The sequence below is a fragment of the Streptomyces blastmyceticus genome (assembly GCF_039521185.1).
GTDB lineage: Bacteria > Actinomycetota > Actinomycetes > Streptomycetales > Streptomycetaceae > Streptomyces > Streptomyces blastmyceticus.
Map to the genome: position 1 here is coordinate 57,672 of NZ_BAAABW010000016.1, position 57,671 is coordinate 115,342.

A 57,671-nucleotide genomic window follows, 5' to 3' on the forward strand; every position below is an offset into this window, starting at 1 on the left:
GCGCGGACCCAGTGGGGCGAGTCGACGCTGCGCGGCCGCCGGGTCGGCATCGCCGGGGTCGGCAAGGTGGGCCACCACCTGGTGGAGCACCTGGTCGAGGACGGCGCCGAAGTCGTGATCACCGACGTGCGGGCCGAGGCGGTCGAGCGGATCATCGCGCGGCACCCTCAGGTCACCTCCGTGGCCACCGCGGACATCCTGGTCCGCAGCCCCCTCGACGTCTACGCCCCCTGCGCCCTCGGCGGCGCGCTGAACGACGAGACGGTGGCGGCCCTGACCGCCACCGTGGTCTGCGGCGCGGCCAACAACCAGCTCGCCCACCCCGGCGTCGAGAAGGACCTCGCCGACCGCGGCATCCTCTACGCCCCGGACTACGTGGTGAACGCCGGTGGCGTGATCCAGGTGGCCGACGAGCTGCACGGCTTCGACTTCGACCGGGCGAAGGCCAAGGCGAACGAGATCTTCGCCACCACCCTGGCCATATTCGACCGCGCCAAGTCGGACGGCATCCCGCCGGCCGCCGCGGCCGACCGGATCGCCGAACAGCGCATGGCCGAGGCCCGCGCCGCCGCCGTCCCCGTCGGCGCCCTGTAATACCGGCCGGTAGCCACGGGACGGTACGGCCCGTGGCCCGGCCGTACGCTCGGTGCCCGCACAGCGGTCGGAGGGCCGTCGCAGGGAATACGACAGCCGGCCGGTCGGAGGTGGTGAGGGAGAGATCCCTCACCACCCATCGGCGGGTCGGCGCACAAGACACGTTAAAATCGCAGCTGACCAGCGGGGACGGGGCTCCCCACGGGTTGTGCGACGTGGCACGTCATGCGGGCGACGTACCGTATGGCCGCGGAAGCAGGTACCGTTGAAGCCCTACAGGCCGGACACCTCGACGAGGGTCCGCTCTGACTCATGAACGTGAACGCGTGTCAAGACTCTGGGGCCGTCGAGCCCCGTCACTGAGGGGGTCGAGCCATGGGGCGCGGCCGGGCCAAGGCCAAGCAGACAAAGGTCGCCCGCCAGCTGAAGTACAACAGCGGCGGGACCGATCTCTCACGTCTGGCCAATGAGCTGGGCGCATCGCCGACGACGAAGCAGCCGCCGAACAGCGAGCCGCTCGACAAGGACGATGAGCTGGACGACGATCCGTACGCTCAGTATGCGGAGCGTTACAACCACGAGGACGAGGACGAGCAATCGCCCGACCACTCCTCGACATACCGTCGCCGCGCTTGACGCCGTAACTCTCACCGACCCGGTCCGGGGCCTGCCCTCGGACCGGGTTCTGTGCTGCCCGGCGCGGGTTCACAAGGCCCCGCCCGGCCACGGGAGCACCGGCCCCGGAGCGCCCTTGGGCCCCGGGACCAGCGGATCCGCGGTTATCAGCTTCCGTACTCACCGGTCAGGGCCACGGCCTCGGCGTGGTCGCCACGCTCGGTGATCTCGCCCGCCACCCAGGACTCCACGCCCCGGTCGGCGAAGGTGGCCAGCGCCACGTCCACGGACTCCTGCGGCACGACCGCGATCATGCCGACGCCCATGTTGAGCGTCTTCTCCAGCTCCGGCCGCTCGACCCCGCCCAGCCGGCCGACCAGGTCGAAGACGGCGCCCGGCGCCCAGGTCGAGCGGTCGACGGTGGCGTGCAGCCCGGCCGGGATCACCCGGGCCAGGTTGTTGGCGAGCCCGCCGCCGGTGATGTGCGAGAAGGCGTGCACCTCGGCCGTGCGGGTGAGCGCGAGGCAGTCGAGCGAATAGATCTTGGTGGGCTCCAGCAGCTCCTCGCCGAGGGTGCGGCCGAACTCCGGAACCTCCCGGTCCAGCTCCCAGCCCGCCCGGTCGAAGAGCACATGGCGGACCAGCGAGTACCCGTTCGAGTGAAGTCCGGACGAGGCCATCGCGATGACCGCGTCACCCGTACGGATGCGATCCGCGCCCAGCACCCGGTCGGCCTCGACCACGCCCGTGCCCGCGCCGGCCACGTCGAAGTCGTCCGCGGCGAGCAGCCCGGGGTGCTCGGCGGTCTCGCCGCCGACCAGCGCGCAGCCCGCGAGGACACAGCCCTCGGCGATGCCCTTGACGATCGCCGCGACCCGCTCCGGATAGACCTTGCCGACGCAGATGTAGTCCGTCATGAACAGCGGCTCGGCGCCGCAGACGACCAGGTCGTCCACGACCATGCCGACCAGGTCGTGGCCGATGGTGTCGTAGACCCCCATCCGGCGGGCGATGTCGACCTTCGTGCCGACGCCGTCGGTCGCGGAGGCGAGCAGCGGACGCTCGTACCGCTTGAGGGCGCTCGCGTCGAAGAGCCCGGCGAAGCCGCCGAGGCCGCCGACGACCTCCGGGCGGGTGGCCTTCTTCACCCACTTCTTCATGAGCTCGACGGCGAGGTCGCCGGCTTCGATGTCGACGCCCGCGCTTGCGTAGCTGGCACCAGTGGTCTCAGGCATAGCTGGGAACTTTCGTGTCGTTCGGTACTACGGAGAGCGTTACGGGCGACGGAGCGCGTCGGCGGCGTCCGTGCCACCGGCCAGCTCGGTCTCCAGCAGCTGCTTGCCGAGGAGCTCGGGGTCCGGCAGCGGCATCGGGTACTCGCCGTCGAAGCAGGCGCGGCAGAGGTCCGGCTTGGCGATGGTGGTCGCCTCGATCATGCCGTCGAGGGAGATGTACGCGAGGGAGTCCGCGCCCAGCGACTTGCCGATCTCCTCGACCGTCATGCCATTGGCTATCAGCTCGGCGCGGGTCGCGAAGTCGATGCCGAAGAAGCACGGCCACTTCACCGGCGGCGAGGAGATGCGCACGTGCACCTCGGCCGCGCCCGCCTCGCGGAGCATCCGCACCAGGGCGCGCTGGGTGTTGCCGCGGACGATCGAGTCGTCGACGACCACCAGGCGCTTGCCCCGGATGACCTCCTTGAGGGGGTTGAGCTTGAGCCGGATGCCGAGCTGGCGGATGGTCTGGCTCGGCTGGATGAAGGTCCGGCCGACGTAGGAGTTCTTCACCAGGCCGGTGCCGTAGGGGATGCCGCTGGCCTCGGCGTAACCGACGGCGGCCGGCGTGCCGGACTCCGGGGTCGGTATCACCAGGTCGGCCTCGACGGGGGCCTCGGCGGCGAGCCTGCGGCCCATCTCCACCCGGGAGAGGTAGACGTTGCGGCCCGCGATGTCGGTGTCGGGGCGCGCGAGGTAGACGTACTCGAAGACACAGCCCTTGGGCTTCGCTTCCGCGAAGCGGGAGGTCCGCAGGCCGTTCTCGTCGATGGCGACCAGCTCGCCGGGCTCCACCTCGCGGACGAAGGTCGCACCGCAGATGTCCAGGGCGGCGGTCTCGGAGGCCACCACCCAGCCGCGCTCCAGCCGGCCGAGGACCAGCGGGCGGATGCCCTGCGGGTCGCGGGCGGCGTAGAGGGTGTGCTCGTCCATGAAGACGAGGCAGAAGGCGCCCTGGACCTCGGGGAGGACCTTGGTGGCCGCTTCCTCGATCGTCAGCGGCTTGCCGTCGGCGTCGGTCTGGCCCGCGAGCAGGGCCGTGACCAGGTCGGTGTCGTTGGTCGCGGCGACCTGGGTGGCCCGGCCGTTCTCCTTGGGGAGGGCGGCGACCATCTCGGCGAGCTGGGCGGTGTTGACCAGATTGCCGTTGTGGCCGAGCGCGATCGAGCCGTTGGCGGTCGCCCGGAACGTCGGCTGCGCGTTCTCCCACACCGACGCTCCGGTGGTGGAGTAGCGGGCGTGACCGACCGCGATATGGCCCTGGAGGGAGCCGAGGGAGGTCTCGTCGAAGACCTGGGAGACAAGTCCCATGTCCTTGAAGACGAGGATCTGGGAGCCGTTGCTCACTGCGATGCCCGCGGACTCCTGTCCACGGTGCTGCAGGGCATACAGCCCGAAATAGGTGAGCTTGGCGACCTCTTCACCCGGAGCCCAGACACCGAAGACGCCGCAAGCGTCCTGGGGGCCCTTCTCGCCGGGGAGCAGGTCGTGGTTGAGTCGTCCATCACCACGAGGCACACCTCGAGTCTATGGCAGGTGCGAGGTTCATCCGAACCGGGGATGACCAGGGATGCCTCACACCACGGACAGCCACTCGGCGCGCACAGCGAATCACCTTTTCCGCTCAGGTGAGTTACCGCCTGGCGTTGCTCGGATGAGCACTCATGTGAGCAACGGCAGTTGCTCGGAGATGTCGGCGCGTTCACCGCTCGCGGAGACCGCGGCCGCGTCGAGGGCGGTGGCCCAGTCCGTACGGCCGGTGGCCAGACGCACCCACGTGAGGGGGGCGGTCTCGACGACGTTGGGCGGGGTGCCCCGGGTGTGCTTGGGGCCCGCCACGCACTGCACGACCGCGAACGGCGGCACGCGGACCTCCACTGATCCCCCGGGCGCCTTGACGGCCAGCGAGTCCGCCAGCAGGCGGGTGACGGCGGCCAGGGCCTGCCGGTCGAACGGGATGTCCACGCCGAGCGCGGCGGCCAGATCGTCGCTGTGCACGACGAGTTCGACGCATCTGGTGACGAGAAGGTCGTCCAGGCGCATCACGCCGGGGCGGGCGGTCAGCAGGCGCTCGGCGGGCACGCCGGAGGTCAGTTCGGCGAAGCGTTCGGCCACCTGGGCGAGGAGCGCGACGGGATCCTCCGCGGCGGCCGCTTCCCGTACGGACGTGGCCACCTGCGTCGCGTAGTCGGCCGTGGCGAACGGCCACTCGGCGAGCGTGATCTCGCGTGCCGGGGGCGCGGGTTGTCCGAGCCCGTGGGTGACGGAGCGGACGCCCAGGGCGATATGCGTGACCAGCTCCCGGACGGTCCAGTCGCCGAGTCGTGTGGGCAGCGCGAACCGGCCCTCGTCGAGGGCTTCGACGACGGTGCGTACGTTGCCGAGCTGCGCGATGACGGCCGCGCGGGTCCTGTCGAGGTCGTACGTTCGCGCACGCTTGCGCTGGGCGGGAGGCATGAGGGGATTTTCCCCCACTCGCCCCTGCCCGCAACCGCGCTCCGGCTTTCGATCGCCGTACGGGCCGGAAAGGCCCGGCCCGTACGGCGATCGTCCGCTAGGCCAGCAGGGCCGGAATCGTCGCTTCGTGCGCCGCGCGCAGTTCCGCGAGCGGGAGCTCGAAGTGGCCCTGGATGTCGATCACTTCGCCGTCCACCACACCGATGCGCGCCGCCGGCAGGCCGCGGGCGCCGCACATGTCGCTGAAGCGGAGTTCCTCGCTGCGCGGGACGGCGACGACCGCACGGCCCGCCGACTCCGAGAACAGGAACACGAAGGGGTCCAGTCCGTCGGGGACGACGATCCGCGCGCCCTTGCCGCCGCGCAGGCACGACTCGGCGAGGGCCTGGATCAGGCCGCCGTCGGAGAGGTCGTGCGCCGCGTCGACCATGCCGTCGCGGGAGGCGGCGATCAGGATCTCGGCGAGCAGCTTCTCGCGCTCCAGGTCCACGGCCGGCGGCAGCCCGCCGAGGTGGTCGTGGACGACCTGCGACCAGGCCGAACCGCCCAGCTCCTCCTTGGTATCGCCCAGGAGGTAGAGCAGGTGGCCCTCCTCCGAGAAGGCCATCGGCGTACGGCGGTTGACGTCGTCGATCACGCCGAGCACCGCGACCACGGGGGTCGGGTGGATGGCGGTCTCGCCGGTCTGGTTGTAGAGCGAGACATTGCCGCCGGTGACGGGCGTGCCCAGCTCCAGGCAGCCGTCCGCCAGACCGCGGGTGGCCTCGGCGAACTGCCACATGACGGCCGGGTCCTCGGGCGAGCCGAAGTTCAGGCAGTTGGAGATGGCGAGCGGCCGGGCGCCGGTGGCGGCCACGTTGCGGTACGACTCGGCGAGCGCGAGCTGCGCGCCGGCGTACGGGTCGAGCTTGGTGTAGCGGCCGTTGCCGTCGGTCGCGACCGCGACACCCAGGTTGGTGTTCTCGTCGATGCGGACCATGCCCGAGTCCTCGGGCTGCGCCAGCACGGTGTTGCCCTGCACGAACCGGTCGTACTGATCGGTGATCCAGGACTTCGAGGCCTGGTTCGGGGAGGAGACGACCTTGAGGACCTGCTCGCGCAGCTCGCCGGCGGTCGCCGGGCGGGGCAGCCGCGCGGCGTCGTCGGCCTGGAGGGCGTCCTGCCACTGCGGCCGGGCATACGGCCGCTCGTAGACCGGACCCTCATGGGCGACCGTGCGCGGCGGCACGTCGACGATCTGCTCGCCGTGCCAGAAGATCTCCAGCCGCTCGCCGTCGGTCACTTCACCGATGACGGTGGCGATGACGTCCCACTTCTCGCAGATCTCCAGGAAGCGGGCGACCTTGCCGGGCTCGACGACGGCGCACATGCGCTCCTGCGACTCGCTCATGAGGATCTCCTCGGGCGAGAGGGAGGAGTCGCGCAGCGGCACGGTGTCCAGCTCGACGCGCATACCGCCCGAACCGGCGCTGGCCAGCTCGCTGGTGGCGCAGGACAGACCGGCGCCGCCGAGGTCCTGGATGCCGTCGACCAGGTCCTCGCGGAAGATCTCCAGGGTGCACTCGATGAGGAGCTTCTCCTGGAAGGGGTCGCCGACCTGGACGGCGGGGCGCTTGGCCGGGCCGGTGGAGTCGAAGGTCTCGGAGGCGAGCACGGAGACGCCGCCGATGCCGTCGCCGCCCGTGCGGGCGCCGTAGAGGATGACCTTGTTGCCCGCGCCGGAGGCCTTGGCCAGGTGGATGTCCTCGTGCTTCATCACGCCCACGCAGAGGGCGTTGACCAGCGGGTTGCCCTGGTAGCAGGCGTCGAAGACGACCTCGCCGCCGATGTTGGGCAGGCCCAGGCAGTTGCCGTAGCCGCCGATGCCCGCGACGACGCCCGGCAGGACGCGCTTGGTGTCGGGGTGGTCGGCCGCGCCGAAGCGCAGCGGGTCCATGACGGCGACCGGGCGGGCGCCCATGGCGAGGATGTCGCGGACGATGCCGCCGATGCCGGTGGCCGCGCCCTGGTAGGGCTCGATGTACGAGGGGTGGTTGTGCGACTCGACCTTGAAGGTGACCGCGTAGCCCTGGCCGACGTCGACGACACCGGCGTTCTCGCCGATGCCGACGAGGAGGGCATCGCTCTCGGGCGCCTTGTCGCCGAACTGCCTCAGGTGGACCTTGCTGCTCTTGTAGGAGCAGTGCTCGGACCACATCACGCTGTACATGGCCAGCTCGGCGCCGGTGGGACGGCGGCCGAGGATCTCGCGGATGCGGGCGTACTCGTCCGGCTTCAGACCCAGCTCGGCCCACGGCTGCGCGGTGTCGGGGGTCTCGCCCGCGTGCTTGACGGTGTCCAGGCTCATGCGTTGACCAGCTTCTTCAGGATCGAGGTGAAGAACCCGAGCCCGTCGGTACGGCCCGTACCGACCAGCGGCTCGACGGCGTGCTCCGGGTGCGGCATGAGGCCGACGACGTTGCCCGCGGCGTTGGTGATGCCGGCGATGTCGCGGAGCGAGCCGTTGGGGTTTCCGTATCCATCAGCGGCTTCGCCGCGGGCCAGATAGCGGAACGCGACGCGGCCCTCCGCCTCCAGCTCGTCGAGGGTCCGCTCGTCGGCCACATAGCGGCCGTCGATGTTCTTCAGCGGGACGGAGATCTCCTGGCCCGCCTCGTAGTCGGACGTCCAGGCGGTGTCCGCGTTCTCCACCCGCAGCTTCTGGTCGCGGCAGATGAAGTGCAGGTGGTTGTTGCGCAGCATCGCGCCGGGCAGCAGGTGGGACTCGGTGAGCACCTGGAAGCCGTTGCAGATGCCGAGGACCGGCAGGCCCTCCCGGGCGCCCTCGACGACCTTCTCCATGACGGGCGAGAAGCGGGAAATGGCACCCGCGCGCAGATAGTCGCCGTAGGAGAAGCCGCCGGGCAGGATCACGGCATCGACCTGTTTGAGGTCTTTGTCGCGGTGCCACAGCGATACGGGCTCGAGTCCGGCGATACGGACGGCGCGCTGGGTGTCGCGGTCGTCCAGAGTGCCGGGGAAGGTGATGACTCCTACACGAGCGGTCATCGTGCTTCTCCGTCGACCTTCACGGTGAAGTCCTCGATCACGGTGTTGGCGAGAAACGTTTCCGCCATCTCGTGGATGCGGGCGAGGGCGGCGTCGTCGACCGGACCCTCCACCTCGAGTTCAAAGCGCTTGCCCTGACGGACGTCGGCGATCCCCGCAAAACCCAGGCGTGGCAGCGCGCGCTGCACCGCCTGCCCCTGCGGGTCGAGGATCTCCGGCTTGAGCATGACGTCGACTACGACGCGTGCCACTGGCACTCCCGGTGGTGTGGTGCGTGAGCTGAAGCGGTGAGGCCAGAGTACAGTCCCAAAAAATCTACGCGCATAGATATCGTGGCCGCCCTGTCACGTTTACGCATCGACACAGGAAGAATCCGGGGAAAATCGCGGAAAAAATGTACGGTCCTGATTGCCGGGGGCCACGCCGACCGAATTAAGTGGGCTTCCATTTGCAATGGCCTTCGTTGTACAAATGAATAATCATTGATCCGGAACACCCGGAACCCTCGCGTCACCGCAGATCGACCGCGGTGCCGCCCGCTGAAAGGACCGATATTCGTGGCACAGCGCGTAGTGGTCACGCTCTCCGATGACATCGACGGCGGGGCAGCCGCGGAGACGGTCTCCTTCGGACTCGACGGCAAGTCGTACGAGATCGACCTCAACACTGCCAATGCGAAGAAACTGCGCGTCGCGCTCGCACCCTTCGTGGAGGCCGGCCGCAAGCAGTCCCGCTCCGGGAAGGTCTACCGCCACACCCCCGTGGCGCCCGACCCCTCCGCGGTGCGCGCCTGGGCCCGCTCGCACGGCATGGACGTACCGCCGCGCGGCCGCATCCCCAAGCGCGTCTACGAGGCCTTCAACGCCGCCGACTGACGGAGTTGCCAAGCACCCCTGTTGATCAGCTAGAGTTTGGATCACGCCGAGGGGAACGGACGGGAAACCGCCGGGACTTCGGGGTCACGCGGGTGTAGCTCAGTAGTAGAGCGCCCCCTTTCCAAGGGGGAGGCGCAGTGTGCGATTCCTGTCACCCGCTCTGATCGTTCCGACGGTCGTTCCACATCTGTGGACCGGCTGTCCGGTGCGACGCTTGCGGGTGTAGCTCAGTAGTAGAGCGCCCTCTTTCCAAGAGGGAGGCGCAGTGTGCGATTCCTGTCACCCGCTCTGATCGTTCCGACGGTCGTCCCACTTCGGTGGACCGGCTGTCCGGTGCGACGCTTGCGGGTGTAGCTCAGTAGTAGAGCGCCCCCTTTCCAAGGGGGAGGCGCAGTGTGCGATTCCTGTCACCCGCTCTCATCACGTACCGACCACTCCTGTGGTTCCGGTACAGTGGTGTTCGCACCGCCCGGTGAGAGCCGGTCGGCAGCATGCGGACGTAGCTCAGTTGGTAGAGCACCACCTTGCCAAGGTGGATGTCGCGAGTTCGAGTCTCGTCGTCCGCTCAGTGAACGAAGGCCCCGATCAACATGATCGGGGCCTTCGTCGTATCTCCGGAAGCCGTATCCCTGGACGTCGTATCTCCAGGCGCCGTGGCCCCGGGTGCCGTATCCCCGGGTGTGCATCGCGGCGGGTGGTGCCCCTCGCCGTGCCACATGACATCCGTCATCCGAGGTCATGACAGCTCGCACTGCCTCAGGGCCGGATCGGCGGGGAGTCTTGAGACATGGATATCGGGGACAGTGTGATCGAGGTCTCGGAGCTGCGGCGGCGCTACGGCCCGGAGGGTGACAAGGGGTTCGAGGCGGTGCGGGGCGTCTCCTTCACCGTGGCGCGCGGCGAGCTGTTCGCTCTGCTGGGCACCAACGGCGCGGGCAAGACCTCCACGGTCGAGCTGCTGGAGGGCCTGGCCCGGCCGAGCGGCGGGCGGGTGCGGGTGCTGGGCCACGATCCGTTCGAGGAGCGGAGCGCGGTCCGGCCGCGGGTCGGGGTGATGCTCCAGGAAGGCGGCTTCCCCTCCGACCTGACCGTCACGGAGACCGTGCGGATGTGGGCGGGCTGTACCACCGGTGCGCGGCCCGTCGGGGAGGCGCTCGGCCTGGTCGGGCTGGTGGGGCGCGGTGACGTGCGGATCAAGCAGCTGTCCGGCGGTGAGCGGCGGCGGCTCGACCTCGCGCTGGCCCTGCTCGGCCGCCCCGAGGTGCTCTTCCTCGACGAGCCGACGACGGGCCTGGACCCCGAGGCCCGGCACACCACCTGGGAGTTGGTGCGCCGGCTGCGCGAGGAGGGCACGACCGTGCTGCTGACCACCCACTATCTGGAGGAGGCCGAGGCGCTCGCGGACCGGGTCGCGATCATGCGCGAGGGCCGGATCGTGACGTCCGGGGCGCCGGGTGAGGTCATCGGCGCCTATCCGGCCCGGATCCGCTTCGCCATGCCGGTGGGCTGGTTCGTCGGCGATCTGCCGCCCCTGGCCGAGCTGGGCGTGGTGCGCCACGAGGAGACCGGGGGGCGGATAGAGCTCCAGACACGGGAGTTGCAGCGGACCCTGACCGGGCTGCTGGTCTGGGCGCGGGAGCAGGGCATAGAGCTGGAAGGGCTGGACGCGCGGACGGCCTCCTTGGAGGAGGCGTTCCTGGCCATAGCGGGCGCGGGCCCGGATGCGGGCGCGGGTATGAGTGCGGGTGCGGCCACGGCGGCCGCGGGCGCCGGTGCGAGGAGGGGCGAGTGATGGCGACGACCACGATGATGTCCACGGCGGGATCGCGGGTGCTGGCGCTGGGGCGGGCGGAGCTGACCCTGCTCGGGCGGAGCAAGACCGCGCTGTACATGGGGCTGCTGATGCCCGCCGTGATGATCTACGCGATGCACAGCGTGGTCGCCGGGGCCGATCTCGACAAGGCCGGGATGTCGGTCGCCGCCGTGTCGGTCACCGGGGGCTTCGGCTTCGTGCTGGTCCTGGCCGTCTATCAGAACCTGGTCACCGCATATGTCACGCGCCGGGAGGAGCTGGTCCTCAAGCGGCTCCGCACGGGCGAGGCGAGTGACGCGGAGATATTGGCCGGCACGGCGATACCGGCGGTGCTCGTCGCGCTCACCCAGTGCGCCCTGCTGGTGGTGGCGGGTGTCGTCTGGCTGAAGCTGGGGGCGGTGCACCGGCCCGAACTGCTCCTGGCGGGGCTGGTGTTGGGGATCGCCCTGTGCATCACGCTGGCCGCGGCCACCGCGGCCTGGGCCAAGTCGGTCGAGGGGGCGGGGTTCGTGACCACTCCCCTGTTCCTGGTCTCGATGGCGGGCTCGGGTCTGATCGTGCCCCTGGAGGTGATGCCGGACAGCGTCGCGCAGATATGCCGGCTGCTGCCGCTGACTCCCGCGATGCAGCTGATGCGTGGTGGCTGGCTCGGCGGGGTGGACGGCGTCGATGCCCTGCGGGATGTGGTGACCGCGTTGGTCTGGGTGGCGCTGGGCGTGTTTGCTGTACGGCGGTGGTTCCGCTGGGAGCCGCGGAAGTGAGCCTGCCGGGCGGCGGGTGATCGATGAGCGATGGGGGGCGCGCGTGAGCAAGCGGGTGCGGGAATGGCGGAGCTGGAGCAGGGTCGCGCAGGTCGATTTCTATACGCGGCTGACGGTCTGCGCGGTGCCCTTTCTCTTTCCGCTGACCAATGGCGCGCAGTTGCTGAACGGCTCCCGGCCGCTGGGATGGCTGCTGTTGGGGATCAGCGTCGTCCACTGCGCGCACCACGTCACGCTGGCCCGGCGGTGTCTGGACCACTATCTGTGGAAGCGGCCCGCCCCGTGGTGGGGGCTGGTTGTCTCCGCGGTGCTGTTCCTCGCGTTCATGTGCGTCTTCGTCGCCAAGGTCTGGGCCGAGGGGCTTTCGTACATCACCACGTCGGCCATGATGCTGCAGGCGGGCGGGCTGATCGTGTTCGGCTCGTTCAGCACTCTGGTCCGCATCCCCCGGTATCTCGCCGTCTGCGCGGCGGCGGCCGTGCTGGTGAGCGGCTCGGTCATCCTGATGGGCGGGCAGCTGCTGGGAGCGCTCGTGGTGGGCGCGTTCATGGTGTTCACCGGGGTGTGGAGCCTGACGGTGATGCGTACGTCGGCGTGGATACTCTCCGTGCTGTGGGAGCTGGAGACGGCCCGTACGGCGCAGGCGCGGCTGGCGGTCGCGGAGGAGCGGCTGCGGTTCTCGCGCGACATGCACGACGTCATGGGGCGCAATCTCGCGGTGATCGCCCTCAAGAGCGAGCTCGCCGTGCAGCTGGCGCAGCGGGGTTCGCCGGCGGCGCTGGAGCAGATGGCGGAGGTGCAGCGGCTGGCCCAGGATTCGCAGCGGGAGGTCCGCGAAGTGGTCCGCGGCTACCGCGAAGCGGATCTGCGCACCGAACTGGTGGGCGCCCGGGGCGTGCTGTCCGCGGCGGGCATCGAGTGCCGCATCGACGACGCGGCGGGCCGTGAGCTGCCGGCGCCGGTGCAGTCGGCGCTGGCCTGGGTGGTCCGCGAGGCGACGACGAATGTGCTGCGGCACGCGGACGCGGGGCGGTGCGCGGTGCGGATGCGGATCGTCGACGACGCGGCGGTGCTCGTCATGGAGAACGACGGGGTGGCGGACCGGAGCCCGGGGGCGGGCACCGGCAGCGGTTCGGGGCTGGCGGGGCTGCGGGAGCGGCTGGACGCGCTGGGCGGCACGATCACCGCGGAGCGCCGCGGGGCGAAGATGTTCCGCGTGACGGCGGAGGTCCCGCTGGCCGGCGGGGAGGCGCTCCGGCGTGACACGGCGGGCGACGGCTCCGTCCCGGAAGGGGGTGGCTCGTCGCCGGGCGGGGCAGGTGAGGGCGTGGGCGACGGAGGCGGTGTGCCACCGAGAGTGGCCACGGGTGTGGGGCACGGAGGGGCAGCGTGATGGACGACATGGCTGACGGCATGGGTGCGGGCGCGACGGCGAGTGCGGGCGGTCCCATACCGGGCGCGGGCGTCAACGACGGGCCCCCGCCCGTACGGGTGATGCTGGCGGACGACGAGCATCTGATCCGGGGAGCGCTGGCCGCGCTGCTCGGGCTGGAGGACGATCTCCAGGTGGTCGCGGAGGCCGCCTCGGGGCCGGAGGCGCTGGCCATGGCCCGGGCCCACCGGCCGGACGTGGCGGTACTGGATCTCCAAATGCCAGGGGCGGACGGTGTGATGGTGGCCACACGCCTGCGGGCCGAACTGCCCGGCTGCCGCACCATGATCGTGACCGGTCACGGGCGTCCCGGGCATCTGAAGCGGGCGCTGGAGGCGGGGGTGCGCGGGTTCGTGCCCAAGACCGTTTCGGCGCGGCGGCTCGCCGAGATCATCAGGACCGTGCACGGCGGAAGCCGCTATGTGGACCCGGAGTTGGCGGCGGACGCGATCAGCGCGGGCGACTCCCCGCTGACCGCGCGGGAGGCGGAACTGCTGGAGCTGGCCGAGGACGGGGCGCCCGTCGCGGAGATCGCGGAGCGCGCCTCGCTGACGCCGGGGACGGTCCGGAACTACCTCTCGTCGGCCGTCGCGAAGCTCGGCGTCGAGAACCGTCACGCGGCCGCGCGCATCGCGCGTGCTCAGGGTTGGCTATAGTGGTGCACGCACCGCACGACAGCGCGGCGCAATGCGGACGTAGCTCAGTTGGTAGAGCACCACCTTGCCAAGGTGGATGTCGCGAGTTCGAGTCTCGTCGTCCGCTCCGTGAGCGAAGGCCCCGATCATGATGATCGGGGCCTTCGTCGTGTTGTGCCCGGTGATGTCAGCCCGGTGATGTCAGCCCGGTGATCCGGTGGGGAAGCTGAGGCGGAAGCGGGCGCCGCCCGTCTCCGCCTGCTCCGCCGTCAGCTCGGCGCCGTGCGCGCGGGCGATCTGGCGGGCCATGGCGAGCCCGAGGCCGGAGCCGGGGAGGGCGCGGGCCTGCCGGGAGCGGTAGAAGCGGTCGAAGACATAGGGCAGATCCTCGGTGGAGATGCCGGGGCCGTGGTCGCGGACCGTGAGGTCGAGACCGTGGTCCGTGCGCGCCAGCCGCACCTCGACCATCGCGCCGGGCGGGCTGAACTTGGCCGCGTTGTCGAGCAGGTTGGACAGCAGCCGCGCGAGGCGGGCCGGGACGCCGGGGACGGTCACGGCGCCCACGGTGTCCAGGTCGGCGGTGAAGGGGGTGTTCGGCCAGTGCCCGCGCGCGGCGGCCACACAGCGTTCGGCCAGCAGATCCAGCCGGACCTGCTCGACGAGCTGCTGCGGCTCCTCGTCCCTGGCGAGCTCGATGAGGTCGTTGACCAGGCCGGTGACCTCGCGGAGCTGGCGGCCGAGGGCGGCGGAGGCCCGGTCCCGCTGGGCGGGCGAGAGCCGGTCGGCGCGGGCGAGGAGCTCGGCGTTGGTGCGGAGCGCGGTCAGCGGGGTGCGCAGTTCGTGGGAGGCATCGGCGATGAGGCGGCGCTGGGCGGCGACGGCCTCCTCCAGCTCGCCCAGCATGGTGTTGAAGCTGGTCGCGAGGCGGGTGATCTCGTCCTGGCGGCGTGCTTCGTAGGGCGGCAGCTCGATGCGGTGGGCGGGGTCGCGGGTGGCGGCGATGCGCTCGGCGGTGGCCGTGAGCCGGGTCACGGGCCGCAGGGACGTACGGGACGCGAAGTAGCCGAGGGCCGCCGCGAGCAGCACCCCGGCGCCGCCGACCCCGGCGAGGAGCAGTCCCGCCTGCCGTACGCCCTGGTCGACGGTGTCGGAGCGGGCCGCGACCTGGAGGGCACGGTCGTCCCTGAGGTGCATGGTGTACATCCGCATGTCGCGGCCGCCGAGGGTGATGTTGCTGTAGAACTCGCCGAGCGTCCCGGCCGCGACGCGGCGCGTGGCTCCCGTGACCGGCAGCACGAGGCCGCCCTGGCCGGGCGCGGCGGGGTCGGAGCGGACGATCTGGGCGCAGGCGGGGGCGGCGAGCCAGTTGCACTCGCCGTAGAGCACCCCGGTCGTTCCGCCGTGGCTCTGCTGGGCCATGATCCCGGCCTGTTGCTTCAGCTGGAGGTCGAGCTGGCGCACGAGTTCGTAGCGGATCACGACGTACGCGGCGGCGAGCACGCCGAGGGCGACGAGCGCGACGGCCGCGGAGGTGACGAGCGCCAGCCGGGCGCGCAGGGGCCTGCGGCCCAGGAGGCGGGCGCGCAGCACTCTCACCGCTCCGCCAGCCGGTAGCCGATGCCGTGCACGGTGTGGACGAGGCGGGGCGCGCCGCCCGCTTCCAGTTTGCGCCGCAGATAACCGACGTAGACAGCAAGGGAATTGGAGTCCGGGCCGAAATCGGTGCCCCAGACCCTTTCCTGGATGACCTCGCGCGGCAGGACCTGGCCCGGGTGCCGCATCAGCACGTCGAGGAGGGCGAATTCGGTGCGGGTGAATTCCAGCGGGTTGTCGCCGCGCCTGCCGGTGCGGGTCTCCGGGTCCACGGTGAGGTCGGCGAAGGCCAATTCGCCGCTCTCCTCGGCGGGTTCGACGGGCGCCGCGCGGCGGAGCAGCGCGCGGAGGCGGGCGAGGAGCTCGTCCAGGGCGAAGGGTTTGACGAGGTAGTCGTCGGCCCCCGCGTCCAGGCCCGCGACCCGGTCGGAGACGGCGTCGCGCGCGGTGAGGACGAGCACGGGCGTACGGTCGCCGACCCCGCGCAGCCTGCGGCACACGGCAAGGCCGTCGAGCACGGGCATGGCGAGGTCGAGGACGATGGCGGCGGGCGGGTCGGCGGCGACGCAGGAGAGGGCCTCCAGGCCGTCCGCGGCGGAGCGCACCGCGTAGCCCTCGACGGTGAGCCCGTCCACTACCGCGGCTCGTACTTCGGGGTCGTCGTCGACGACGAGGACGCTCGTCTCGGCCATTTCGCCTCCGGCGGGGTGCGCGTATCGGTCACCTACCTTGTCAGAGGGTGTCTGAGAGGGCTCTTAGGACAAGCGCGACCCGGGTGGGCCGGGTGCCGGATTTAAAAGGCTCTTAGAGCGCGTCCGCACGCTGCCCCACATGGCAAACGCACGCGACACACTTTCCGTGGTCATCGGCGCGGGCGGGACCGGTGGGCACATTTATCCGGGGCTCGCCGTCGCCGACGCGATTCGAGACGCCGTGCCGGACGCGGTCGTCAGTTTTGTCGGGACCGAGCGCGGGCTGGAGACCCGGCTGATCCCCCGGGCCGGATACCGGCTGCACACGGTCGACATGATCCCCTTCGACCGCTCGCTCGGCTCGCGCCGCTTCCTGCTGCCCGCCGATCTGCTGCGCTCCGGCATGCAGGCGCGGCGGGTGATCGAGGAGCAGGGCGCGCACGTCGTCGTCGGCATGGGCGGCTATCCCAGCGCCCCCGCCGTGCTGGGCGCGCGGATGGCGGGGCGGCCCGCGCTCGTCCACGAGTCCAACGCGGTGCCGGGCCGTGCGAACCGGTTCGCCACCGCCCTCACCCCGCATGTGGCCCTCGCCTTCGACCGGACCCGCGGCCACCTCGCGGCCCGTGCGGGCGCCCGCGCCGAGACGGTGGGCATGCCCCTGGTCGGCGCGGTCGCCGGGCTGGACCGGGTGGCGCTGCGCGAGCCCGCCCGGCGGGCCTTCGGGGTGCCCGACGGGGCGCGGATGGTGCTGTTCAACGGCGGCAGCCTGGGCGCCGCGCGGCTGACCGAGGCCGCCGTGCGGCTGGCCGGGCGGTGGCGCGGGCGGTCCGACGTCCACCTGGTGATCAAGACCGGTCCGCAGGCCCTGGCGGCGACCCGGGCCCGGCTGGCCGCCGAGGGCGGCGACCGCGTCGCCACCGCCGTCGACTACCTGGACCGCATGGACCTCGCCTACGCCGCCGCCGACCTCGTGATCTGCCGCGCGGGCTCGGCGACGGTCGCGGAGCTCGCGACCGTACGGGTGCCCGCGGTGCTGGTCCCGTACCCCCACGCGCCCCACGACCACCAGACCCACAACGCGCGCGTGCTCTCCGACGCCGGGGCCGGGCTGCTGCTCCCCGACGCCGAGACGGACGGCGACCGGCTCGCCGAGCTGATCGGGCCGCTGCTCGCCGACCCGGCGCGGCTGGCCGCCATGAGCGCGGCGGCCGACCCGGGCACGCACGCGATCGCCGCCGACCTGATGGCCGCCTGGGTGCTGCGCCTCGCCGGACACGCGGCGGCGGCGCCGCCGGCCGCCGGCCTGCGCGCCGCGTGACGACTTCCCGCCTCCGAAAGGAACTTCTCATGTCCACGACCACCGACACACAGAGCTGGCACGGCCGTACCGTCCTCGTCACCGGGGCCGAAGGGTTCATCGGGTCCACGCTCGTCGACCTGCTGGTGGAGCGCGGCGCACACGTCCGGGTGCTCGTGCACTACAAGCCGTACGCCGAGCGCGGCCACCTCGCCCGCTACCTCGGGCCCGGCTCGCCCGTGGAGACGCTCGCCGGTGACGTCCGCGACGCGGGGCGCGTCATGGACGCCGTCGCCGGGTGCGACACCGTCTTCCATCTGGCGGCGCTGATCGGCATTCCGTACAGCTACGCATCGCCCGAGGCGTACGTCCAGACCAATGTGGCCGGTACGGAGAACGTCGCCGCCGCCTGCCGCCGCCATGGCGTGCGGCGCATGGTGCACACGTCCACCAGTGAGGTGTACGGGACGGCGCTCACCGTGCCGATCCGTGAGGACCATCCGCTGCAGCCGCAGTCGCCGTACTCCGCGTCGAAGATCGGCGCGGACATGCTGGCGCTGTCCTACGCGCACTCCTTCGAGCTGCCGGTGACCGTCGTCCGGCCCTTCAACACGTACGGGCCCCGGCAGTCCGCGCGGGCCGTGATCCCCACGATCCTCGCGCAGCTGCACTCCGGTGCGGAGGAGATCCGGCTCGGATCGACCACGCCGACGCGGGACTTCACGTATGTGACCGACACGGCGGAGGGGTTCCTCGCACTGGCCGAGTGCGACCGGGCGATCGGGCACGCGGTCAATCTCGGCACGGGCCGCGAGATCGCTATCGGCGATCTCGCGGAGTCGCTGATCCGGGCTTCCGGGCGGTCGGCCCGGGTCGTCGTCGACGAGACGCGGTTGCGGCCTGCGGGGAGTGAGGTGGAGCGGCTGCTCTCGGACAACTCTCGGGCGCGGTCCTGGGCGGGGTGGCAGCCGGTGGTCGAGCTGGAGGAAGGGCTGGCCCGGACGTCGGATTGGGTGCGGTCGAATCTGCGGCTCTTCGCGGCGGATCGATACCAGGTGTGAGGCTGGGGCGGGGTTTTTCTTCCCCAGCCCCGCCCCTTCCCGCAGCATCTGATGCTCGGCTCCGCCGAGGCCGGGGCTCCGCCCCGGACCCGTGCCCGGGTGCGGGCCGGTGGTGCTTTGTTCCCCAGCCCCGCCCCTTCCCGAAACTGGGGCTCCGCCCCAGACCCCGGAGCACGCTCCGCGCGCTGTCCTCAAACTCCCCCAGCTACCGCTGGGAGGTGCCCCCACGGGCTGAATTGCGCACCCCGGGGGTCTGGGGGCCTGCCCCCCCAGTTTCGGGAAGGGGCGGGGCTGGGGAACAAGCCCGCCGCAGGCGCAACGGACCTACGACCAGCTCAGGCCCGTCAAGCGCTCGTACGCCTCGACGTACTTCGCTCGCGTCCGCTCCACAACTTCCGGAGGAAGCGGAGGCGGCGGCAGCTCGCCGTGGCGGTCCCAGGCGGAGTCCGGGGATGTGAGCCAGTCGCGGACGAACTGCTTGTCGAAGGACGGCTGCGCATGGCCCGGTTCCCACTCCTCCGCGGGCCAGAAGCGGGAGGAGTCCGGGGTGAGCACCTCGTCCGCGAGCACGAGCTCGCCGTCCGCGAAGCCGAATTCGAACTTCGTGTCGGCGAGGACGATGCCGCGGTCCCGGGCGATGTCGCGGGCCCGGCCGTAGACGGCGAGCGTCGCCTGGCGCAGCTGCGCGGCGGTCTCCGCGCCGACCTGCCGGGCCACCTCCTCGTAGGAGACGTTCTCGTCGTGCTCGCCGACGGCGGCCTTCGTGGCGGGCGTGAAGATCGGGGACGGCAGCTCGGAGCCGTCGGTGAGGCCCTCGGGGAGGGCGAGCCCGCAGACGGTGCGGGTCTGCCGGTACTCCGCGAGGCCCGAGCCCGTCAGATAGCCGCGGGCCACGCACTCGACGGGGACCATGTCCAGGGACCGGCAGATCAGCGTGCGGCCCGCCCAGTCGGCGGGGGCGCCGGCGGGCAGCTCGGTGGACAGGACGTGGTTCGGGAGCAGGTCGGTCAGCCGGTCGAACCACCACAGGGAGAGCTGGGTGAGCACCCGGCCCTTGTCCGGGATCTCGGTGGGCAGCACCCAGTCGTAGGCCGACATCCGGTCGGAGGCGACCATCACCAGCCGGCCCGCCTCGTCGCGGTAGAGGTCGCGGACCTTGCCGGTGTGCAGGTGCACAAGGCCGGGCACCTCGACAGGTTCGGGCTTCTCTACGAATCCGGACACGCGTCCTCCTGGTGGTTTGTCCAAGCACCACGATTCTGCCGTACGGCCGTGCGCGCGGTCCGACGAGGGTCAGCAGCGCTTGCAGATGCGATCGAGGAGGTTGGCCGTGGCCCGCTGGACGCGGGCGTCGACATGGCCGGGCCGGTCCAGTGCGGGGGACCAGGCGAAGGTGCCCGAGGCGAAGACCAGGGCGCCGCTGGGGGCGCGGTAGAGCGAGGTCTCCTGGTGGCGCCCGACGCCCTCTGCGTCCTCGTACGGCGAGTGGGCCAGCAGGATGCGACGGGTGTGCTGCGGCAGGGCCGTACGGGGGAAGTAGCGGTCGGCCTCGCCCGCGACCAGGCCCGGCAGCTCGTCGCCCTCGCCCGCGCCGGTGGCGTCCCACAGCCAGTGGCCGGCGTTGCGGACGACCATGGGGGACGGCTCGGGCACCCGGCCCGCGTACTGGATGCCCAGCAGTTGCTGCTCGGCGGGCGAGGCGTCGCGCCAGAGCGCGGAGCGGCCTGGCCCGCGGCGTTTTCGGCAGGTCAGCAGGCGGTCGGGGCCGGCCGGCGAGGGGGCGAGGTCGCACTGCCAGTACATGGTGTTTGCGGACAGGAACACCAGCGACGTGCCGGAGTCGCGGGCCAGCTCGGCGGAGCGGCGCATGGCGGGCGACCAGTACTCGTCGTGGCCGGGGAAGACCAGGCCGCGGTAGCGGGACGGGTCGACGCGGCCCGCGTGCAGATCGCGGGTGTCGGCGTAGGCGAGGTCGTAGCCGTAGCGCTCGGCCCAGCGGATGAAGTCGTAGGCGTGGCCCACGTGGAGCGGCAGGCCCGCGCCCGCGAAGGGGCGGTCGAAGGAGACCGTGGTGGCCGCCTCGTCCTCGCCCAGCAGCCGTCCGTCCTCGTCCCAGGCGTGGTAGAGGCTCGCGCCCGTGCGGCCGTCCTCGGGGTAGAGGTTGTACGCCTGCCAGGTGATGTCGGGCAGGACGAGCAGCAGGTCGGCGGGGCGGCTGTCGCGGACGAGGAAGGGGATGTGGCTGCGGTGGCCGTCGGCGGTGGTCAGGACGGCCACATAGGCGCCGAGGCTCCAGTAGCCGGGGATCTGGAGCCGCCAGGACAGCCACCAGTGGTGGCAGGAGACGGTGCGGTCGACGGTGAGCGGCGCGGGCTGGACGATGCCGGACAGCCGGGGGCTGGTGGTGATCTTCGCGGCGCCGTCGCCCGCGTAGTGGCCGACGCGGTAGACGTCCACGCTGAAGCGCTGCGGCGGGTCCACCGTGATGCGGAAGTCCATGGCCTCGCCGGGGGCGACGGCGCTGTTGGACGCGAAGCCCTTGATCTGCCGACGCACGTCGTCGGCGGTGCGCGGCACGGGGACGCGGGACGCGCGCCGCCGGTCGGGGACGTGGCTCTCGGCGTACCAGGCGAGCATCCGGCCCGACTCGTCGACATAGGACTCGCTGTCGCGCAGCCAGGGCAGCGGGCCCTGCCCGAAGGGGTCCGAGACGGCGTGTGCGAGCGCCCCCGACTCCCAGCGGCGGATCCGGTCCGTCCCCATCGCGCTCCCTCCCCTGTGCCCCCGACGCGTACGCATTTCCGTCATCCGGTCCGGTGTACCGCGAGGCGGCCGCACCCGGCGACCCCCAGCACATCACATGGCGCACCCGCACCGTCACGGCCTGTCGCACTTTTTCCGGCGGGCGGCCGGACGGCCGGGGGCCCGGTCACGGTGGGCGGGCGCGGGACGGCACGGGCCCTCACACCAGGCGGACCGGTTTTTCGGGTCGCACGCCGACCTCGCAGAGCCATGCGCGCAGCGGCTCGGCGTCGCCGTCCTCGATCAGGCTCAGGACCGTGCGGGCCAGGTCGGCGCGGCGGGCGCCGCCGACCAGCAGGGCCGGGCCGTCCAGCCAGTCCAGGCCGGGGCGGGCCCCGGCGGTGTCGACGGCGGCGCAGCACACCATGGCCGTCACATGGTCGGTGAGCAGCTCCCGGCCGCTGCGGGGCGGCTGGAGCGGGAAGAGCGGGGTGAGGCCGTCGAGCCAGGGCTCGGCGGCCGAGCCGAACGCGGCGCGGTCCACGGCGGTCTCCTCCCGGGCGGCCTCCCGGGCCACCTCGACGCTCAGCCGCGCCTCCAGCTCCTCCGCGACCCCGCCGCCCGCCGGGCCGGTGAGGCGCTCCAGGACCCGGGCCACGGTGGGGGCGGCGGTGCCCGTGCAGGCGGCGGGGGCGCTTCCCGGGAGCCCGTCCGGGACCGGCTCGGGCACGGGGCCGGGATACAGGCAGGGGATGTCGTCCAGGACGCGGTGCAGGCGGGCCGCCTCCAGCCGCCACTTACGGTCCACGACCTCCTCCGGATACTGGCTCCAGGCGACCGGCGACCAGTCGGGTCCCGCCATGGCGGGGCCGCCGTGGAAGAGGCGGGCGGCCAGCAGGGAGGCCGCCTCGTCCATCGCGCCGGGCTCCTCCAGCAGATCGCAGGCGGGGCGCTCGCCCAGCCGGGAGGCGAAGCCCTCGGCGAGCCGGTCGCGGCGGGACAGCTCGGTGAGGGCGGAGACGACGCCGGCGTCCAGCCGGGAGGGCCAGCGGCCCATCCGCCAGGCGGGCAGCGCCACGCGGTTCAGCAGCCGGTCCCAGCCGGCGTAGGCGAGGCCCACCTGCTCCTGCGCGACGATCCGCAGGCCGTAGTCGACGGCCTGGGCGCGCTCCGAGGCGGCGGCCGCCACCCCGCGCTCCATCTCCGCGGCGTGGTCCCGGCAGGAGTGCAGCAGCAGCCGGGCGACGCCCCCGATGAAAGCGAGGGCCGGGCGCCCCGCGGCGACGGCCACGGCGGCATCCAGGCCCCGGACGAAACGGCGGGCCGCGGCTATGTCGGGGTGCGCGGACGGACCCGTGCCCGCGACGACCGGGGCCAGCAGGGCGCGCAGCTCGGCGACGCGCATCCACCACAGGAAGGGCGAGCCGATCACCAGCACCGGGGCGGCGCCGGTGCGCCGCGACGCGCGCGGCAGGCCGAGCGGGGGCCCGTGCGCGGGGTGCGTGCGGTCCTCCAGCCAGCTGTCGCAGTCCGGGGTGAGGGCCATGGCGGAGGGCGCCGGGACGTCCAGCCGCTCGGCGAGGTCGCGGACCAGCCGGTAGAGATCGGGGGCCGTCTCCTCGGGGATCGGGACGGTGGGGCTCAGCGCGGGCCTGGCCCGGACGACCACCGTGCCGACGGCGGCCGCCAGCACCAGGGCCAGGGCGGCAGCGCCGACGAGCGCCCAGCGCGCCGTGCTCCAGCCGCCGCCGTCCGGGATGCGGCCCATGGCGATGCCCGCGAGCAGCACGACGGCCGCGGCGGCCGGCAGGAGGGCGACGGCCAGCGCGGTGCTGCGGATGCGCAGCACCGCCAGGGCTTGGGCGCGTGCGACCAGCACGCCTGCTTCCTGACCTGCCACGAGACCGATCACCCCCTGTTGCCTTGTCCGGGCTCCGCCGAGGAGTGCGACAGCGGACGCAACGCGGAGTGCGTTGCCTATCCCCCCACTGTGGCACCGGCCACTGACACCGCAATGCCGGTGGGCCAGTTGCCGGATGCACTTGGCTTGCGCCGCACCCTAGTTGGGGGTGCGGCGCGCGTCAGCCCATTGGGCAATCGGTCACCCGATGGAATGGCTTTGGTCAAAGGCGTTGCCCTTGCGTTGTGGCGTCTGGCAGGGCGTGGGTGCGGCCCGGTGGCACCGGCGCCGCGACTACTGTTCGGCCGCCGCCTTCGCCGCGATGTCCGTGCGGTGGTGGGAGCCCGCCAGGCGGATGAGGTCCACGCCCTCGTACGCGTGGGTGCGCGCCGTCGTCAGGTCCGGGCCCGTCGCCGTCACGGACAGGACGCGGCCGCCCGCGCTGACCACCGCGCCGTCCGCGTCATGGGTCGTGCCGGCGTGGAGGACGTACGCCGTGTCCAGCACCGCCACCTCCGGCAGGCCCTCGATCACATCGCCGGTGCGCGGGGTACCGGGGTAGTTGTGCGAAGCGATAACGACCGTCACGGCCGCGCCCTCGCTCCAGCGCAGCGGCGGGAGGGTCGCGAGGGTGCCCGTCGCGGCGGCGTGCAGCAGCACGGCGAGCGGCGTCTTGAGGCGGGCCAGGACGACCTGCGTCTCGGGGTCGCCGAACCGCGCGTTGAACTCGATCACGCGGACGCCGCGCGAGGTGATCGCCAGCCCCGCGTAGAGCAGGCCCGAGAAGGCCGTGCCGCGGCGGCGCAGCTCGTCGACGGTGGGCTGGAGCACGGACTCCATGACCTCGTCGACCAGCTTGGGGTCGGCCCACGGGAGCGGGGAGTACGCGCCCATGCCGCCCGTGTTCGGGCCCTCGTCGCCGTCGAGGGCGCGCTTGAAGTCCTGGGCGGGCTGGAGCGGGACGACGGTCTCACCGTCGGTGACGGCGAAGAGGGAGACCTCCGGGCCGTCGAGGAACTCCTCGATGACCACGCGGCCGCAGGCGAGCGCGTGCTCACGGGCGGCGGCGAGGTCGGAGGTGACGACGACGCCCTTGCCCGCGGCCAGCCCGTCGTCCTTGACGACATAGGGCGCGCCGAAGGCGTCGAGGGCCGCGTCGATCTCGGCGGGGGTGGTGCAGACGTAGGCGCGGGCGGTCGGGACGTTCGCGGCGGCCATGACGTCCTTGGCGAACGCCTTGGACCCCTCCAGCTGCGCCGCTTCGGCCGACGGCCCGAAAACAGGGATGCCGCGCTCGCGGACGGCGTCGGCGACGCCCGCGACGAGCGGGGCCTCCGGGCCGACGACCACGAGCTCCGCGTCCAGGGACGCGGCGAGGTCGGCGACGGCCGTGCCGTCGAGGGCGTCGACGGGGTGCACCTCGGCGACCTCGGCGATCCCGGCGTTGCCGGGGGCGCAGTGCAGCGCGGTGACGTCGGGATCGAGGGAGAGTGAGCGGCACAGGGCGTGTTCGCGGGCGCCGCCGCCGATGACGAGGACCTTCACACCGGTCACCCTATTGCCTCGTCGACTGATCGACTCCCGGGGCCGGTGCGCGGGCGTACAGAAACGTCACTTCTCCGGCACGGGACGGCGGAGGGACGGCTGAGGGACGACGGCCCGGTCCCGTCCGCCCACTCTTTCGGGTGAGTGTGTTTGGCGCCTATACCGGATTCCTCAGCAATTACGGACGGAAAAGCATGGATCTTGTGTCCAAGACCGTCCGTTCGGCGGTAGGAAGGTGGCTCGCGATCCGTAGCGGCAGAGGGAGTGCACGGGTGAGTCAGCCGGAGATGCAGCCCGAGGGGCTCCCCCGCGAGCAGGGTGGGAGGCAGCGGGGCGACCTGCGTGGCCGCGCCTTCCCACTCGGTGACTGGGGGGAGCCCGCGGAGCGTCTCGATGAGCTGTACCGATGGGTGGAGAACGGCGCACTGTATCTCGTCGACTGGTATCTCGCGGACCGCGCCTGGAAGCGCCGCTGGGCACGGGCGCTGCGCATCTGCGCCGCGGTCTGCGCGACGGTGGGCGCGGCCCTGCCGCTGCTCCAGTTGACGAACGTGGTCCGCACCGGCGCCGCCTGGGGATTCCTGGCACTGCTCGGTGCGGTGGCCTGTGTGGCCGGTGACCGGTATTTCGGGCTGACGTCGGGCTGGATGCGGGCCGTGGCGACGGCGCAGGCCGTGCAACGGCGGCTGGAGGCGCTGCAGTTCGACTGGGCCTCCGAGTGCGTGCGCGAGGTGCTCGGCCCGACCGAGGGCACGGCGAGCGAGGCGGCGGAGCGCTGCCTGACGGTCCTCCGGCGCTTCTCGGAGGACGTCTCGGAGCTCGTACGGGCCGAGACGGCCGACTGGATGGTGGAGTTCCGGGCGGGCCCGACGCCGCTGGTGACGCAGTCGCTGGTGTCGTGGGGGCCGCGCGGGGAGGGCGGCGGTCCGCTGCCGCGCTTCCCGCTGCCGCCCGGCACCCGGCCGAACATGCCGAGGCAGCGGCCGCCGGAATCACCGCGCTGACCTCGTACGGAAAAGCCCCGCGGCAGCTGCCGCGGGGCTTTTCCGTGCGGGCGCCGCGCCCGCTAGCTGAAGACGATCATCGAGCCCTGGCCCAGGCTGCGGGTGGCCGCCGCGTGCAGCCCCAGCCAGACATGGCGCTCCCGCGCGAACGGGCTGGCGTCGTACGGGCCCGGCGCCGCGGGCTCCTCCAGCCCCGTGGGCCGCTCCGGTGCGGCGGGCGCGGCGGGCGGGTTGTCGGGGTCGATGCCCAAGGCCGGTGCCACGGAGTGGAGTTCCCTCAGCAGGCCCTGGCTCGAACCCAAGGGGCCGCCGCCTTCGAGGAGTTCGTCGTTGGTCAGCGGATGCGCGAAGTCGACCGGCACATAGGCCCCGGCGTGGTCGTAGTGCCACACCAGGTGCGACTGCTGGGCCGTCGTCTCGAACATCTCAAGCAACTGCTCGTAGTCCCCCCCGAGTTCGTCGACGGGGGTCACCGCCAGCCCGCACAGGTTCAGCAGGTGGGCGCGGCGCAGGAAGTGCAGCGCGTCGTAGTCGAAGCCGGCGACCGGGGCGACGTCCCCGGAGAGCCCCGGCATATAGCCGAAGACGGGGACGGGCGGCAGGCCCGCCTCGTCGAGCGCCTTGTCATAGACGGCGATCTCGTCGGCGAAGGGGTTGTCGGGGCTGTGGCACAGCACATCGACGAGGGGGACAAGCCAGAGGTCACAGGCCACGTGAGCTCACTCTCGTTGGGGGCGTGCGCGCCGAATGGTCGAGCCAGAGTAGTGCGGATGGGTCGGTTGTCATACTGGGCCGGGGTTTCGCTTCCGGGTGCGCTTTCCGCTGAGTGCGGGTTCATTGCCGGGTGCGGGTCCGTTGCCGCCTGCGGCGGGAGCTCCCTTCGGGAGCGTCCTCAAACGCCGGACGGGCTGGATTTTGGGTCCGCCACGTCCCAGACCCACACTCCGCCCGTCTTCCTCGGTTCCGTGCCCGTCAGTGACGTCACCGCCTCGCGCAGAGCCGCGCCGTTCGTCTCGGGGGCCAGGACGATCGCGTCCGCCTTCCAGAAGCGCAGGTCCTCGCGGAATTCGCGGCGCTGCTGGTCGCCGATCGCCGGGAGCTTGCCGGTTTCGTGGATCTGGCGGAGGAGTTCGGACGTGGGGCGCGGCTGCGGGCCGTAGATGCCGATGCGGTCGGGGCCCCAGGGGCCGTTGAAGTAGCCGCCGGGGAAGGCGAAGCCGAGGTCGGCGCGGACCTGCCAGTGCAGCGCCTCGGTGTCGGAGGGGCTCGGCACGGGCACGGGCACCAGCGTGCGGCCGGGCCGTACGTGCTCGCGCCACGTGCCGTCCGCGATGAACGCGGGCACCGGCTCGCGTTCGACGGTGCGGTACGGCGTGGGGACGAGCGGGAGGAGGGCCACGGCGAGCGCCGCCCAGCCGAGCCGCCGGTGCGAGCGTTCGCGTTCGCTGCGCATCCGGCGCGCGGCCAGCCGGTCGCAGGCGAGGGCGAGGAGGATGCCCAGGGCGGGCACGCAGATCATGGCCACGCGGGACTCGATGACCGACTCGAAGAACGGCAGCTTGCCGACGAGCCGCCAGGGGCCGGGCAGCGTCCTGTCCGTGCCGAGCAGCGGGATGGTGCGGCCGAGGGAGAGCACGGCGGCGGCGAGCGCGGTGAAGCCGAGGGCGCGGACCCGCGGCTGGTGCCACATCCGGACGACGAGGGCGACGGCCAGGGCGACGAGGGGCCAGCCGAAGAAGGCGTTCTCCTCGGTCCTGTTGACGGACAGCGAGGCGGCGGTCCGCGCGTCGCCGCCCAGCGACCGGGTGGCGTACTCCAGCAGCGCCATCGGGTTGTTGCCGACCTCGCCGTGCAGCACGCTGTGGTAGCTCTGCGCGCCGAGGAACTGCCAGCCCAGGGGGTAGGCGACCAGTGGCAGCGCGACGAGGGCGGCGATGCCGAGGCCGCGCAGCAGCCGTCCGGAGACGGCGCGGGCGGCGTCGGGGTCGGCGACCGCGTAGCCGAAGGCGAAGAGCACGAGGCCGGTCACGGCCAGCAGCAGCGCCTCCTCGCCGAGGAAGATCTGGTAGGTGAGGAACAGGCCGAGCAGCACCGCGTCGCGCGTCGGCCGGGTGCCCTCGCACAGCCGCAGCATCCGGTCGACGATCAGCGGGATCATGAACAGGACGAGGAAGTTGGGGTGCGCGTTGCCGTGCGAGATCATCGGCGGCGCGAAGGCGCAGAACCCGCCGCCCAGCGCGGCCGCCCAGCGGGAGCGGACGAAGCGCTTGGCGATCAGCCAGTACCAGGAGCAGGCGGTGACGGCCAGGCCGCCGGTCAGCACGATGGCCCAGGTGACGTGCGCGCCGAAGGCGAGCGTCACGGGCGCGAGCGGCACGGAGAGCCCGAGCATGGCGGTGTTGGCCATGAGGTTCACGCCGAGCGGGAAGTTCTGGAGCTCGGTGAAGAGCGGGTTGTGCAGGTGGGCGACGTTGTCGGCGGTGACGGCGAAGAACCACTCCCACTGCGTCTGGTCGGAGCCCGAGTCGGCGAGGTAGCTGTGGCCGAGTCCGCCCCACAGCCCTCCGTAGAGCACGAAGGAGACGAGGAGGAAGAGCGCGGGCACCGCGAGGCGTACGGGGTCGGCCGCGTGCCAGCGCAGCCGCACGAGGTCGGCGAGCACGGTGGGGTAGGCCAGCGGCCTGATCTTGGAACCGGGCTGGTGGGACCAGCGGACGGGCACCTCGTCGACCTCCCAGCCCCGCTGGTGGAAGAAGCGCAGCAGCTCGACGTCGTAGCTCCAGCCGTCCATCCGGGACCGGGCGAAGGCGGTACGGACCTTGTCGCCGTCGAAGAGCTTGAAGCCGCACTGGGTGTCCCGTATCCCCGGCACCGCGGCGGCCCGTATCAGCCGGGAGCCGGCCCGGCCCATGAGCTCGCGCACGGCGTGCTGGCGGACGGCTATCCGGGAGCCGGGCAGCGCGCGGGAGCCGACGGCGGCGGTGGCGCCCGCGTCCAGGCTGCGGGCGAGGAGGCCGAGCTCCTCGATGGGCGTGGCCAGGTCGGCGTCGGTGACCAGGACGCGGCGGCCGCGCGAGGCGAGCACCCCGGTGCGGACGGCGTGGCCCTTGCCGCGGTTGTCGGGGGTGCGCAGCAGCCGGATGCGGGGCTCGGTGGCGGCGGCGGCCTCGGCGATGTCCGCGGTGGCGTCCGTGGAGCCGTCGTCGACGACGATCAGCTCCCAGGCGGTCGCGCCCTCATCGGCGGCGAGGTGGGCGCGGATCGCCTCGAGGGTGGGGCCGAGCCGGTCCTCCTCGTCGTACGCGGGGACGATCACCGTCAGGTCGACGGCCGGCGCCGCGGAGGTGTCGGGCCGGGAGGCGGTGGAATCGGCCTGCTGGGGACAGGACGGCTGGGAAGGCGGCATCACGAGATTTGGACGTCCTCAAACACGTGCCGGTTGCGGGTTCGTGGTTGTCTTCATTCCGATTCCGTCCCGTCAGCCGATGACCATGACCTGGCCTTCGACCCTATTCGGTCAGCCCGCTGATCAATGCCAGGGAATGTTCGTTGTATGCGGCAATGATGCTTTCCGCAGCCACCGCGTCCTGGGCCGCGACGGCCTCGACGAGCTCGCCGTGCCCGTGCCACAGGCGGCCGCGCAGCGAGGGCATCCGGCGCAGCAGCGGCACGGTGAAGATCCAGCTCTGCACCCGGACCCGGTCGAGGAAGTCCGATATGTAGGGGTTGCCGACCAGCCCGGCCAGCTCGCGCCAGAAGCGCAGGTCGTAGCCGATGAGGATGTCCAGGTCGCCGGCCTGCGCCGCCCGGCCCGCCTCCTCGGCCCGCCGTCGCACGGACGCGAGGGCCGCCGGGGTGGCCTGGCACAGCGCGCGCACGGCGGAGCGCCGGAAGATGCCCTCCACGATCAGCGCCCGGGCCTCGACCATGTCCCGGAAGTCGGCGTAGGTGAACTCGCGCACGCGGTAGCCCTTGTGCAGCTCCACGTCGAGCAGCCCCTGCGAGCAGAGGTCGAGCAGCGCCTCGCGCACCGGGGTCGCCGAGACGCCGTACTGCTCGGCGATCTCCTTGACCGTGAACTGGCGGCCCGCCGGGAGCCGCGCCGCTATCACCTCGTCGCGCAGGGCGTCGGCGATCTGCGAGCGCAGCGTCGTCCGTTTGACAGCCTCGCTGCCGGGCATCGTCGTCCGTCTCTCCTTCCGTGACCGCGCGCCCGCATGCGAACGGCCCCCGACCAAGATAGGCGAGGGCCGTCGCGGTGCGTACGGGCGTGCGCGCGGGAAGGACGAACGCTACCTTCCCGCGTCAGACGGTGTGCGCGTCGGCCACCGTGAGCGCCGCGTCGAGGAGGGCGAGGCCCTCCTCGGCCTCCGCCTCGGTGAGGGTGCACGGCGGGACGACGTGGGTGCGGTTCATGTTCACGAAGGGCCACAGGCCGGACTTCTTGCAGGCCGCGGCGAAGGCGGCCATGGGGGCGTTCGCCTCCCCGGAGGCGTTGTAGGGCACCAGGGGCTCGCGGGTCGCGCGGTCCTTGACCAGTTCGAGCGCCCAGAAGGCGCCCAGGCCCCGGACCTCGCCGACGCTCCGGTGGCGCTCGGCGAGCTCGCGCAGGCCGGGGCCGAGGACCTTCTCGCCGAGGTGCGCGGCGTTCTCCACGATGCCCTCCTCGGCCATCGTGTTGATCGTCGCCACGGCCGAGGCGCAGGCCAGCGGATGCCCGGAGTAGGTGAGTCCGCCGGGGTAGGGGCGGGTGTCGAAGGTGGCGGCGATCTCGGCGGAGATGGCGACGCCGCCGAGCGGCACATAGCCGGAGTTGACGCCCTTGGCGAAGGTCAGCAGGTCGGGGGTGACGCCGAAGCGGTCGGCGGCGAACCAGTGGCCCGTACGCCCGAAGCCCGCCATCACCTCGTCCAGGACGAAGACGATGCCGTGGCGGTCACAGATCTCGCGGACGCCCGGGAGGTAGCCGGGCGGCGGGACCATGATCCCGGCCGTGCCGGGCACGGTCTCCAGGACGATCGCGGCGATCGTCCCCGGGCCCTCGAAGGCGATGGTGTCCTCCAGGTGCCGCAGCGCGCGCTCGCACTCCTGCTCCTCGCTCTCCGCGTGGAAGGGCGAGCGGTAGAGGAAGGGCGCCCAGAAGTGCACGACGCCGGCCGAGGCGGTGTCGGAGGGCCAGCGGCGCGGGTCGCCGGTGAGGTTGATGGCCGCGGCCGTCGCCCCGTGGTACGAGCGGTAGGCGCTGAGCACCTTGGGGCGGCCGGTGTGCAGCCGGGCCATGCGGACGGCGTTCTCGACCGCCTCGGCGCCGCCATTGGTGAAGAAGATCTTGTCGAGGTCGCCGGGCGTCCGCTCGGCGATCAGCCGTGCCGCCTCGGACCGTACGTCCACCGCGAAGCCCGGCGCGATGGTGCACAGCCGGCCCGCCTGCTCCTGGATCGCGGCGACGACCTTGGGGTGCTGGTGGCCGATGTTGGTGTTGACCAGCTGGGAGGAGAAGTCGAGGTAGCGGTTGCCGTCGTGGTCCCAGAAGTACGAGCCCTCGGCCCCGGCCACGGCCAGCGGTTCGATGAGGCCCTGCGCGGACCAGGAGTGGAAGACGTGCGCGCGGTCGGCGGCCTTGACGGCGGCGCCCAGGCGCGGATCGGGCTGCGTGCTCACGGTCGTTACCTCGGATCGGTTCGGCTCGCGGTGGCAAGCGGTGACGGGCACCGCGGTGACCTGCGGCGGTCACGGAACCGTCAGCGTAGGGAGCGGGGCACGGCCCGGGTACCGGCACTGTGTATGGCGCTCGCCACGCCCGCCGACACAGTGCCGGGTGGCCGCGGGCGCCCGGCACGGCACGGAAAAAATTGTCGCGGAGAAATTCGCCGGAGGACCTGCCGCGCGTGCTACGGTCATTTTCCGTTGCGGTTTTGGATCTGTTTTCCCCTGTGCGCCTGACGGTCTGTGACCTTCGGGCGCACTTGCATTATTCCGTGCAGTACGGAATTTCGACACCGCTGTCTTGTAGGAGACCTGTCTTGGCTACCGGCACCGTTAAGTGGTTCAACTCGGAAAAGGGCTTCGGCTTCATCGAGCAGGACGGCGGCGGCGCCGACGTCTTCGCGCACTACTCGAACATCGCGACGCAGGGCTTCCGTGAGCTCCAGGAGGGCCAGAAGGTCTCCTTCGACGTCACGCAGGGCCAGAAGGGCCCGCAGGCGGAGAACATCGTTCCCGCCTGACACGCCTCGCGCGTAACCGGCCTCGGCCGGGAAGCGGCCGGGACTCCCGCACTTTCACGGTGCGGGGTTCCGGCCGTTTGGCGTCCCGCTATTCTCCGCGAGGTACACAGCGGGGGAAATCGGGGAGGAGAGGGCGCCATGGAAAGCCTGCGGCCGGAGGATCCACGGACACTCGGCGCATATCGGCTGCTAGGCCGGCTCGGCGCCGGCGGCATGGGGCGCGTCTATCTGGCCCGCTCCGACCGCGGCCGCACGGTGGCGGTCAAGCTGGTCCACCGGGAGCTGGCCGGCCGGGAGGAGTTCCGCCGCCGCTTCCGCGCGGAGGTGCGGGCCGCGCGGCAGGTCGGCGGGGAGTGGACCGCGCCCGTCCTCGACGCGGACAACGACGCGGAGATCCCCTGGGTCGCCACCGGCTATATCGCGGGACCCTCCCTTCGGCAGGTCGTGGGCCGTGACTTCGGACCGCTGCCCGAGCGGTCCGTGCGCATCCTCGGCGCCGGGCTCGCCCGCGCCCTCCAGGCGATCCACGCCGCGGGCGTCGTCCACCGCGACCTCAAGCCGTCGAACGTCCTGATCACCCTGGACGGCCCCCGCGTCATCGACTTCGGCATCGCCCGCGCCCTGGAGAGCGTGCCGGACGGCGACGGACTCACCCGGACCGGCGCCGCCGTGGGCTCCCCCGGTTTCATGTCGCCCGAGCAGGTGCGGGGCGCCCGCGTCACCGCCGCCAGCGACGTCTTCTGCCTCGGCTCGGTGCTGGCCTACGCGGCCACCGGGCGGCTGCCCTTCGGCACGGCGGACAGCGGGGTGCACGCGCTGATGTACCGCATCGCCGAGGAGGAGCCGGACCTCACCGGCGTGCCCGGCTCCCTCCGGCCGCTGATCCTGGAGTTCCTCGCCAAGGACCCGGCCGACCGCCCGGCACCCGCGCAGGTGCTGGAGCGCACCGGCGTCGAGGAGCTGCCCGCCGACCTCGCGTCCACCGACCCCTGGCTGCCGGGCCCCCTGGTCGCCGGGCTGGGCCGGCACGCCGTACGGCTGCTGGACGTCGAGGAGCCCGTACGCTCCGCGGACCCCCTGCCGCCCGCCGTGCCCGCGCCCGACCCGACGCTGATATCCCCGCCCGGCCCGCCCCCGGCCGCCGAGCCGCCGACCGTGACCGCGGGCCGTACGGTCTCGCAGCCCCTGCCGCCGCCCGCCTGCGGACATCCGCACGCGGGCCCGTACGGCACCACCACCCACGCCGGGTACGCGCCCCCGCCTCCTCCCCCGCGCCGCTCCCGGACGCCCGCCGTGCTGGCCGCGGTGGTGGCCGCCGGGCTGCTCGCGGGCGGCGGCGCGGTCTATCTGTTCAAGCGGGGCGGGGACGACAGCGCGCACGGCCCCGCGCCGGCGCCCTCGACGCCCGGTGCGCCCACCCCGTCCTCCGGCACGCTCCCGGCGACGACGCCGGGCGACGGCAAGGACCCCGGCCCCGTGCCACAGACGTTCCTGGGCACCTGGCAGTCCGACTTCTCCACCAAGGGCGGTCCCAACACCCGCCGGATCGTCATCAGTCAGGGCTCCGTCGGCTCCCCCGTGGCCGACATCGCCGGCAACGGCACCACCGACGACGGCACGGTCTACCGCTGCGCGTGGACCGCGCCCCTGAGCGGCGGCGGCACCTCCGGCGCCCCACTCCGCCTCGGCCCCTCGACCGTCACGCTCGGCGAACCGTCGGACGCCTGCTCACCGGGCGAGCCCACGGAGCTGACGATCCTCCCGGACGGCTCGCTCAGCCGCCGCTTCGTCGGCACCGCCAAGGCACCGCTGACCTACCGCAAGGCGGGGTGAGTCAGGGGTACTGCCTCCGCGCTCTACCGCCGGACCTCCACGTCGCCCATCCACACGCGCCGCCCCAGCTCATCCAGCTCGGCCTTCAGCGTTCGGCACTCCGGCAGCGCCCTGCCCAACAGCCGCCAGTAGTCGGGTCCGTGCCCCGCAACACGAACATGAGCCAGTTCATGGGCGATCACGTAGTCGACGAGATGTATCGGCAGCTGGAAGGCAGCCCAGTGCAGCGCCATTCGTCCGCTGTCATCCGTACCGGCGCGGTACGTGCCCCAGCGGTGGCCCAGATCCCGGACTTCCACCTCCGGCTCGAGCACATCCATCCGTGCCGCCCACGGCTGCAGACGCCCCCGTACCCAGCGCAGCCCGGCTCGGCTGTACCAGGCGGCGAGCGCCTTACGGGCCTCCTGGGGAGCCGCGGCCACGGACCGGCTCAGCCGCATCCGTCCCGCCACCAGCCGCACGGGAAGGGCCGGTTCGCCGGAGTCGTCCACGACCAACAGCCGGTAGTCACGCCCGAGATAGCGGTGGATCTCTCCATCGCGCAGCGACCGTACGGGGTGCAGCTGCCGTCGCTCCTCGCTCAGCCGAAGCTTGCTGTCGATCCAGTGCCTGCTTCCCTGGACGAAATCCTCGGCCCGTAGGCGATCGCACTCCTGCGGAGCACGCAGGGTGAGTGAGCCGTCCCGCTCGACAGTCAGCCCCAGCCGCTTACGACGGAGGCTGACGCATACGTTCAGCGACAGCCCGTCCACGACGAGAGTCTGGCCCTCGACGAGCGCAGCTCCGCCGGGGCGGGGGAAGTGCGGGCTGGACTGTGCGGACATGCCCCTATTGTCACCGCCTCTCGGCCCGGAAAGCGTCGAGGTGCCGCACGGCATGGCCGACCAGCACCCCGGCCAGCCGTTCCAGTGCCGCACGGCCGCCGGCCCGCGGGCGGAGGCCGGCCTTGCGCAGGCGGTCCCAGATGTGCGCCTCCAGCTCGGTGACGTACGAGTCCTCCGCCCCGAACGAGGCCCGGGTCACGTGATCGACGATCTCCGCCCGCACCTCGACGACAAGCCGCCGGAGAAAGTCCGCATCCGGCGTGTCGAAGTCCGGATCCTCCGCCAGCTTCTCCCCCAGTAGGACATACAGCCGCTGCTCCATGGGCGACATGTCCGCGAGCCGCGGGTCCGCTTCCTCGGCCCTCCGGGCCCGCTCGACCAGTGGCCCCATGTGCTCCTTGATGTCCTGCCAGCGCCCCGCGAACTCCTCCAGGACCCTCTCCAGCTCTTCGGAGAGCTGCCGGTAGACCGGCCGGTCGTCACGCTCGAGCCGTTCCTCCAGGTGGTAGCGGAGGGCCTGCACCTGCTCCGCGGCGGCTTCCCGTACGGGCAGCCGGCCCACGATCTCGTCGAAGTCCGGGGCGAGGATCGACACCGGCGGGATAGCCTGCTCGATCTCCTGAACCGCCAGGTGGTCGGCGATCAGCTCCCGCACCTTCCGTCCGTAGCCCCGTATCGAGAAGCCGCCACCCGGGGCGTCCCGGTAATGCCGCCGGACCCGCAACTGCAGCAGGCTCCAACGGCGGACGTCGGGGATCCGCTCCAGCGCCCCCTCATGGGGCAGCACCCGGTCCACCGCGCCGAGGAACTCCCCGAGCAGCCTGTCGAACTCCGCCCGCAGCCTGAGGTCGTCCAGGGCATGCATGGCGCGGGTGAGACCGTCCCGGGTGTCGAGATCGTCGGCGTCGATCCCGACGCCGGCGAGGAATTCCTCGAACTCCTCGGCCGCCTTCCTCATGACCGGAATCTCGTCGTCCATGCTGCGCAGCGAGTCGAGCGCCGGCGGTTCGTTGCGGTAGGCGGCGAGTGTGGCTCCGAGGTTGTTCAGCACGCCGTAGTAGTCGACGACCAGGCCCTCCGTCTTCTCCCGCGCGGGCCGGTTGACCCGGGCGATGGCCTGGAGCAGCTCGGCGTCCCGGATCGGCCGGTCCAGGTAAAGCGCCTGCTCGATCGGCGCGTCGAATCCGGTGAGCAGCATGGACTTCACGATGAGGAACGCGACCGGCGCCTTCTCCTCCTCGACCGCCTGGTGCGGGGCCAGGTCGCTCCACGGATTCATCCCGCCGACGCCACCGGCGACCACGGGGTTGTCCGTGGCCGTCCATGGCTTGTCCGGCGGGTATTCGGGGAGGGGCTCCAGGAACCGGTCGATGTGCTCGCGCTGCCGTGCCTCGTCGGTCCAGTCCCGCCACACTCCGCTTTTCTGCTCCTTGCCGGCGGAGATGACCGGCACGAAGTCCATCCGCCGCAGCACCTCCCGATAGCGCCAGGCCCAGAAGAGCAGCAGCTCGTCATTGCTGTATGTTTCGGGCTTCCTCAGGCGCAGGGCCTCTCGTGCCCCGCTCGTGTCGAATTCCCGTACGCGTTCGAGCAGCTCGGTCCGCGCCTCCCGGAACGCGTCCCGGTAATACACCGCCGCGAGCCGACTGACCACGGCCACCTGCGCCTTGAAGCCTCCGGTGAGCGGACCCGTCACATAGTGCGCGAGCATGTTGGCCGCCTTCGCCCGGATCAGCGGCACGGACTCGGCGACCTCCCGCCCCGAGGGTGTTCCGTAGCGCTCGCGCACACGCCGCCGTTCCGCCTCGTCCAGTGGCTCGATGAGGTCCTCGAAGCAGTTGTTCAGCTCACGCTTCTCCCGCACCTCGGCGGTCGTGGCGCGCCCTTCGTAGCGAACCGGAACGATCACCTTGTCCGCTTCGGCCTCGTTCATGCGGTACGTGTCGAGGAACGCCGGCCTGCCACCCGGTTCCCGGCTCGGCTCGAGCCCGAAGATCCGTCCGGTGTCGGTGAGCCTGCCTTGCATCAGCGGCGTGCCGGTGAAGCCCACTCTGGCAGCGTTCGGCAGTGCCTTGCGCAGGCAGGCGTGCAGCACGGAGGTGTGCGAGCGGTGCGCCTCGTCCACCATCACCAGCACCTTGACCGAGTCGCTGCACTCCGGGAACACCCGGGCGGCGGCCTTCAAGGTCTCCTCGTCCGGCGAGGGGTCCGCGACCTCCTCCGGGTCCTCCCCCGCCTCGACGCGGGCCCGCGCCTGCTCGAAGTCATCGGTGAGCGCACCGTCCTCGCCGTCGGCGGTGTCCGCTCCTTCCGCTCCGTCGGTGTCCTTCGACAGCCCCGGAAGCTCGCCGAGGAACTTCTGGATCGTCGCGAAGATCACCGACCGGCCGCCGTGCCGCCCGGCCCGCCGCAGCATGCCCTCCAGGTCCGCCTGCGACTTCGCCTGGTGCACGGTGCTGCCGCTCAGCGCCACGGCCTCCTTCAACTGCCGTTGCAGATCCCTGCGGTCGGTGACTGCCACCAGAGTGATCTGGTTCAGCTCCGGATCCCGGCTCATGTGCAGCCGACGGGCAAGGAACTTCATCGTGAAGCTCTTCCCGGCGCCCTGCGTGTGCCAGATGACCCCGCCGCGCTCGTCCCGTTCCGCGCCCGGGTGCAGCCGAGTGCGTCCGTTACGGAGCTTGCGGACGATCCTCTCGGTGGCGCGGTACTGCTGATGGCGGCAGACCACCTTTGCCGTCTTCGGCGCCTGCGCCGCCTTATCGGCTGCCGGGGCCTTCTTCTTCTGGCTCTTGAGCGGCATCTCGAAGACGTAATGCCGGATGATGTTGAGCAGATTGCCCGGCTTCAACACCATCGCGGTCAGCTGGTGCTGAAGCGTCAGCGGCTCGTCCGCACCGATCAGCCCCCACTCGCGCAGCTCACGGCGGAGCGCGTCCGGGGAGCTGTAGTCCGGCTCCACGCTCCGCCACAGCGCGTAGTGCTCCTCCTCCGAGGAGATCGTCCCGAGCGCGGCGTCCTTCCCGTCGGCCGCCACCAGGAGTTGTACGGGCGCGAAGAATTCCGGGATGCCACGCGGGGCGGTCCCGGGCTCACGGGTGTCGTCCTCCAAGGGGCGCCCTGTATATGCCCGGAGGTCGCGGATGGCATCCGTGAGCGGATCGCGCTTGTCCTGCGACTTGCACTCGACGACCACGACCGGAATGCCGTTGACGAAGAGGACGAGATCGAGGATCGCGTCCTTCCCGTCCGCGTTACGGACACAGAGCTGGTCGACGACAAGGAAGTCGTTCCGCGCCAGAACCTCCTCCCGGCCGCCCTCCATCGCCTCGGGATCCCAGTCGACGAACCACACCTTCGCGTCACGCTCGTCCGGGGTCTTCTCCAGCGCCCCGTACACCAGCAGCGTGGTGGCCTGCTCGTTGGCCGTCTGCAGGGTGGATCCGGCCACATTGCGCGCGGCCTGTTTCAAGCGGTCGGCGGCGCGCAGGGCGTCGTCCTCGGACATCCAGCCGGTCATGGCACCGGGTAGCCTGTTGATCCGACGCAGGGCCCTGACCATCCGCTGCCGCAGGAAGATGTCGGTGAAGTCGCGCCCCTCCGCACGCTGAAGGTCGGGGCCGTGGACGTGCTGCCACCCCATCGCCTTGAGGTGGGCGAGAAGCGGCCGTTCCGCCTCATCCCGCTCGACCGTTCCCCTGGCCCCTCTGACAGCCATGCGCCGCGCCCCTCCCACGTACCGACGTCCTGGTGTTACTCGTCGGTCCATTGTGCGTCAGGAGACGCGGAGGGGGTCAGGTACGGCCCGTACGTATCCCGCGCTCGTGCGGGCGGGATACGTACGGGTGCGGCGGGTCATGGCCGGACGGGCCTACGGGTGGGGCCTCCCCTTGCTGTCATGTACGGCCTTGCGGCACTCCGGCGTACGGTCGGCGGGCGTCATGACGGGTACGCCGTCGAGCGCACGACAGAGCTGCGCGTGCAGCAACTCCGCTTCGGCGGGGGAGAGCCGAAGGGCGATGTCGGCGTCGAACCTGCCCTCCCGTTGCAGCCACAGGGGGATGGCGAGGCTGCCGTCGGGTTCACGGCGTACGGGCTTGCTGGGGACGCGGCTGATGCGCAGTCCGTGGGGAGTGCTCATTCCCTGCGAGCTGGTGGTTTCCATTAGACGGCCACCGCCTCGGGGACGAGGGCGTCGAAGTCGTTGCCGTCGAGGTCAGTGCGGCGCCGGTGCGGTTCGTGGGTGAGGACGTAGGGGCGTACGAGGGGGAAGGGGTCGGTGAACGCTGCGGGTTGCGAACCCGGCTTTCCGGGGCACTGGGGCGGGGCAAAGACGCGGATGAGCAGGCGCAGGCCGGACGCGGTGCGGGGACGGTGTGCGGTGGTGAGTGCGAGGCAGTTGCCGCTCTGCGGCCGGAGGTTGGGGGTGCGGCGTCGGCCGGTGGCCGGGATGAGGGCGGCGAGGAGGTGGGCGAGTGTTCGTTGGAGGGTGAGCCAGATACGGTGGGTCATGCTGACGCTCCTGATAAGCGTTGGCCGGCCCCGGGGTGCCACGAACACCGCCGGGGCGTCTTGGTTTGGCGCATCAACCCCTCGCTAGTCGCTAGGAGTTGGGCGACCCACACGCACCGTAGCGCCACATGCAGATCCAGACAACATGTTGCGTCGCGTCGGATGTTATTGGCATATGCCGCAGGCGAACATGCGTACACGAAAAAGCCCCTACCTAAGCAGGTGAGGGCTAACAGTCTGCCTGTAACGAACTACGCAAAGTTCTCGTACTTGCCGGTTTTGACTCCCATCAGGAAGGCTTGAAGCTTCTCCGGGTAGATCCGGAGGACCGTCTCGGGGTCATCACTCTCGCGCACAAAGACGTCGCCCCCTCGCCGCGCAATTTCCAGGCAGTTGCCGGTGTCTGCCGAGTACGAGGACTTGAGCCACGTTATCTCCACTGTTCTCACGCTTTCATAGGTGCTGTGCTGCTTCGCGAATGAAGTCCAGCGAGCGGCCTGGGCCAAGTGAACGCTGTTCCATGCGGTCCAGCACCACGCGGTAGTTCACGAGGTGAGTGTCGGCGTACAAGAATGCCACTCCTGTAGGAACATCGATTTGCACCATGTCGAGCTCGGGAACCGGCCCATACGCATAGTGAGTTGAGCTCCCAGCGTTCGCAAATCCGCCGGCCTCAAACGGGACAACGCGGATCGTCACGTTCTCCCGATCGGACTGCTCCAGGAGGTGGGCCAACTGGGTCTGAAGCACGGCCCGAGCACCGAACCGCATGCGCAACGCTGACTCATGGACGAGGAACGTGCACTCCGGAGGCCGCGAACGATCGAGCACGTCACTGCGCCTGACCCGAAACTCAAGCTTTCGCTCAAGATCCTCAGGCGCCAGCGACGGCACCGCTTCCTGGAAGATGGCACGTGCGTAGTCTCTGTGTTGGAGAAGTCCGGGCATATGCATGATCTGAGCAGACCGGAGCGCAACGGCGCGGTGTTCCATCTCCGCAAGGTCCAGAAGCGCTGCGGGCAACGTGCCTCGGTACTCGTCCCACCAGTACGCACCGCGCTCTCGGGCCATCTCAGCGAGGGCATCGATGTACTTGGCTTCAGGGCACGAGTAGTTGGCTGCCCATACACGGACCCGATCGCTACTCACACCGGACCGCGCCGATTCCGTGTTGCTGACGGTGGTCCGGTCCGTGCGGTGCAGTACGGCAGCCTCGTTGATCGACATGCCCACGCGCTCGCGCATCTTGCGCAGCTCCGCGCCCAGTCGACGCTGCCGCTCGGTCGGAGGCTTTCTGGCCGACATCGGCTCCCCCTATCTCCTTGCCTCACGGTGTGGACCATGCGTTGACACGGGCCACGTCAGCCTGTCGCGAGCAGGAAACGTCCTGCCTACGCCACGTCGCCGACTCGCACCCTTCCGCTGAGCAGATCGTCCGCCAAGCCCTGCTTTAGGGTGCGCAGTTTAGCGACTGACACCTCAGCTACACGCTCCTCTTCCATGATTCCTTTCAGTACCTCAATAATTCGCCTCTGATCTGCCAGAGGAGGCAGAACCATTACATAGGAAGAGAGGTCCTTACGGTTGAGCTTTGGAATTCCCGTACGCCCTGAAACGCTCTCGGCAAACTTAGAAAAAGTCTCACTCAACAACTCGGCCCAGAGGAACTCTGGAAGCACCTCACCGGTCGGCCGGAGCGGATACATATCCGCCGAACACGTGCCAACGAAATCGGCCACTACCACTTTTCGAAGTCCTGGCCGGATCTTGCTGAGAACGACATCCCCTGGGCGCACAATGTACTTGCCACTCATAGCCCCTTGGGCTCTCGCCGATTCCCGGCCGATCACACGTCCCGTCCGGGACTCGACATGGTCAGGAGCTAGCAAGACCTGGTCGAGATACGGCATTTCTCGGGGGTCCACTTGCCCCGTTGGAAGCTGCACGATATCCGTGAGCTTCCGCTGATGCCAGTCAGCCGTAGCCGACTGCATTGCTGCTTCCAGTACCCCTTGCCGTACGGTGCGCAACTTTGCAATCTTCACCTCAGCTGCACACGCCACCTCAGAGGCAGCTTCCAAGAATTCGACAATGCGACGCTGCACATCGACGGGAATTATTGGCAGTGGCAGGTCCGATAGCGCCTTTCGGTTAATCGTATACAGGCCTGAACTTGTAGCTGACCTTGCCAACCAATGCCGCCTGGCCTGCGGGGAGTTGATCAGCAATTCAGCAAGCTTAGGCAGAGTGCGGTTTCCACAAAGACGGAATAGGTGATTCTGATGCAGCAACCCGTCCACCTCCGGGCCTGCCATAGCGCAGCGGCCGATCTCCTGGGGGTTTGCATGCCCTTCAACCACAAGGAGGTCGCCAGTTCGGACAGCAAAGCGCTGCTCGTCTTGCGGCATCTCCTCGATCTCCGAGATATCCGAAAGATCGATACCTCCGCGTCGCACATTAGCTACACGGAGATATCCGCGCCGGTTGCGCTCGGGCCTGCGCGATGGACCCAGTGCAATTCCCGACTTAACTTCGTAGAGTTCGCCTACCGTAGCCAGTGGCCACGGGCCAGCCCCGTCACGGAAATCAGGACGCAACATAGCCCAGCTCCTCCAGGAACCCGTCCAACCGCTCCGCAGCAGCCTTTCGCCGCGCCTCGATATCGCGCAGCGACACCGCGTACTTGTCCTCCCAGAGGCGATACGCCCCGATCAACTCACGCCGCCTCCGCACCACATGCCCATCCAACTTGGCGACAAGGTCGTCGTGGAGGATGCCCAGCACGACATCGCGCCGACCCGTAGGGATCTCGTCCAGGGCCCGGCGAGCCCGGCGCAGGCGGGGATCGCGAGCCTTCTCCTCGTCGGCCCCGTCGCCCTCAGCAACGGAAACGTCCAGCGCCGTCTGCCCCGACGCAGTCGCCTCAACAGCCACCGCCTTCGGCTTCTTCGGCTTCGCCGAAGACCGCCCCGCCCCGTCCAGCGGCCAGAAGTCGTCCTCCAACTCCTTCACCGCCTTACCCGCAGCCGTCCGCTCCCGCTTCAGCTTCTTCAGATCCGCCTCGCTCAGCAGCGCCTCCGCTACCGACGGATCCAGCGCACCCGGAGCCTCATCCTCCTCGGCTCCGTCCGTCACCCCGGCCTCCGCCGCCGCCCGCGCGGCCTCCGCCTCCTCCGCGGCCTTGACCTTGACGTCCAGCTCCGCCTTCCGGCGATCCGCCTCCGCCAGCTCCTTCAGGAAATCCGGCGCGATCCTGGCCACGACCTTGTGGTCGTACGCCTGCCGCCGCTCCGCCCCCGAGCGCTTGCGCACACCACCCGTGCGCGGGTCCGGCTCGGGTTCCAGCATCGTCTCGACCGTGTCGACCCAGCCGTCCACGACACCGCCGAAGCCGTTTGCCAGGAGGGCCTTGAAGTCGTTCCTCGCGTCCTGCCACCAGCCGGCGACCGCGCCCGCCAGAGCGTGCTCGTCGAGGAGGCCGACGCCGAGAAGGCGGCCCCGGAAGGAGTCGATCAAGTCGGCCCGCAGCCGGGCCAATTGCTTACGCTGCTCGAACGCCGTACGGTCGTCGCCCTCGTACGGGGCGAGCATCGTGATCTGTTCGGTCTCGGCGGCCCACCACTTCTCGAACGCTTCCCGGAGCACCCGCTCCCGGTCCTCGGCCAGCCGCGTCAGCCGCTCGGCGTCGGGACGACGGTCCTCCGGCAGGAAGTCCACGTATGCCGGGTCTGCGTCGTCACCGACCCGCTGCTCGAAAAGGTCCTCGATCCCGATCCCGTAGGCGTCGAGCAGCGGCTTCTTCGCCTCGATCTCCGCCCTCGGTACTCCGCCCACGAGATGCGCGCGTACGTCCTGCGGCTCCGGCGGCGGAGTGTTGTCCACGTACCGGCGGATGTTGAGGTTGTACTCGTTGTCCGCCAGTTCCTTCTTGCTCACGCAACGCGAGAAGCGCTCGACCTCACCGAAGGCGTGGAAGGTGGACACGATCTTTTCCACGTGCTCGGGCAGCAGCACGTTCTGTGCCCGCTCCGCGTGGAATTCCCGGTCGGCGTTGATGAAGAGGACCTTGCCCCGCCGCTCCGGCGCCTTTCGCCCCGGGGCCCGGAGCACCAGCACGCTCGCCGGGATGCCCGTCCCGTAGAAGAGGTTGGGGGCCAGGCCGATGACCGCCTCCAGGAGGTCGGCCTCGATCAGCTTCGCCCGGATCTTCTGCTCCTCGCCGCCCCGGAAGAGCACGCCGTGCGGCATGACCGTGAAGACGGAGCCGCCGCGCCCTCCGACCATGTACAGCATGTGCTGGAGGAACATCAGGTCGGCCTTGCCACGCTCGGAGGTCTGGCCGTACGGCATGCGGTCCGCGAGCGCGGCGACTTCGGATTCCTTGTAGTCCATCGAGAACGGCGGGTTGCTCAGCACGACGTCGTAGGACTTGTCCAGGTGCTGTGGATTACTGAGGGTGTCGCCGGTCTTCAGGCTGAAGTGACGGGCCCCGTGGAAGAGCATGTTCATGGTGGCCATGACCCACGAACCGCTGTTGGCGTCCTGACCGGCAAGGTTCAGGTTGTCGGAGTCACCACCGTGTTCTTCGATGTACTCCTTGGCATGGATGAGCATGCCGCCCGAACCGACACAAGGGTCGTAGATGTGCTGCCCGGCCTCCGGCTTCGCCAGTTCGACCATCATCTGCACGACGGCACGCGGCGTATAGAACTCGCCGCCCTTCGCGCCCGCCGAGTCCGCGAAGTCCTTGAGCAGGTACTCGTAGGCGGCGCCGATCACATCGGGGAATTCCAGGTCCTCACCACGCAGCCGCAGACTGCCGAAGTGCTCGACCAGCGCGGCAAGCCGCTTGTCCGCGAGCTTGGCCGCCGCGGCGCCGCTGCCACCGCCGCCACCGATGCGGTTGAAGTTGACGTGGCGGAAGAGACCATGAAGTCGTTCGTTGCCCTTCTGCCCTTCGAGCGCATCGAGCGCCGGCTGCAGATACTGGGTGGCCACATCGTCGACCGCCCCGGCCAACCGTGCCCAGCGGGCCCCCTCCGGAACGTACATGACCTTACGGATCAGGTAGTTCTTCGGAGTGTCCGCCTCTTCATCGGCCTCTTCCCGGGACTGCCCGTCCGCCAAGGCCTCCTTGATGATCTCTTCCCGCGCGGCGTCGTACTCGTCGTTGACCCGCTTGAGGAAGAGCAGGACCAAAAGGAAATCGCGGTATTCCGCGGCGTCCATCGTGCCGCGCAGAATATCCGCGGCTGCGAAGAGGTGGCGCTCCAGCTGGGCGAGCGTGAGCTTGGCCACGTAACGGCTCCTTGAGTCCTGAGTCCTTGGGTGTGCCCGGCGGCAACCCAGCGCTTGGGGGTGTGCGCCGCGCGGGCGCACCTGCGCAGCTTAGTAGCCGCTGAGCAGCAGGCCTTTCTCCACGAAACACCACACGTCGGTGTACGGATCCCACGCGTTCGGATTCGCCCCGCCGTGCCCGTTGTTGATCTTCTTGGCGTGATTCTTGGCGGCGCTGTACCGGTTATTTCCCTCAGCGCCGAGAATCTGGTCCGGCTTGACGTGCTTCGACTGATCCTTGGAGACGTTCTTGACGTTTTTCCCGTAGGTCTGCGCGAAGCCGGGCTGCTGGCGCAGCTTGCTGTTGGCACCACCGCAGACGCCACCGAAGGTGCTGGTGTAGTTCTGGTAGTGCAGAAGACGCCACAGCTCGAAGCACGGGTGGGAGTAGGCGATCTTCACTCCCGCCTGCTCGGCCAGACTCCTGGCCTCGGGGATGCCGGGGTGTTCGTCGCGGTCGAAGAGGACCCACACCTGCGGCCAGTTCCAGTCCTTCTCCTCCAGCCCGGCTTCCCTGGCCACGCGCTCAGCCCTCCGGAGGACGGGGACGGCCTCTTGGACCATACGCAGGGGCTTGCGGTACTTGCTCTCGGCAGTCGCATTCTCGAAGCGGTGCTGGACCCGGCGGTCCGGATCGGCCCACATGCCCCGCCCGATGATGAGGTCGATGTACTGGACCTCGGTGACCTCACCCTCGGTGAAGATGTGGACCTGCCGCGGAAGGTTCTTCCGGCTTCTCTTCGAGCCCTTCTGCCGGGCCGCGCTGTCCCTCCCCTTGGACCTCGCCATCAGATCTCTTCCGTCTCCATCTGCGCGCTCGTATCCGTCTCCAGCAGCCGCCGCCCGACCTGCCCCTCCGAGACCCTGGGCACCCCCCCGAAGGAGCCCGCCAGATAGGACGACATCAGGTCCTGCTCATCCGTCGGCTCCCAGTCGGAGATCGGGAACAGCTCAGTGGCGCCCCGTTCGTCCTTCTCCGTGAGCCACAGCTGCCCCGGCTCCAGCAGCCGTCGGCCACTGGGGGTCCGGAAAAGCGACGGATCGTGGGCAGTGAAGATCAGTTGCGCCCCCTTGGGGTTCACCCAAGGAGTCTGGAAGAGCCGTACGACCTCGGCCGCAAAACGGGAGTGGAGGCTGGCATCCAGCTCGTCGACGAGGAGTACGGCGCCGGTGTCGAGGGCGAGCAGCAGCGGACCGATCAGCGCGAACCAGGAGCGGGTGCCGAAGGACTCCGCCTGCCAGTCGAGTGACACGGGCTCCTCGCCGGCGCCGGAGTGCCGCAGCCGCACCACGGGCGGCTTGCCCGGTTGAAGCTCCACATCGGCCCCGGCGATCCCGAGATCGGCGACGCGCAGCAGTTCCTCGACGCGTCGTCGTGACGTCTCGCTCTCCAGCAGGCGCTGCGCGGTGTAAGCCTCGCGCTGCGAGCGCTCGGCCTCCGGGGTGATGTCCCAGAGGTTCCGCTTGAACCAGTCGTAGATGGGGGTGAGTTGCGGGTGCCCGTCGTTGGCGGCACGGGTCAGCAACAGGGAGTTACGGCGAGTGGTGCTCGCCAGCCGGGCCCGGTCCTGCAACCGTGCGCCGGGGAAGTCATAGACCTTCTCGCGCGAGGCGTCCCGGTCGAACCAGGTGTTGCGCCGTCCCTTGGGATAGGCGAAGAGCCATTCCGACTCCACCCGCGTCGCACCCAGCTCGAAGCCGTACGTCCAGCGGACACCGTCCTCCAGGACGAAATCCACCTCGTAGAACGTCTTCTCCGCCGCCGCCTCGGGATCGAGCGCGAACTCGTCGCGCGGGATGCCGTCGTACGAGGTCCACTCCGCGTACGAGCTGAGGACCGCCTGGGACATCTTCTTCAGAGCGGTGATGACGTTGGACTTGCCCGACGCGTTCGCGCCGAAGATCCCGAGCACGGGATAGAGGGCGAGTTGCTTGCCGTCGGAGAGCGGCAGCCGACGGGCGCCCGTGCCCTCGTCCCCCTCGGGCACGACGAACGACAGCTCCTGCTCGTCGCGCAGGGACCGTACGTTGGCCACCCGGAATCTCAGCAGCATCCCGTCTCCTTCATGGCGCACAGCCTAGCCACGCCGCCGTGTGCCCACCCGGCCCAAGTGCTGTGGCCGACGAGCACAGCGCTCGCCGGCCACAGAACCAAGGTCCTGCTACGAGAGGAAGGAGTTGATCTCGATCGTCTCGGTGCGGCCCGGGCCGACGCCGATCGCGGAGATCGGCGCGCCGGACATCTCCTCCAGGGCCTTCACGTACGCCTGCGCGTTCTTCGGCAGGTCGGCGAAGGTCTTGGCCTTGGTGATGTCCTCGGACCAGCCCGGCAGCATCTCGTAGATCGGCTTCGCGTGGTGGAAGTCGCTCTGGCTGTAGGGCAGCTCCTCGACGCGCTTGCCGTCGATCTCGTACGCGACGCAGACCGGGATCTGCTCCCAGCCCGTGAGCACGTCGAGCTTGGTGAGGAAGAAGTCCGTCAGACCGTTGACGCGGGTCGCGTAGCGGGCGATGACCGCGTCGAACCAGCCGCAGCGGCGGTCACGGCCGGTGGTCACACCGCGCTCGCCACCGATGGTGCGCAGCGCCTCGCCGTCCTTGTCGAACAGCTCGGTCGGGAACGGACCGGCGCCCACGCGCGTGGTGTACGCCTTGAGGATGCCGATCACGCGGCTGATCTTCGTCGGGCCGACGCCCGCCCCCGTGCAGGCGCCGCCCGCGGTCGGGTTGGACGAGGTGACGAAGGGGTACGTGCCGTGGTCCACGTCGAGCAGCGTGCCCTGGCCGCCCTCGAAGAGGACGACCTTGCCCTCGTCGATGGCGTTGTTGAGGATCAGCGTCGTGTCGGCCACGTACGGCTTGATCTGCTCGGCGTAGGTGAGCAGCTCCTCGACGATCGCGCCGGCCTCGATGGCCCGGCGGTTGTAGAGCTTCGCCAGGATCTGGTTCTTGAAGTCGAGAGCGGCCTCGACCTTCTGCGTCAGGATCGACTCGTCGTAGAGGTCCTGGACGCGGATGCCCACGCGGTTGATCTTGTCCGCGTAGGTCGGGCCGATGCCGCGGCCCGTGGTGCCGATCTTCCGCGAGCCGAGGAAGCGTTCCGTCACCTTGTCGACCGTGGTGTGGTACGGCGTGATCAGGTGCGCGTTACCGCTGACCAGCAGCTTCGACGTGTCGACGCCGCGCTCGTTGAGTCCGCTCAGCTCGGAGAGCAGGACCGCCGGGTCGACGACGACTCCGTTGCCGATCACCGGGGTGCACCCCGGCGAGAGGATTCCGGAAGGGAGGAGATGCAGCGCGTATTTCTGGTCGCCGACGACCACCGTGTGGCCGGCGTTGTTGCCACCTTGGTAGCGCACCACATAGTCCACGGATCCACCGAGGAGGTCGGTGGCCTTTCCCTTGCCCTCGTCACCCCACTGAGCACCGAGCAGCACAAGTGCGGGCACAGGCGTACACCCCTTCCGGGCGGGGCATGTCCAACGTGCGTGGTGGTGTTCACCCGCTTGCTCAGGGCGTACACCACCGCTAGAGCCGTCGAACCGGTGCCCCGGATAGACGAAGCCCCTGGCGCAACAGCGACAGGGGCTCTTGCACCGAGAGATTACCTGAGGAAGGACCGAGGTGTCGGCTCCAGACTCCACCGAGCAGCCTCTGCTCGTGGTCATCGACCCGGTCGCCCGCCGTGTGGACGGCGAGTCCGTACGGATCGCGAGGGATGTCCTCTGCGGCGGCGCGGTGGCCAAAATCTGCTTCCCCGAGGGGCCGCAGGACGTCGAGCGCGCCCTGGCCCGCCGGGGCCGCAGACGGCCCGTCGTCATCGGCGACGACCGGGCGCTGCTGCGCGTCGTCCATCTGCTGCACCAGCGCCGTGACCTGCCGGAAGTCCCGGTCTCCCTGGTCCCGGTCGGTGCGCTGCCCGCCGTGTCGCTGGCCCGTGCGCTGGGGGTGCCCCTGGGCACGGTCGCGGCCTCCCGGGCCGTGCTGGACGGCGCAGAGCGGCGGCTGGACGCCCTGGTCGACGACGCCGGCGGGGTCGTCCTGGGCGGGCTGTGGATCCCGGGGCCGGGTGGCCTGAACCGGACGCCGGAGGCGACGGCGGCGGCTGAGCCGAACGGGTCACCGGAAACGGGCATAGCCGACGTGGCTGATGTCACTGAAGTCACCGCCTCGGAGGGCGGCGTCGGTGATCATCAGTCATGGTGGTCGCCCGCGGCGCGCACAGCCCGCTCGGCCCTGACGCTGCTGACCGGCCCGGCGGCCCGCCACCAGCTGCCGTCCTGCACACGGCTGCGGGTGGAGGCGGACGGCGTGCTGCTGGTGGATCTGGACGAGCCGGTGGCGCGGGTGGCGCTGTGCGCGGTGGACGGTCAGGCGGAGGTGACCGTCCACACGCACTCCGCGGAACTGCCCTCTGTCGCCCGCGCGACCCGCGTCTCGATCTCGGGCCCCTCGTTCCACTACCGCGCGGACAACGTCCTGACGGGCCCGGTCCGGACACGCACGTGGTCGGTGCGGGAGGGGGCTTGGCGACTGGTGCTGCCGCGGGGGTGAGTGGGGAGGTCGTTGCCCGGCGCCGGCCCCGGCGGTTTCGTTCCCCACCCCGCCCCTTCCCGAAACTGGGGGCTTCGCCCCCAGACCCCCCGGGGGGTGCGCAATCGTCACCGACCCGGGGTCACCAGCCCCGCCTCGTACGCGAAGACCGCCGCCTGCGTCCGGTCCCGAAGCCCGAGCTTCACCAGGATCCGGCTCACATGCGTCTTCACCGTCGACTCCGCCACGACCAGCCCCGCCGCGATCTCGGAGTTGGAGCAGCCCTGCGCCACCAGCACCAGCACCTCCGTCTCCCGCTCCGTGAGGTCGCCGATCCGCTCCTGCGTCGGCACCTTCGGCGCGCCGAGCCGCGAGAACTCCTGGATGAGCCGCTTGGTGACCGTCGGGGCGAGCAGCGCCTCGCCGGACGCCACGACCCGCACGCCGTCCGCGAGCTGGCGGGCGGAGGCGTCCTTGAGCAGGAAGCCGCTCGCCCCGGCGCGCAGCGCCTGGTAGACGTACTCGTCCAGGTCGAAGGTGGTCAGCACCAGCACCTTCGCGTCGGCGTCCGCCGCGACGATCTCCCGGGTCGCCTCCAGGCCGTTGAGCACGGGCATCCGGATGTCCATCAGGACGACGTCGGGGCGCAGCGCCGCGACCTGCCGGACGGCCTGCCGCCCGTCCAGCGCCTCCCCGACGACCTCGATGTCGGGCTGGGCGTTCAGCAGGACGGAGAACCCTTCGCGGACCATCATCTGGTCGTCGACGATCAGCACGCGGATGGTCATGCGGCGGCCTCGCCCAGGGCGACGGGGAGGAACGCGGCGACCTCGTAGCCGCCGTCCTCGGTGGCCTCCGCCGTCATCTCGCCGCCGAGCATCCCGACCCGTTCCCGCATGCCGAGCACGCCGTGCCCGGCGCCGGGCGAGGGCTTGGCCAGGCGGTCCGCCGGGCCGTTGACGACGCGCAGGCCGAGCCCGCCGAGCACATGGCTGATCTCCACGCGGACGTCGGCGCCGGGCGCGTGCCGCAGCGCGTTGCTCAGCGCCTCCTGCACGATGCGGTACGCCGACAGCTCCACGCCCTGCGGCAGGGGCCGCACCGCGCCGGTGGTGACGTACTCCACCGCGGGGCCGGCCGCGCGGACGTTGTCGATCAGCGCGCCGATGTCGGCGAGGGTCGGCTGCGGCGCCTCGGGCCCGGGATACGCGTCGGGGTTCTCCGAGCGGACGACGCCGAGGACGCGGCGCAGCTCGGTCAGGGCCGCCACGGCGTTCTCGCGGATCGTCTGGAAGGCGGCGGCGAGCTCCGGCGGGGTGTCCTCGACGCGGTACGGGGCCGCCTCCGCCTGGATCGCGACGACCGACATGTGGTGGGCGACGACGTCGTGCAGCTCGCGGGCGATGGTGGTGCGCTCCTCCAGGACCGTGCGCCGGGACCGCTCCACCTCGGTGACGGCCGCCTGCGCGGCGACCTGCTGCTTGGACTCGCGCAGACCGCGGACGGCCAGGACGACGAAGAGGAGGATGCCGGAGAGGATCAGCATCTGGAACAGGTCGGAGACGAAGAAGCCGCTGCCGTACGAACCGAACGTCCTGAGGAACAGCCCGATGAAGACCCCCAGCGCCCCGGTGAGCAGCCACATCTCGGCCGCCACGCGGGGCCGGGTCCGCAGCGCCACGACCAGCATGACGAAGACATGGGAGAAGAACCCGCCCGGCGACCACGGCCCGTAGCCGCTCAGGAGCGTGCCCGAGAGCAGCAGCGCGCCCGTCGACAGCCACCACGCGCCGACGGGCCGGAAGAGCGTCATGACCATCGGTATGCCGATGACCAGCCCCGTGACCAGCCCGGACAGGCCACCCAGGCGGTCGGCGGCCGCGAGCATGACGATGCAGGTGAAGCCGACGAGGGTGATGTGCGGGAACCACCGGGCGTAGCGCTCGGCGCGGCCGGGCAGCCTGCGGACCAGCCGGTGCCCGGCGGGCAGCGGTGGCAGCGGCCGGAAGGCGAAGGCGTCGGTGAAGAGGTCCTCGCGAAGCCCGCCGAGGGCGCTCTTCGCCAGGCGCATCTCGCTGCGCAGACTGGGCTCATAGGTGTCGGTCACACCATCAAAGGTAGGCAAAGGCGCGGGGCCGGGGCGTCCGCAAGGATGAGGATCTCCGGGCGTCCGTCTCAAGTACTACGCGCGGACCTGCGGGGTTTCCCTCCACCCCGCGGCTCCCGGGCCCCGCCGGATGCCCGGCGGGGCCGCCGCGGTCAGGGGCCCAGCACCTCCGCCAGCACCCGCGCCGCGCGCTCGGCGTCGGCGAAGCCCGTGTACAGCGGGGTGAAGCCGAAGCGCAGGACGTCCGGGGGCCGGAAGTCACCGACGACCCCGCGGCGTATGAGCTCCTCCATCACCGCGCCCGCTCCGGCGCAGCGCAGCGCCACCTGGCTGCCGCGCTCCGCGTGCGCGGCGGGCGTGACGCTCTCGACGCGGCCCTCGGGGACGTACTCCTCGACGCAGCGCAGGAAGAAGTCCGTCAGGGCGAGGCTCTTGGCCCGTACGTCCGCGAGCGCCACTCCGTCCCACACGTCGAGCGCGGTGTCGAGCGCGAGGAGGGAGAGGATCTCCGGCGTGCCGACCCGGCCGCGGGCCGCGCCGTCGGCGGGGGTGTAGGCGGGGGACATCGCGAAGGGGTCGGCGTGGGAGTTCCAGCCGGGCAGCGGTGAGTCGAAGCGGGGCTGGAGCTCGTGGCGGACGTAGAGGTAGGCGGGCGAGCCGGGGCCGCCGTTGAGGTATTTGTATGTGCAGCCGACCGCGAAGTCCACGCCGTGCGCGTCGAGTTCGACCGGCAGGGCGCCCGCGCTGTGGCACAGGTCCGCCACGACCAGGGCGCCCGCGGTGTGCGCGGCGGCGGTCACGGCGGGCAGGTCGTGCAGGCGGCCCGTGCGGTAGTCGACGTGGTTGACCAGCACGGCGGCGGTGCGCGGCCCGGCCTCCCCGGCCAGGTCGGCGGCGGGCACGGCCCGGACCCGGCAGCCCGTCATCCGGGCGGCGGACTGGGCGACATAGCCGTCGGTGGGGAACGTGGCCGCGTCGACGAGCACTTCGTCACGGCCGGGCGCCCGCTCGCGGGCGATGCGGACGGCCGCCACGACCGCCTTGAAGACATTGACGCTCGTGGAGTCGCCGACCACGATCTGCCCGGGCGCGGCCCCGACGAGCCCGCCGATCCGGTCGCCGACCCGCTCGGGCGCCGACCACCAGCCGGACTCGGTCCAGGAGCGGATCCCGAGCTGCCCCCACTCCCGCCCGATGACATCCGCGAGCCGGCCGGCCACGGCGCCGGGCAGGGCGCCGAGGGAGTTGCCGTCGAGATACACCGTGCCGTCGGCGAGCGCGAACTCCGCCCGCTTGGCGCGGAGTACGTCGGCGGCGTCCAGCACGGCGGCTTCCCTGCCGAGCGCTCCGCTCATCTCCACACCTCTCACGTCAGACATGGCTGCGCGCCGTCCACAGCTCCGGGAAGACGGTCTTCGCGGCCCGCTTCTCCAGCCAGGCCACCCCCGCGGAACCGCCGGTGCCGACCTTCGAGCCCATCGCCCGGCGGGTCGCCACGAGGTGGTCGTTACGCCAGCGCCAGACCAGCTCCGCGACCTCGGTCAGGCTCTCGCCCAAGCGGCACGCGTCGCCGTGCCGCGGGCCCTCGTAGATCCGCTGCCAGACCCTCTCGACGCCCGGGTCGGCGGCATACCGCTCGGAGACGTCGCGGTCGAGCACGGACCGGGGTATCTCATGGCCCAGGCGCGCCAGATAGCGCAGCACCTCGTCGTACAGACTCGGCTCGTGGAGGGCCTTCTCCAACTCGGCGCCGTCGCGGGGGGCGCCTCGATAGGGCACCAGCATGGCCGCGGACTTCTCGCCGAGCAGGAACTCCAGGCGGCGGTAGGTGGCCGACTGGAACCCGGACGCCTCACCGAGCGCGCCCCGGTACGCATTGAACTGACCAGGCGTCAGATGCGCGATCGGCTTCCAGGAGGCGTTGAGCGACTCCAGCTCGTACGCCGACCGCTTGAGCGCGGCCAGCGCGGCCTCCAGGTCGTCGCGGCGGAGCGCGTGGCCCGCGGTCCGCCACTCGTGCACGAGGACGGTGAACCACAGCTCCATCACCTGGGTGGTGACCAGGAAGGCCATCTCCCCGGGGTCGTCGGAGAGCGGCTCCTGGAGCCGGCTGAGGACCGAGGCCCGGACATAGTCCTCGTACGGCGTGGTGCCCTCGAAGTCGAGGTTCGGGGCGGCCCCGGCGGCCTCCGGGGCGTGCGGGCGGGGTGGCTGCGGCTGCGACATCGCGCTCTCCTCGGCATGACGTGCTTCCGGGTAGCGGTCCGCCCCTTCCCGTCGGCATCGGAGCCCCGGTCCCCTGCCACGCATCATCCGTCCCTGCCGCCGCCCGCGGCAAGGCCTGTGGATAACTCCGCCGACAGCCGGAACGCCCCGCTCCGCGCGGGGCGTTCGGCCGGTCCTTCAGATCAGCCCAGCGTGTTGGCGGCCGTCGGGGAGCTGTCCCTCAGGAACGCCGAGCAGCGCTCGTACTCCTCCTGCTCACCGATCGACTGCGCGGCCCGCGCGAGCGCGTGCAGCGCGCGCAGGAAGCCACGGTTCGGCTCGTGCTCGAAGGGCACCGGGCCGTGCCCCTTCCAGCCGCTGCGGCGCAGGGCGTCGAGCCCGCGGTGGTAGCCGGTGCGGGCGTACGCATAGGACTCGACGACCCGGCCGCCCTCGAACGCCTCGTCGGCGAGCTGCGCCCACGCGAGCGAGGACGCCGGGTATTTGGCCGCGACCTCGGCCGGCGCGGCGCCGGAGGCGAGCAGCTCGCGCGGCTCGGGATCGTCGGGCAGGTGAGTCGGGGGCGGTCCCCCGAGCAGGTTCTCGTGAATGGACATGCGCTCCAGTCTGCCTTGTCGCTGCGCTGGCGGCGCGGGTGTGGGTGCGGCCTTTTCCCCTACGGGGGTCCGCCTGCGGCGGGCTGGGGCTGCACCTGCGCCTGCGGGTCCGTTGCCGCCTGCGGCGGGAGCTCCCTTCGGGAGCGTCCTCAAACGCCGGACAGGCTGGATTTTGCGCACCCCGGGGGTCTGGGGGCGGAGCCCCCAGTTCGGGAAGGGGCGGGGCTGGGGAAAAAGCCCGCCGCAGGCGCGCTACGCGGAAGAAGACTCGTCCCCCGGATCCAGCGGCGGGGCCGAGACGCCGCAGTGGTACGCCGTCTCGGGCCGGCACCTGCGGCCCGCAGGGCGCACCGTGGACCAGCCGAGGATCGCCCCCACCACCAGCGAACCCGCGCAGAAGAGCATCGAGCGGTGGAACGCGCCCGTGAACGCGTCGGGGTCGCGGTAGGTGTCCGGTCCCATCCCCGCGAGCAGCGGCAGCGCGGCCACCGCGATCAGGCCCGCCGCCCGTGCCGCCGCGTTGTTGATGCCGCTGGCGAGCCCCGCGCGGCCGACGTCCACGGAGGCCAGGACCGTCGAGGTGAGCGGGGCGACGAGCACCACCATGCCCATGCCGAGGACGACGAGCGCGGGCAGGACGTCCCGCCAGTACACCGCGCCCGGCCCGACCCGGGTCATCAGCAGCAGCCCCGCCGCACACAGCAACGGGCCGACGGTCAGCGGGATCCGCGGGCCGATGACCTGCGCGAAGCGGCCGGAGCGCGCGGACAGCAGCAGCATCAGCACGGTCGTGGGCAGCAGCGCCGTGCCCGCCGCCAGCGCGGACCAGCCGACCACGATCTGGAGCTGGAGCACGGCCAGGAAGAAGAAGCCGCTGAAGGCGGCGTAGACGCAGACGGTCACAGCGTTGACCGACGAGAACATCCGGTTCGCGAAGATGCCCGGCGGCAGCATCGGCTCGGCCCGCCGCCGCTCCACCCACCAGAACGCCACGCCCAGCAGCACGCCGCCGACCGCGGGGCCGATCACCCAGGGCGAGGCGCCCTTCTGGGGCGCGGCGATCAGGGCGTACGTCACCGCGCCGAGTGCCAGCGCCCCCAGCGCCGCGCCGAGGACGTCGAACCGCCCGTGCGCCCTCGGGTCGCGGGTCTCCGGCACGTACCGCAGGGCCACCGGCACGCACACGGCCGCGAGCGGCAGGTTGATCAGGAACACCCATCGCCAGCCCGGCCCGTCCACCAGCCAGCCGCCCACGAAGGGGCCGACCGCCGACGCGACCCCGCCGAGCCCGGACCACGCCCCGACCGCCCCGGCCCGGTCGTCCGGGTGGAAGACCGCCTGGATCAGGGCGAGCGAGCCCGGCGTGAGCAGCGCCCCGCCGATGCCCTGCAGCGCCCGCGCGGCGATGAGCACCGCGGCGTTCGGCGCCAGCCCGCACAGCAGCGAAGCGAGCGCGAACCACACCACGCCCACCACGAACACCCGCCGCCGCCCGAACCGGTCCCCGAGCGCACCGCCCAGCAGGATCAGCCCGGCGAGGGTGAGCATGTAGGCGTTGACGGTCCACTGGAGCACGGCCAGGTCGGCGTTGAGGTCCGCACCGATGTGGGGCAGCGCCACATTGACGACGGTGCTGTCGAGCATCGCCATCCCGGACCCGAGCACGGCGGTCAGCAGTACGGCCCGCCCGGTGCGCGTGCCCAGCCGTGCGGCGGGCGCGTCCGTGCCCACCGCCCCGGACGTCGTGGCCCCGGCCCGTGCCGAGTCGCTCATGCTCGGAATCATCCCGCGGACGGGCCCGGCCCGCCAGCGAAAAGGGTCCTGCCCCCGCTCGGCGAGCGGGGGCAGGACCCTTGCGGCTGTGCGCGCACCGTCACCGGTGCCGCACGGCTACTTCAGCTTCGTGCCGGTCGAGCGCAGGTCCGCGCACGCCTTGGTGACGCGCTCGGCCATGCCGGCCTCGGCCAGCTTGCCCCAGGTGCGCGGGTCGTACTTCGACTTGGTGCCGACCTCGCCGTCGATCTTCAGCACACCGTCGTAGTTGCTGAACATGTGGGCCGCGACCGGACGGGTGAAGGCGTACTGCGTGTCCGTGTCGAGGTTCATCTTCACGACGCCGTTCTCCAGCGCGGTGCGGATCTCCTCCGCCGTGGAGCCGGAGCCGCCGTGGAAGACGAAGTCGAACGGGTCGGCCTTGCCGTGCTTCGCGGCGATGCCGTCCTGCAGCTCACGCAGCAGCTCCGGCTTCAGGACGACGTTGCCCGGCTTGTAGACGCCGTGGACGTTGCCGAAGGAGGCGGCCAGCAGGTAGCGGCCCTTCTCGCCCAGGCCCAGCGCCTCGGCGGTCTTCTCGACGTCGGCGACGGTCGTGTAGAGCTCGTCGTTGATCTCGTGCGAGACGCCGTCCTCCTCGCCACCGGTCGGGGTGATCTCGACCTCGAGGATGATCTTCGCCTTCACGGCCTCGGCGAGAAGCTCCTTCGCGATGGCGAGGTTCTCGTCGAGCTTCTCGGCGGAGCCGTCCCACATGTGGGACTGGAAGAGCGGGTTCTGACCGGCGGCGACGCGCTCCTGCGAGATGGCGAGCAGCGGGCGGACGTAGCCGTCCAGCTTGTCCTTCGGGCAGTGGTCGGTGTGCAGCGCGATGTTCACCGGGTACTTCTTGGCGACGACGTGCGCGAACTCGGCGAGCGCGACGGCGCCCGAGACCATGTCCTTGCTGTACTGGCCGCCCAGGAACTCCGCACCACCGGTGGAGATCTGGATGATGCCGTCGCTCTCCGCCTCGGCGAAACCGCGCAGCGCGGCGTGCAGAGTCTGCGTCGAGGTCACGTTGATGGCCGGGTAGGCGAACTTGCCTGCCTTCGCCCGGTCGAGCATCTCGTTGTAGACCTCGGGGGTTGCGATGGGCATCTGTCCGCTCCTTGTGATGTGCGGGTGGGCGAGGGGGCCCTGACCTAGGGGGCGACGTTCATCGTCGTCCCCATCTTCCCAGACTCCCCGAATTGCTCCACATGGGTCCTCGCCCGGGATACGCGTGGAGGGCGGCTGGTTTCACGTGAAACCAGCCGCCCTCCACGGACGCTTTTTTAAAACCGCAGGTCAGGACAGGTCGAGGTCACCGAGGGAGTAGCCCGTCACATAACGCAGGCCCTTGCCCTCGATGGCCGGGGCGGCACCGCGGTCGACGATCGTCGCCACCGCGACAACCTCCGCACCGGCCTCGCGCGCCGCCTCGACGGCGGTCAGCGGCGAGCCGCCGGTGGTCGAGGTGTCCTCGACCACCAGGACGCGGCGGCCCTTGATGTCCGGGCCCTCGATGCGGCGCTGCATGCCGTGCGTCTTCTGCGCCTTGCGCACGACGAACGCGTCGAGCTTGCGGCCGCGCGCGGCGGCGGCGTGCAGCATCGAGGTGGCGACCGGGTCGGCGCCGAGGGTGAGGCCACCGACGGCGTCGTACTCCAGGTCGGCCGTGGCGTCCAGCATCACCTGGCCGACCAGGGGCGCCGCCTCGGCGTCCAGGGTGATCCGGCGCAGGTCGATGTAGTAGTCGGCCTCCTTGCCGGAGGAGAGGGTCACCTTGCCGTGGACCACGGCCTTGTCCTTGATCTGCTGCAGCAGGGCGTCACGCGCATCGCTCATGCCGATGAGCTTAGGCCAGCGTCCGCCAGGTCCACGTCGTGGAGATCTCCAGGGGGTCGATCGGGGTGACGAGGCGCGGCAGTGTGTTGAGGCCGTTCGGGGGGCCGGACTGCGGCTCGACGCACACGGCCTCCTTCTGCTCGTCGTAGATCACGACCCACTCGGCGCGGCTCGTGACCTTCAGCTCCAGCATTCCGGGCCAGGTGAGGGTGACGTCCACCCCGTCGGGCATGCCGAAGCAGTCGTCCCACGGGCCGGGCTGCGGGGCGATGCGGCGGCCCGTCGGCAGGTGGTCGTCACCGCGCTCCTCCTGCCACTCGGCGTCGAAGGCGAGCTCCACGTCGCCGCCGGAGCCGAGGTTGCGCAGGAACCACGGGTGCCAGCCCGCCTGCGCCGGAAAGGAGTTGTCGTACGTCTCGACGCCCATGGTCAGCGTGAGGGAGTCCGGCGCCAGCTCCACCAGCTGGGTGACGCGGCCGGTGTACGGCCACGGTTC

49 protein-coding genes and 5 tRNA genes (2 of these 54 cut by a window edge) are annotated in these 57,671 nt (G+C 71.0%); 18 read left to right on the forward strand and 36 right to left on the reverse strand.

Annotated elements, in window-relative coordinates; translation table 11 throughout:
* Together ABD269_RS14100 and ABD269_RS14105 are read left to right on the forward strand one after the other, a co-directional pair.
* Positions 1–594: the 3' portion of a Leu/Phe/Val dehydrogenase gene (locus ABD269_RS14100; protein WP_344118189.1), read on the forward strand. Its footprint begins 522 nt before the window's first position; only the last 594 of its 1,116 coding nucleotides appear in the window; its start codon lies beyond the left edge, outside the window; it ends in the stop codon at positions 592–594.
* A gap of 375 nt (positions 595–969) precedes the next feature.
* A complete protein-coding gene (locus tag ABD269_RS14105; protein ID WP_116212691.1) occupies positions 970–1,230 on the forward strand; it encodes a DUF3073 domain-containing protein in 261 nt (86 codons plus the stop codon).
* A 146-nt stretch (positions 1,231–1,376) separates the two neighbouring features.
* Here ABD269_RS14105 and purM read toward each other — a convergent pair whose 3' ends face one another.
* From purM to purS, 6 genes are all read right to left on the reverse strand, one after another.
* The gene (gene purM / locus ABD269_RS14110) at positions 1,377–2,444 is read right to left on the reverse strand and encodes a phosphoribosylformylglycinamidine cyclo-ligase (protein ID WP_301886446.1); all 1,068 of its coding nucleotides are present in this window, start codon (positions 2,442–2,444) and stop codon (positions 1,377–1,379) included.
* 39 nt (positions 2,445–2,483) lie between these two features.
* Positions 2,484–4,001 carry an amidophosphoribosyltransferase gene (gene purF, locus ABD269_RS14115; RefSeq protein ID WP_301886445.1) on the reverse strand — a complete coding sequence of 506 codons (1,518 nt, stop codon included), beginning with the start codon at positions 3,999–4,001 and terminating at the stop codon, positions 2,484–2,486.
* 144 nt (positions 4,002–4,145) lie between these two features.
* Positions 4,146–4,940 carry a maleylpyruvate isomerase family mycothiol-dependent enzyme gene (locus ABD269_RS14120; protein WP_344118190.1) on the reverse strand — a complete coding sequence of 265 codons (795 nt, stop codon included), beginning with the start codon at positions 4,938–4,940 and terminating at the stop codon, positions 4,146–4,148.
* Between the two features lie 97 nt (positions 4,941–5,037).
* Positions 5,038–7,287, reverse strand: a complete 2,250-nt coding sequence (purL, locus tag ABD269_RS14125) for a phosphoribosylformylglycinamidine synthase subunit PurL (protein ID WP_344118191.1) — start codon at positions 7,285–7,287, stop codon at positions 5,038–5,040.
* Positions 7,284–7,988: a phosphoribosylformylglycinamidine synthase subunit PurQ gene (gene purQ / locus ABD269_RS14130; RefSeq protein WP_344118192.1), complete on the reverse strand. Its 705-nt coding sequence runs from the start codon at positions 7,986–7,988 to the stop codon at positions 7,284–7,286. Before purQ ends, purL begins: the two co-directional genes overlap by 4 nt.
* On the reverse strand, positions 7,985–8,239 hold the full coding sequence (gene purS, locus ABD269_RS14135) for a phosphoribosylformylglycinamidine synthase subunit PurS (protein WP_116212697.1): 255 nt from the start codon (positions 8,237–8,239) through the stop codon (positions 7,985–7,987). The genes purQ and purS overlap by 4 nt, the downstream gene beginning before the upstream one ends.
* 306 nt (positions 8,240–8,545) lie before the next feature.
* Here purS and ABD269_RS14140 point away from each other — a divergent pair, with 306 nt between their 5' ends.
* The 10 genes from ABD269_RS14140 to ABD269_RS14185 all read left to right on the forward strand — a co-directional run bounded on the left by ABD269_RS14140 (position 8,546) and on the right by ABD269_RS14185 (position 13,631).
* Positions 8,546–8,863 carry a histone-like nucleoid-structuring protein Lsr2 gene (locus ABD269_RS14140; protein WP_301886441.1) on the forward strand — a complete coding sequence of 106 codons (318 nt, stop codon included), beginning with the start codon at positions 8,546–8,548 and terminating at the stop codon, positions 8,861–8,863.
* Positions 8,864–8,951: 88 nt separating this feature from the next.
* Positions 8,952–9,023, forward strand: a tRNA-Gly gene (locus tag ABD269_RS14145).
* A 56-nt stretch (positions 9,024–9,079) separates the two neighbouring features.
* Positions 9,080–9,151: transfer RNA gene (locus tag ABD269_RS14150), tRNA-Gly, on the forward strand.
* 56 nt (positions 9,152–9,207) lie between these two features.
* Positions 9,208–9,279: transfer RNA gene (locus ABD269_RS14155), tRNA-Gly, on the forward strand.
* A gap of 77 nt (positions 9,280–9,356) precedes the next feature.
* Positions 9,357–9,429 (forward strand) — tRNA-Gly (locus tag ABD269_RS14160).
* 221 nt (positions 9,430–9,650) lie between these two features.
* Positions 9,651–10,655 carry an ABC transporter ATP-binding protein gene (locus ABD269_RS14165; RefSeq protein WP_344118193.1) on the forward strand — a complete coding sequence of 335 codons (1,005 nt, stop codon included), beginning with the start codon at positions 9,651–9,653 and terminating at the stop codon, positions 10,653–10,655.
* On the forward strand, positions 10,655–11,437 hold the full coding sequence (locus tag ABD269_RS14170; RefSeq protein ID WP_344118194.1) for an ABC transporter permease: 783 nt from the start codon (positions 10,655–10,657) through the stop codon (positions 11,435–11,437). The genes ABD269_RS14165 and ABD269_RS14170 overlap by 1 nt, the downstream gene beginning before the upstream one ends.
* A 43-nt stretch (positions 11,438–11,480) precedes the next feature.
* Entirely contained in the window at positions 11,481–12,830 is a 1,350-nt protein-coding gene (locus tag ABD269_RS14175; protein ID WP_344118195.1) for a sensor histidine kinase, read from the forward strand.
* A gap of 101 nt (positions 12,831–12,931) precedes the next feature.
* Positions 12,932–13,525: a response regulator transcription factor gene (locus tag ABD269_RS14180; protein ID WP_301894426.1), complete on the forward strand. Its 594-nt coding sequence runs from the start codon at positions 12,932–12,934 to the stop codon at positions 13,523–13,525.
* 33 nt (positions 13,526–13,558) lie between these two features.
* A tRNA-Gly gene (locus tag ABD269_RS14185) sits at positions 13,559–13,631 on the forward strand.
* 74 nt (positions 13,632–13,705) lie between these two features.
* Here ABD269_RS14185 and ABD269_RS14190 read toward each other — a convergent pair.
* Complete coding sequence (locus tag ABD269_RS14190) at positions 13,706–15,100, reverse strand: HAMP domain-containing sensor histidine kinase (RefSeq protein WP_425572894.1); 1,395 nt, start codon at positions 15,098–15,100, stop codon at positions 13,706–13,708.
* The gene (locus tag ABD269_RS14195; protein ID WP_301886435.1) at positions 15,097–15,789 is read right to left on the reverse strand and encodes a response regulator transcription factor; all 693 of its coding nucleotides are present in this window, start codon (positions 15,787–15,789) and stop codon (positions 15,097–15,099) included. The genes ABD269_RS14190 and ABD269_RS14195 overlap by 4 nt, the downstream gene beginning before the upstream one ends.
* 139 nt (positions 15,790–15,928) lie before the next feature.
* Between ABD269_RS14195 and ABD269_RS14200 the strand changes: the two genes are divergently transcribed.
* Entirely contained in the window at positions 15,929–17,107 is a 1,179-nt protein-coding gene (locus ABD269_RS14200; RefSeq protein WP_344118197.1) for a UDP-N-acetylglucosamine--N-acetylmuramyl-(pentapeptide) pyrophosphoryl-undecaprenol N-acetylglucosamine transferase, read from the forward strand.
* A gap of 29 nt (positions 17,108–17,136) precedes the next feature.
* Entirely contained in the window at positions 17,137–18,147 is a 1,011-nt protein-coding gene (locus ABD269_RS14205) for an SDR family NAD(P)-dependent oxidoreductase (RefSeq protein WP_344118198.1), read from the forward strand.
* A 324-nt stretch (positions 18,148–18,471) separates the two neighbouring features.
* On the opposite strand, the gene ABD269_RS14210 is transcribed toward ABD269_RS14205, so the two are convergent.
* The 4 genes from ABD269_RS14210 to purD all read right to left on the reverse strand — a co-directional run bounded on the left by ABD269_RS14210 (position 18,472) and on the right by purD (position 24,334).
* A complete protein-coding gene (locus ABD269_RS14210) occupies positions 18,472–19,371 on the reverse strand; it encodes a phosphoribosylaminoimidazolesuccinocarboxamide synthase (RefSeq protein WP_344118199.1) in 900 nt (299 codons plus the stop codon).
* Between the two features lie 69 nt (positions 19,372–19,440).
* Positions 19,441–20,910 (reverse strand): N,N-dimethylformamidase beta subunit family domain-containing protein, encoded by a 1,470-nt coding sequence (locus tag ABD269_RS14215; protein ID WP_301886419.1) that lies wholly within the window; start codon positions 20,908–20,910, stop codon positions 19,441–19,443.
* Positions 20,911–21,109: 199 nt separating this feature from the next.
* Positions 21,110–22,768, reverse strand: a complete 1,659-nt coding sequence (locus tag ABD269_RS14220; protein ID WP_425572895.1) for a hypothetical protein — start codon at positions 22,766–22,768, stop codon at positions 21,110–21,112.
* A gap of 315 nt (positions 22,769–23,083) precedes the next feature.
* Positions 23,084–24,334, reverse strand: coding sequence for a phosphoribosylamine--glycine ligase (purD, locus tag ABD269_RS14225; RefSeq protein WP_344118438.1), 1,251 nt, complete (start codon positions 24,332–24,334; stop codon positions 23,084–23,086).
* A gap of 272 nt (positions 24,335–24,606) precedes the next feature.
* Between purD and ABD269_RS14230 the strand changes: the two genes are divergently transcribed.
* Entirely contained in the window at positions 24,607–25,338 is a 732-nt protein-coding gene (locus ABD269_RS14230) for an SLATT domain-containing protein (RefSeq protein ID WP_205519200.1), read from the forward strand.
* A gap of 62 nt (positions 25,339–25,400) precedes the next feature.
* On the opposite strand, the gene ABD269_RS14235 is transcribed toward ABD269_RS14230, so the two are convergent.
* From ABD269_RS14235 to ABD269_RS14250, 4 genes are all read right to left on the reverse strand, one after another.
* On the reverse strand, positions 25,401–26,051 hold the full coding sequence (locus ABD269_RS14235; RefSeq protein WP_344118201.1) for a hypothetical protein: 651 nt from the start codon (positions 26,049–26,051) through the stop codon (positions 25,401–25,403).
* A gap of 179 nt (positions 26,052–26,230) precedes the next feature.
* Positions 26,231–28,744: a glycosyltransferase gene (locus ABD269_RS14240; protein ID WP_344118202.1), complete on the reverse strand. Its 2,514-nt coding sequence runs from the start codon at positions 28,742–28,744 to the stop codon at positions 26,231–26,233.
* Positions 28,745–28,847: 103 nt separating this feature from the next.
* A complete protein-coding gene (locus ABD269_RS14245) occupies positions 28,848–29,519 on the reverse strand; it encodes a GntR family transcriptional regulator (protein WP_301886415.1) in 672 nt (223 codons plus the stop codon).
* Positions 29,520–29,643: 124 nt separating this feature from the next.
* Positions 29,644–30,999 carry an aspartate aminotransferase family protein gene (locus ABD269_RS14250; RefSeq protein ID WP_344118203.1) on the reverse strand — a complete coding sequence of 452 codons (1,356 nt, stop codon included), beginning with the start codon at positions 30,997–30,999 and terminating at the stop codon, positions 29,644–29,646.
* A gap of 362 nt (positions 31,000–31,361) precedes the next feature.
* Between ABD269_RS14250 and ABD269_RS14255 the strand changes: the two genes are divergently transcribed.
* Entirely contained in the window at positions 31,362–31,565 is a 204-nt protein-coding gene (locus tag ABD269_RS14255) for a cold-shock protein (protein ID WP_015607926.1), read from the forward strand.
* Between the two features lie 138 nt (positions 31,566–31,703).
* Entirely contained in the window at positions 31,704–33,398 is a 1,695-nt protein-coding gene (locus tag ABD269_RS14260; RefSeq protein ID WP_344118204.1) for a serine/threonine-protein kinase, read from the forward strand.
* Between the two features lie 23 nt (positions 33,399–33,421).
* On the opposite strand, the gene ABD269_RS14265 is transcribed toward ABD269_RS14260, so the two are convergent.
* The 11 genes from ABD269_RS14265 to ABD269_RS14315 all read right to left on the reverse strand — a co-directional run bounded on the left by ABD269_RS14265 (position 33,422) and on the right by ABD269_RS14315 (position 47,520).
* On the reverse strand, positions 33,422–34,222 hold the full coding sequence (locus ABD269_RS14265; RefSeq protein ID WP_344118205.1) for a M48 family metallopeptidase: 801 nt from the start codon (positions 34,220–34,222) through the stop codon (positions 33,422–33,424).
* Positions 34,223–34,232: 10 nt separating this feature from the next.
* A complete protein-coding gene (locus ABD269_RS14270; protein WP_344118207.1) occupies positions 34,233–37,940 on the reverse strand; it encodes a type I restriction endonuclease subunit R in 3,708 nt (1,235 codons plus the stop codon).
* A 153-nt stretch (positions 37,941–38,093) separates the two neighbouring features.
* A complete protein-coding gene (locus ABD269_RS14275) occupies positions 38,094–38,363 on the reverse strand; it encodes a hypothetical protein (RefSeq protein WP_344118208.1) in 270 nt (89 codons plus the stop codon).
* Positions 38,364–38,386: 23 nt separating this feature from the next.
* Positions 38,387–38,734, reverse strand: coding sequence for a hypothetical protein (locus tag ABD269_RS14280; RefSeq protein WP_344118209.1), 348 nt, complete (start codon positions 38,732–38,734; stop codon positions 38,387–38,389).
* A 251-nt stretch (positions 38,735–38,985) separates the two neighbouring features.
* Positions 38,986–39,183: a DUF397 domain-containing protein gene (locus ABD269_RS14285; protein WP_344118210.1), complete on the reverse strand. Its 198-nt coding sequence runs from the start codon at positions 39,181–39,183 to the stop codon at positions 38,986–38,988.
* 4 nt (positions 39,184–39,187) lie between these two features.
* Positions 39,188–40,039: a helix-turn-helix domain-containing protein gene (locus ABD269_RS14290; protein WP_344118211.1), complete on the reverse strand. Its 852-nt coding sequence runs from the start codon at positions 40,037–40,039 to the stop codon at positions 39,188–39,190.
* An 86-nt stretch (positions 40,040–40,125) separates the two neighbouring features.
* Positions 40,126–41,334: a restriction endonuclease subunit S gene (locus ABD269_RS14295; protein WP_344118212.1), complete on the reverse strand. Its 1,209-nt coding sequence runs from the start codon at positions 41,332–41,334 to the stop codon at positions 40,126–40,128.
* Positions 41,321–44,032, reverse strand: coding sequence for a type I restriction-modification system subunit M (locus tag ABD269_RS14300; protein ID WP_344118213.1), 2,712 nt, complete (start codon positions 44,030–44,032; stop codon positions 41,321–41,323). Before ABD269_RS14300 ends, ABD269_RS14295 begins: the two co-directional genes overlap by 14 nt.
* Positions 44,033–44,122: 90 nt before the next feature.
* The gene (locus ABD269_RS14305) at positions 44,123–44,860 is read right to left on the reverse strand and encodes an RloB family protein (RefSeq protein ID WP_344118214.1); all 738 of its coding nucleotides are present in this window, start codon (positions 44,858–44,860) and stop codon (positions 44,123–44,125) included.
* On the reverse strand, positions 44,860–46,125 hold the full coding sequence (locus tag ABD269_RS14310) for an AAA family ATPase (RefSeq protein ID WP_344118215.1): 1,266 nt from the start codon (positions 46,123–46,125) through the stop codon (positions 44,860–44,862). Before ABD269_RS14310 ends, ABD269_RS14305 begins: the two co-directional genes overlap by 1 nt.
* Positions 46,126–46,233: 108 nt before the next feature.
* Positions 46,234–47,520, reverse strand: coding sequence for an adenylosuccinate synthase (locus ABD269_RS14315; RefSeq protein ID WP_301886410.1), 1,287 nt, complete (start codon positions 47,518–47,520; stop codon positions 46,234–46,236).
* A 175-nt stretch (positions 47,521–47,695) separates the two neighbouring features.
* Between ABD269_RS14315 and ABD269_RS14320 the strand changes: the two genes are divergently transcribed.
* Positions 47,696–48,625, forward strand: a complete 930-nt coding sequence (locus ABD269_RS14320; RefSeq protein WP_344118217.1) for a diacylglycerol kinase — start codon at positions 47,696–47,698, stop codon at positions 48,623–48,625.
* A 107-nt stretch (positions 48,626–48,732) separates the two neighbouring features.
* Here ABD269_RS14320 and ABD269_RS14325 read toward each other — a convergent pair whose 3' ends face one another.
* The 9 genes from ABD269_RS14325 to ABD269_RS14365 form a co-directional block, all read right to left on the reverse strand.
* Positions 48,733–49,392 carry a response regulator gene (locus ABD269_RS14325; RefSeq protein WP_301886408.1) on the reverse strand — a complete coding sequence of 220 codons (660 nt, stop codon included), beginning with the start codon at positions 49,390–49,392 and terminating at the stop codon, positions 48,733–48,735.
* Positions 49,389–50,711: a sensor histidine kinase gene (locus ABD269_RS14330; RefSeq protein ID WP_425572896.1), complete on the reverse strand. Its 1,323-nt coding sequence runs from the start codon at positions 50,709–50,711 to the stop codon at positions 49,389–49,391. The genes ABD269_RS14325 and ABD269_RS14330 overlap by 4 nt, the downstream gene beginning before the upstream one ends.
* A 152-nt stretch (positions 50,712–50,863) precedes the next feature.
* Positions 50,864–52,090, reverse strand: coding sequence for a kynureninase (gene kynU, locus ABD269_RS14335; protein ID WP_344118218.1), 1,227 nt, complete (start codon positions 52,088–52,090; stop codon positions 50,864–50,866).
* A complete protein-coding gene (locus ABD269_RS14340) occupies positions 52,083–52,937 on the reverse strand; it encodes a tryptophan 2,3-dioxygenase family protein (protein WP_344118219.1) in 855 nt (284 codons plus the stop codon). The genes kynU and ABD269_RS14340 overlap by 8 nt, the downstream gene beginning before the upstream one ends.
* 182 nt (positions 52,938–53,119) lie before the next feature.
* Positions 53,120–53,533 (reverse strand): DUF3151 domain-containing protein, encoded by a 414-nt coding sequence (locus ABD269_RS14345; protein ID WP_116212718.1) that lies wholly within the window; start codon positions 53,531–53,533, stop codon positions 53,120–53,122.
* A 252-nt stretch (positions 53,534–53,785) separates the two neighbouring features.
* Complete coding sequence (locus ABD269_RS14350) at positions 53,786–55,306, reverse strand: MFS transporter (protein ID WP_344118220.1); 1,521 nt, start codon at positions 55,304–55,306, stop codon at positions 53,786–53,788.
* Between the two features lie 117 nt (positions 55,307–55,423).
* Positions 55,424–56,446, reverse strand: coding sequence for a class II fructose-bisphosphate aldolase (gene fbaA, locus ABD269_RS14355; RefSeq protein ID WP_344118221.1), 1,023 nt, complete (start codon positions 56,444–56,446; stop codon positions 55,424–55,426).
* Between the two features lie 189 nt (positions 56,447–56,635).
* A complete protein-coding gene (pyrE, locus tag ABD269_RS14360; protein ID WP_116212721.1) occupies positions 56,636–57,175 on the reverse strand; it encodes an orotate phosphoribosyltransferase in 540 nt (179 codons plus the stop codon).
* Positions 57,176–57,185: 10 nt separating this feature from the next.
* On the reverse strand, positions 57,186–57,671 hold the 3' portion of the coding sequence (locus tag ABD269_RS14365) for an aldose epimerase family protein (protein ID WP_344118222.1). Its footprint extends 318 nt past the window's final position; the window shows 486 of its 804 coding nt (coding positions 319–804); its start codon lies beyond the right edge, outside the window; it ends in the stop codon at positions 57,186–57,188.

Coding starts and splice junctions, on each gene's coding strand:
- ABD269_RS14200 (WP_344118197.1), top strand. CDS start 15,929: ATGGCAAACGCACGCGACACACTTTCCGTGGTCATCGGCGCGGGCGGG.
- ABD269_RS14310 (WP_344118215.1), bottom strand. CDS start 46,125: ATGCTGCTGAGATTCCGGGTGGCCAACGTACGGTCCCTGCGCGACGAG.
- ABD269_RS14180 (WP_301894426.1), top strand. CDS start 12,932: ATGCTGGCGGACGACGAGCATCTGATCCGGGGAGCGCTGGCCGCGCTG.
- ABD269_RS14340 (WP_344118219.1), bottom strand. CDS start 52,937: ATGTCGCAGCCGCAGCCACCCCGCCCGCACGCCCCGGAGGCCGCCGGG.
- ABD269_RS14325 (WP_301886408.1), bottom strand. CDS start 49,392: ATGACCATCCGCGTGCTGATCGTCGACGACCAGATGATGGTCCGCGAA.
- ABD269_RS14240 (WP_344118202.1), bottom strand. CDS start 28,744: ATGCCGCCTTCCCAGCCGTCCTGTCCCCAGCAGGCCGATTCCACCGCC.
- fbaA (WP_344118221.1), bottom strand. CDS start 56,446: ATGCCCATCGCAACCCCCGAGGTCTACAACGAGATGCTCGACCGGGCG.
- ABD269_RS14345 (WP_116212718.1), bottom strand. CDS start 53,533: ATGTCCATTCACGAGAACCTGCTCGGGGGACCGCCCCCGACTCACCTG.
- purQ (WP_344118192.1), bottom strand. CDS start 7,988: ATGACCGCTCGTGTAGGAGTCATCACCTTCCCCGGCACTCTGGACGAC.
- purM (WP_301886446.1), bottom strand. CDS start 2,444: ATGCCTGAGACCACTGGTGCCAGCTACGCAAGCGCGGGCGTCGACATC.
- ABD269_RS14215 (WP_301886419.1), bottom strand. CDS start 20,910: ATGGGGACGGACCGGATCCGCCGCTGGGAGTCGGGGGCGCTCGCACAC.
- ABD269_RS14120 (WP_344118190.1), bottom strand. CDS start 4,940: ATGCCTCCCGCCCAGCGCAAGCGTGCGCGAACGTACGACCTCGACAGG.
- ABD269_RS14290 (WP_344118211.1), bottom strand. CDS start 40,039: ATGTCGGCCAGAAAGCCTCCGACCGAGCGGCAGCGTCGACTGGGCGCG.
- pyrE (WP_116212721.1), bottom strand. CDS start 57,175: ATGAGCGATGCGCGTGACGCCCTGCTGCAGCAGATCAAGGACAAGGCC.
- ABD269_RS14275 (WP_344118208.1), bottom strand. CDS start 38,363: ATGAGCACTCCCCACGGACTGCGCATCAGCCGCGTCCCCAGCAAGCCC.
- ABD269_RS14295 (WP_344118212.1), bottom strand. CDS start 41,334: ATGTTGCGTCCTGATTTCCGTGACGGGGCTGGCCCGTGGCCACTGGCT.
- ABD269_RS14165 (WP_344118193.1), top strand. CDS start 9,651: ATGGATATCGGGGACAGTGTGATCGAGGTCTCGGAGCTGCGGCGGCGC.
- ABD269_RS14305 (WP_344118214.1), bottom strand. CDS start 44,860: ATGGCGAGGTCCAAGGGGAGGGACAGCGCGGCCCGGCAGAAGGGCTCG.
- ABD269_RS14280 (WP_344118209.1), bottom strand. CDS start 38,734: ATGACCCACCGTATCTGGCTCACCCTCCAACGAACACTCGCCCACCTC.
- ABD269_RS14195 (WP_301886435.1), bottom strand. CDS start 15,789: ATGGCCGAGACGAGCGTCCTCGTCGTCGACGACGACCCCGAAGTACGA.
- ABD269_RS14245 (WP_301886415.1), bottom strand. CDS start 29,519: ATGCCCGGCAGCGAGGCTGTCAAACGGACGACGCTGCGCTCGCAGATC.
- ABD269_RS14265 (WP_344118205.1), bottom strand. CDS start 34,222: ATGTCCGCACAGTCCAGCCCGCACTTCCCCCGCCCCGGCGGAGCTGCG.
- ABD269_RS14105 (WP_116212691.1), top strand. CDS start 970: ATGGGGCGCGGCCGGGCCAAGGCCAAGCAGACAAAGGTCGCCCGCCAG.
- ABD269_RS14350 (WP_344118220.1), bottom strand. CDS start 55,306: ATGAGCGACTCGGCACGGGCCGGGGCCACGACGTCCGGGGCGGTGGGC.
- purL (WP_344118191.1), bottom strand. CDS start 7,287: ATGAGCCTGGACACCGTCAAGCACGCGGGCGAGACCCCCGACACCGCG.
- ABD269_RS14205 (WP_344118198.1), top strand. CDS start 17,137: ATGTCCACGACCACCGACACACAGAGCTGGCACGGCCGTACCGTCCTC.
- ABD269_RS14270 (WP_344118207.1), bottom strand. CDS start 37,940: ATGGCTGTCAGAGGGGCCAGGGGAACGGTCGAGCGGGATGAGGCGGAA.
- kynU (WP_344118218.1), bottom strand. CDS start 52,090: ATGTCTGACGTGAGAGGTGTGGAGATGAGCGGAGCGCTCGGCAGGGAA.
- ABD269_RS14260 (WP_344118204.1), top strand. CDS start 31,704: ATGGAAAGCCTGCGGCCGGAGGATCCACGGACACTCGGCGCATATCGG.
- ABD269_RS14170 (WP_344118194.1), top strand. CDS start 10,655: ATGGCGACGACCACGATGATGTCCACGGCGGGATCGCGGGTGCTGGCG.